Annotated in this window: 51 protein-coding genes and 5 pseudogenes (1 of these 56 running past the window's edge); 22 read left to right on the top strand and 34 right to left on the bottom strand. The window is 70.0% G+C overall.

Annotation, left to right across the window (positions count from 1 at the left end; genetic code table 11):
- Positions 1-651: the 5' portion of an ROK family protein gene (locus AC5P1C_RS34025; RefSeq protein WP_493869828.1), read on the bottom strand. The gene continues 594 nt to the left of window position 1, outside the view; the window shows 651 of its 1,245 coding nt (coding positions 1-651); the start codon lies at positions 649-651; the stop codon falls past the left edge of the window.
- Positions 652-1,026: 375 nt separating this feature from the next.
- Here AC5P1C_RS34025 and AC5P1C_RS34020 point away from each other — a divergent pair, with 375 nt between their 5' ends.
- Together AC5P1C_RS34020 and AC5P1C_RS34015 are read left to right on the top strand one after the other, a co-directional pair.
- Positions 1,027-2,526: a sulfatase family protein gene (locus AC5P1C_RS34020; protein ID WP_493869850.1), complete on the top strand. Its 1,500-nt coding sequence runs from the start codon at positions 1,027-1,029 to the stop codon at positions 2,524-2,526.
- A 77-nt stretch (positions 2,527-2,603) separates the two neighbouring features.
- Positions 2,604-3,959 carry a family 43 glycosylhydrolase gene (locus AC5P1C_RS34015; protein WP_493869827.1) on the top strand — a complete coding sequence of 452 codons (1,356 nt, stop codon included), beginning with the start codon at positions 2,604-2,606 and terminating at the stop codon, positions 3,957-3,959.
- Here the strand turns inward: AC5P1C_RS34015 and AC5P1C_RS34010 are convergent.
- Positions 3,956-4,519 carry a dihydrofolate reductase family protein gene (locus AC5P1C_RS34010; protein ID WP_493869826.1) on the bottom strand — a complete coding sequence of 188 codons (564 nt, stop codon included), beginning with the start codon at positions 4,517-4,519 and terminating at the stop codon, positions 3,956-3,958. The two genes, AC5P1C_RS34015 and AC5P1C_RS34010, sit on opposite strands and share 4 nt — an antisense overlap.
- A 141-nt stretch (positions 4,520-4,660) precedes the next feature.
- Between AC5P1C_RS34010 and AC5P1C_RS34005 the strand changes: the two genes are divergently transcribed.
- Together AC5P1C_RS34005 and rph are read left to right on the top strand one after the other, a co-directional pair.
- On the top strand, positions 4,661-5,275 hold the full coding sequence (locus AC5P1C_RS34005; protein WP_493869825.1) for a class I SAM-dependent methyltransferase: 615 nt from the start codon (positions 4,661-4,663) through the stop codon (positions 5,273-5,275).
- 105 nt (positions 5,276-5,380) lie between these two features.
- Entirely contained in the window at positions 5,381-7,978 is a 2,598-nt protein-coding gene (gene rph / locus AC5P1C_RS34000) for a rifamycin-inactivating phosphotransferase (RefSeq protein WP_493869824.1), read from the top strand.
- Positions 7,979-7,996: 18 nt separating this feature from the next.
- On the opposite strand, the gene AC5P1C_RS33995 is transcribed toward rph, so the two are convergent.
- From AC5P1C_RS33995 to AC5P1C_RS33980, 4 genes are all read right to left on the bottom strand, one after another.
- Entirely contained in the window at positions 7,997-8,815 is an 819-nt protein-coding gene (locus tag AC5P1C_RS33995; RefSeq protein ID WP_493869823.1) for a phosphotransferase family protein, read from the bottom strand.
- Positions 8,816-8,843: 28 nt separating this feature from the next.
- The gene (locus AC5P1C_RS33990) at positions 8,844-9,437 is read right to left on the bottom strand and encodes a hypothetical protein (RefSeq protein WP_493869822.1); all 594 of its coding nucleotides are present in this window, start codon (positions 9,435-9,437) and stop codon (positions 8,844-8,846) included.
- Positions 9,438-9,489: 52 nt separating this feature from the next.
- Positions 9,490-9,957, bottom strand: a complete 468-nt coding sequence (locus tag AC5P1C_RS33985) for a Pycsar system effector family protein (RefSeq protein ID WP_493869821.1) — start codon at positions 9,955-9,957, stop codon at positions 9,490-9,492.
- Between the two features lie 80 nt (positions 9,958-10,037).
- Positions 10,038-10,562, bottom strand: a complete 525-nt coding sequence (locus AC5P1C_RS33980; protein WP_493869820.1) for a hypothetical protein — start codon at positions 10,560-10,562, stop codon at positions 10,038-10,040.
- 541 nt (positions 10,563-11,103) lie between these two features.
- Between AC5P1C_RS33980 and AC5P1C_RS33975 the strand changes: the two genes are divergently transcribed.
- Positions 11,104-11,751 carry a response regulator transcription factor gene (locus AC5P1C_RS33975; RefSeq protein WP_493869819.1) on the top strand — a complete coding sequence of 216 codons (648 nt, stop codon included), beginning with the start codon at positions 11,104-11,106 and terminating at the stop codon, positions 11,749-11,751.
- Positions 11,752-11,776: 25 nt separating this feature from the next.
- Here AC5P1C_RS33975 and AC5P1C_RS33970 read toward each other — a convergent pair whose 3' ends face one another.
- The gene (locus AC5P1C_RS33970) at positions 11,777-12,583 is read right to left on the bottom strand and encodes a crotonase/enoyl-CoA hydratase family protein (protein WP_493869818.1); all 807 of its coding nucleotides are present in this window, start codon (positions 12,581-12,583) and stop codon (positions 11,777-11,779) included.
- Between the two features lie 213 nt (positions 12,584-12,796).
- Here AC5P1C_RS33970 and ccrA point away from each other — a divergent pair, with 213 nt between their 5' ends.
- Positions 12,797-14,143: a crotonyl-CoA carboxylase/reductase gene (gene ccrA, locus AC5P1C_RS33965; protein ID WP_493869817.1), complete on the top strand. Its 1,347-nt coding sequence runs from the start codon at positions 12,797-12,799 to the stop codon at positions 14,141-14,143.
- 84 nt (positions 14,144-14,227) lie between these two features.
- Here ccrA and AC5P1C_RS33960 read toward each other — a convergent pair whose 3' ends face one another.
- From AC5P1C_RS33960 to AC5P1C_RS33900, 13 genes are all read right to left on the bottom strand, one after another.
- On the bottom strand, positions 14,228-15,037 hold the full coding sequence (locus tag AC5P1C_RS33960; protein WP_493869816.1) for a class I SAM-dependent DNA methyltransferase: 810 nt from the start codon (positions 15,035-15,037) through the stop codon (positions 14,228-14,230).
- A gap of 60 nt (positions 15,038-15,097) precedes the next feature.
- Entirely contained in the window at positions 15,098-16,444 is a 1,347-nt protein-coding gene (locus AC5P1C_RS33955) for an aminotransferase family protein (RefSeq protein WP_493869815.1), read from the bottom strand.
- A 107-nt stretch (positions 16,445-16,551) separates the two neighbouring features.
- On the bottom strand, positions 16,552-17,535 hold the full coding sequence (locus AC5P1C_RS33950) for an amidohydrolase family protein (protein ID WP_493869814.1): 984 nt from the start codon (positions 17,533-17,535) through the stop codon (positions 16,552-16,554).
- Positions 17,519-19,222: an AMP-binding protein gene (locus AC5P1C_RS33945; RefSeq protein ID WP_493869813.1), complete on the bottom strand. Its 1,704-nt coding sequence runs from the start codon at positions 19,220-19,222 to the stop codon at positions 17,519-17,521. Before AC5P1C_RS33945 ends, AC5P1C_RS33950 begins: the two co-directional genes overlap by 17 nt.
- A complete protein-coding gene (locus tag AC5P1C_RS33940; RefSeq protein ID WP_493869812.1) occupies positions 19,219-20,046 on the bottom strand; it encodes an SDR family oxidoreductase in 828 nt (275 codons plus the stop codon). The genes AC5P1C_RS33945 and AC5P1C_RS33940 overlap by 4 nt, the downstream gene beginning before the upstream one ends.
- Entirely contained in the window at positions 20,043-21,656 is a 1,614-nt protein-coding gene (locus AC5P1C_RS33935; protein ID WP_493869811.1) for an SDR family oxidoreductase, read from the bottom strand. The genes AC5P1C_RS33940 and AC5P1C_RS33935 overlap by 4 nt, the downstream gene beginning before the upstream one ends.
- The gene (locus AC5P1C_RS33930) at positions 21,649-22,944 is read right to left on the bottom strand and encodes a beta-ketoacyl-[acyl-carrier-protein] synthase family protein (RefSeq protein ID WP_493869810.1); all 1,296 of its coding nucleotides are present in this window, start codon (positions 22,942-22,944) and stop codon (positions 21,649-21,651) included. The genes AC5P1C_RS33935 and AC5P1C_RS33930 overlap by 8 nt, the downstream gene beginning before the upstream one ends.
- A gap of 16 nt (positions 22,945-22,960) precedes the next feature.
- Positions 22,961-23,935 carry a ketoacyl-ACP synthase III gene (locus AC5P1C_RS33925; RefSeq protein ID WP_493869809.1) on the bottom strand — a complete coding sequence of 325 codons (975 nt, stop codon included), beginning with the start codon at positions 23,933-23,935 and terminating at the stop codon, positions 22,961-22,963.
- Between the two features lie 117 nt (positions 23,936-24,052).
- Complete coding sequence (locus AC5P1C_RS33920) at positions 24,053-24,847, bottom strand: SDR family NAD(P)-dependent oxidoreductase (RefSeq protein WP_493869808.1); 795 nt, start codon at positions 24,845-24,847, stop codon at positions 24,053-24,055.
- Positions 24,848-24,900: 53 nt separating this feature from the next.
- A complete protein-coding gene (locus AC5P1C_RS33915; protein ID WP_493869807.1) occupies positions 24,901-25,935 on the bottom strand; it encodes a 3-oxoacyl-ACP synthase III family protein in 1,035 nt (344 codons plus the stop codon).
- Positions 25,936-25,991: 56 nt separating this feature from the next.
- Positions 25,992-26,951, bottom strand: a complete 960-nt coding sequence (locus AC5P1C_RS33910) for a ketoacyl-ACP synthase III (protein WP_493869806.1) — start codon at positions 26,949-26,951, stop codon at positions 25,992-25,994.
- Between the two features lie 35 nt (positions 26,952-26,986).
- The gene (locus tag AC5P1C_RS33905; RefSeq protein WP_493869805.1) at positions 26,987-28,795 is read right to left on the bottom strand and encodes a CoA-transferase; all 1,809 of its coding nucleotides are present in this window, start codon (positions 28,793-28,795) and stop codon (positions 26,987-26,989) included.
- A gap of 41 nt (positions 28,796-28,836) precedes the next feature.
- Positions 28,837-30,174 carry a beta-ketoacyl-[acyl-carrier-protein] synthase family protein gene (locus AC5P1C_RS33900; protein ID WP_493869804.1) on the bottom strand — a complete coding sequence of 446 codons (1,338 nt, stop codon included), beginning with the start codon at positions 30,172-30,174 and terminating at the stop codon, positions 28,837-28,839.
- Positions 30,175-30,445: 271 nt separating this feature from the next.
- On the opposite strand from AC5P1C_RS33900, the gene AC5P1C_RS33895 reads away from it, so the two are divergent.
- The 3 genes from AC5P1C_RS33895 (at position 30,446) to AC5P1C_RS33885 (ending at position 33,129) form a co-directional block, all read left to right on the top strand.
- On the top strand, positions 30,446-31,765 hold the full coding sequence (locus tag AC5P1C_RS33895; protein ID WP_493869803.1) for a beta-ketoacyl synthase N-terminal-like domain-containing protein: 1,320 nt from the start codon (positions 30,446-30,448) through the stop codon (positions 31,763-31,765).
- A gap of 11 nt (positions 31,766-31,776) precedes the next feature.
- Positions 31,777-32,811 carry a beta-ketoacyl-ACP synthase III gene (locus tag AC5P1C_RS33890; protein ID WP_493869802.1) on the top strand — a complete coding sequence of 345 codons (1,035 nt, stop codon included), beginning with the start codon at positions 31,777-31,779 and terminating at the stop codon, positions 32,809-32,811.
- Positions 32,812-32,898: 87 nt separating this feature from the next.
- On the top strand, positions 32,899-33,129 hold the full coding sequence (locus tag AC5P1C_RS33885) for an acyl carrier protein (protein WP_493869801.1): 231 nt from the start codon (positions 32,899-32,901) through the stop codon (positions 33,127-33,129).
- 96 nt (positions 33,130-33,225) lie between these two features.
- Here AC5P1C_RS33885 and AC5P1C_RS33880 read toward each other — a convergent pair whose 3' ends face one another.
- Positions 33,226-34,902 carry a DHA2 family efflux MFS transporter permease subunit gene (locus tag AC5P1C_RS33880; RefSeq protein WP_493869800.1) on the bottom strand — a complete coding sequence of 559 codons (1,677 nt, stop codon included), beginning with the start codon at positions 34,900-34,902 and terminating at the stop codon, positions 33,226-33,228.
- 87 nt (positions 34,903-34,989) lie between these two features.
- Between AC5P1C_RS33880 and abrT the strand changes: the two genes are divergently transcribed.
- Positions 34,990-35,727, top strand: coding sequence for an HTH-type transcriptional regulator AbrT (abrT, locus tag AC5P1C_RS33875; protein ID WP_493869799.1), 738 nt, complete (start codon positions 34,990-34,992; stop codon positions 35,725-35,727).
- Between the two features lie 163 nt (positions 35,728-35,890).
- Here the strand turns inward: abrT and AC5P1C_RS33870 are convergent, their stop codons facing one another.
- Entirely contained in the window at positions 35,891-36,340 is a 450-nt protein-coding gene (locus AC5P1C_RS33870) for a MarR family winged helix-turn-helix transcriptional regulator (protein ID WP_493869798.1), read from the bottom strand.
- A gap of 124 nt (positions 36,341-36,464) precedes the next feature.
- Here AC5P1C_RS33870 and AC5P1C_RS33865 point away from each other — a divergent pair, with 124 nt between their 5' ends.
- Both AC5P1C_RS33865 and AC5P1C_RS33860 read left to right on the top strand, forming a co-directional pair.
- Positions 36,465-37,022 (top strand): quercetin 2,3-dioxygenase, encoded by a 558-nt coding sequence (locus tag AC5P1C_RS33865; RefSeq protein ID WP_493869797.1) that lies wholly within the window; start codon positions 36,465-36,467, stop codon positions 37,020-37,022.
- A pseudogene (locus AC5P1C_RS33860) lies at positions 37,007-37,873 on the top strand (alpha/beta hydrolase fold domain-containing protein); the annotation flags it as partial. The gene AC5P1C_RS33865 and the pseudogene AC5P1C_RS33860, both read left to right, overlap by 16 nt.
- Before the next feature lie 59 nt (positions 37,874-37,932).
- Here AC5P1C_RS33860 and AC5P1C_RS33855 read toward each other — a convergent pair.
- The 3 genes from AC5P1C_RS33855 to AC5P1C_RS33845 all read right to left on the bottom strand — a co-directional run bounded on the left by AC5P1C_RS33855 (position 37,933) and on the right by AC5P1C_RS33845 (position 40,664).
- Entirely contained in the window at positions 37,933-39,579 is a 1,647-nt protein-coding gene (locus AC5P1C_RS33855; protein ID WP_493869796.1) for an acyl-CoA dehydrogenase family protein, read from the bottom strand.
- Between the two features lie 28 nt (positions 39,580-39,607).
- Positions 39,608-40,219: a TetR/AcrR family transcriptional regulator gene (locus tag AC5P1C_RS33850; protein WP_493869795.1), complete on the bottom strand. Its 612-nt coding sequence runs from the start codon at positions 40,217-40,219 to the stop codon at positions 39,608-39,610.
- A gap of 175 nt (positions 40,220-40,394) precedes the next feature.
- Positions 40,395-40,664 carry a DUF1905 domain-containing protein gene (locus tag AC5P1C_RS33845; RefSeq protein ID WP_493869794.1) on the bottom strand — a complete coding sequence of 90 codons (270 nt, stop codon included), beginning with the start codon at positions 40,662-40,664 and terminating at the stop codon, positions 40,395-40,397.
- 277 nt (positions 40,665-40,941) lie between these two features.
- On the opposite strand from AC5P1C_RS33845, the gene AC5P1C_RS33840 reads away from it, so the two are divergent.
- From AC5P1C_RS33840 to AC5P1C_RS33830, 3 genes are all read left to right on the top strand, one after another.
- The gene (locus tag AC5P1C_RS33840) at positions 40,942-41,841 is read left to right on the top strand and encodes a GNAT family N-acetyltransferase (RefSeq protein ID WP_493869793.1); all 900 of its coding nucleotides are present in this window, start codon (positions 40,942-40,944) and stop codon (positions 41,839-41,841) included.
- A 120-nt stretch (positions 41,842-41,961) separates the two neighbouring features.
- Positions 41,962-42,141 (top strand): hypothetical protein, encoded by a 180-nt coding sequence (locus AC5P1C_RS33835; protein ID WP_493869792.1) that lies wholly within the window; start codon positions 41,962-41,964, stop codon positions 42,139-42,141.
- Between the two features lie 71 nt (positions 42,142-42,212).
- Positions 42,213-42,692: a DUF1801 domain-containing protein gene (locus AC5P1C_RS33830; protein ID WP_493869849.1), complete on the top strand. Its 480-nt coding sequence runs from the start codon at positions 42,213-42,215 to the stop codon at positions 42,690-42,692.
- Between the two features lie 79 nt (positions 42,693-42,771).
- Here the strand turns inward: AC5P1C_RS33830 and AC5P1C_RS33825 are convergent, their stop codons facing one another.
- On the bottom strand, positions 42,772-43,716 hold the full coding sequence (locus AC5P1C_RS33825; protein WP_493869791.1) for a LysR family transcriptional regulator: 945 nt from the start codon (positions 43,714-43,716) through the stop codon (positions 42,772-42,774).
- A gap of 119 nt (positions 43,717-43,835) precedes the next feature.
- Here AC5P1C_RS33825 and AC5P1C_RS33820 point away from each other — a divergent pair, with 119 nt between their 5' ends.
- Both AC5P1C_RS33820 and AC5P1C_RS33815 read left to right on the top strand, forming a co-directional pair.
- Positions 43,836-44,978 carry a diaminopropionate ammonia-lyase gene (locus AC5P1C_RS33820; RefSeq protein WP_493869790.1) on the top strand — a complete coding sequence of 381 codons (1,143 nt, stop codon included), beginning with the start codon at positions 43,836-43,838 and terminating at the stop codon, positions 44,976-44,978.
- A gap of 99 nt (positions 44,979-45,077) precedes the next feature.
- Positions 45,078-45,212: pseudogene (locus AC5P1C_RS33815) on the top strand (LysE family translocator); the annotation flags it as partial.
- A 70-nt stretch (positions 45,213-45,282) separates the two neighbouring features.
- Here the strand turns inward: AC5P1C_RS33815 and AC5P1C_RS33810 are convergent.
- Positions 45,283-45,897, bottom strand: coding sequence for a TetR/AcrR family transcriptional regulator (locus tag AC5P1C_RS33810; RefSeq protein ID WP_493869789.1), 615 nt, complete (start codon positions 45,895-45,897; stop codon positions 45,283-45,285).
- 125 nt (positions 45,898-46,022) lie between these two features.
- Between AC5P1C_RS33810 and AC5P1C_RS33805 the strand changes: the two genes are divergently transcribed.
- The 3 genes and pseudogenes from AC5P1C_RS33805 to AC5P1C_RS33795 all read left to right on the top strand — a co-directional run.
- Entirely contained in the window at positions 46,023-47,417 is a 1,395-nt protein-coding gene (locus AC5P1C_RS33805) for an MFS transporter (protein ID WP_493869788.1), read from the top strand.
- A gap of 186 nt (positions 47,418-47,603) precedes the next feature.
- Positions 47,604-48,059 carry a GNAT family N-acetyltransferase gene (locus AC5P1C_RS33800; protein ID WP_493869787.1) on the top strand — a complete coding sequence of 152 codons (456 nt, stop codon included), beginning with the start codon at positions 47,604-47,606 and terminating at the stop codon, positions 48,057-48,059.
- A gap of 185 nt (positions 48,060-48,244) precedes the next feature.
- Positions 48,245-49,163: pseudogene (locus AC5P1C_RS33795) on the top strand (tetratricopeptide repeat protein); the annotation flags it as partial.
- Between the two features lie 195 nt (positions 49,164-49,358).
- On the opposite strand, the gene AC5P1C_RS33790 reads toward AC5P1C_RS33795, so the two are convergent.
- The 5 genes and pseudogenes from AC5P1C_RS33790 to AC5P1C_RS33770 form a co-directional block, all read right to left on the bottom strand.
- Complete coding sequence (locus tag AC5P1C_RS33790; protein ID WP_493869786.1) at positions 49,359-49,904, bottom strand: pyridoxamine 5'-phosphate oxidase family protein; 546 nt, start codon at positions 49,902-49,904, stop codon at positions 49,359-49,361.
- A 156-nt stretch (positions 49,905-50,060) separates the two neighbouring features.
- Positions 50,061-50,483 (bottom strand): annotated as a pseudogene (locus AC5P1C_RS33785) (ABC transporter permease); the annotation flags it as partial.
- Position 50,484: 1 nt separating this feature from the next.
- Positions 50,485-50,985: pseudogene (locus AC5P1C_RS33780) on the bottom strand (ATP-binding cassette domain-containing protein); the annotation flags it as partial.
- A gap of 359 nt (positions 50,986-51,344) precedes the next feature.
- Positions 51,345-52,895 carry an FAD-dependent monooxygenase gene (locus AC5P1C_RS33775; RefSeq protein WP_493869785.1) on the bottom strand — a complete coding sequence of 517 codons (1,551 nt, stop codon included), beginning with the start codon at positions 52,893-52,895 and terminating at the stop codon, positions 51,345-51,347.
- Positions 52,892-53,545: a TetR/AcrR family transcriptional regulator gene (locus tag AC5P1C_RS33770; RefSeq protein WP_493869784.1), complete on the bottom strand. Its 654-nt coding sequence runs from the start codon at positions 53,543-53,545 to the stop codon at positions 52,892-52,894. Before AC5P1C_RS33770 ends, AC5P1C_RS33775 begins: the two co-directional genes overlap by 4 nt.
- Before the next feature lie 203 nt (positions 53,546-53,748).
- Here AC5P1C_RS33770 and AC5P1C_RS33765 point away from each other — a divergent pair, with 203 nt between their 5' ends.
- On the top strand, positions 53,749-54,189 hold the full coding sequence (locus AC5P1C_RS33765; RefSeq protein WP_493869783.1) for a VOC family protein: 441 nt from the start codon (positions 53,749-53,751) through the stop codon (positions 54,187-54,189).
- Between the two features lie 174 nt (positions 54,190-54,363).
- Here the strand turns inward: AC5P1C_RS33765 and AC5P1C_RS33760 are convergent, their stop codons facing one another.
- Positions 54,364-54,537: a hypothetical protein gene (locus tag AC5P1C_RS33760; RefSeq protein ID WP_493869782.1), complete on the bottom strand. Its 174-nt coding sequence runs from the start codon at positions 54,535-54,537 to the stop codon at positions 54,364-54,366.
- 367 nt (positions 54,538-54,904) lie between these two features.
- Between AC5P1C_RS33760 and AC5P1C_RS33755 the strand changes: the two genes are divergently transcribed.
- Complete coding sequence (locus AC5P1C_RS33755; RefSeq protein ID WP_493869781.1) at positions 54,905-55,267, top strand: DoxX family protein; 363 nt, start codon at positions 54,905-54,907, stop codon at positions 55,265-55,267.
- Between the two features lie 158 nt (positions 55,268-55,425).
- Here AC5P1C_RS33755 and AC5P1C_RS33750 read toward each other — a convergent pair.
- A partial coding sequence (locus tag AC5P1C_RS33750; protein ID WP_493869780.1) for a DNA-directed RNA polymerase subunit alpha C-terminal domain-containing protein occupies positions 55,426-55,637 on the bottom strand: 212 nt, incomplete at its 5' end.

Raw genomic sequence — 55,637 nt, 5'->3', positions numbered from 1 at the left:
CGCTTCGGCGAGTGCCGCGAGCCGGGTGTTGTTGTCCAGGAGCACCGGCACACCGAACTGCTTGCGCAACAGGTCCGGCAGTCCGTCGATGCCCTGCGCGCGGGCGTTCTCGCTGCCGGGATCGGTGATCGGTCCGACCACGCCGACGCCGATCGCGCTGAGCGCGTCGAGGTGGACGGCGCCCGACGCGCCGGGTCGGCCGCCCACCGCCGGACCCACTGACGACTCGGTGGCCGACGTGGCGAGAAGGCGGCCCGCGATGTCGATCCGCTCGGGCCAGGACAGGTCCGCGGCATGCGCCTCGCTCGCCGAACCGATCACGTCGTGGGCGAAGTTGACGGCGGCGACGTGCACGGCACGGCGTGCGAAGTCGATGCCGACCACCTCGCCGGCTGTCGGATTGAGGCTGAGCTTCTCCACCGGCCGGCCGCGCTTGCGTACCTCGACGTGCGGTGTGCCGGCGACGACGGAGCCGTTGCCCACCAGTCCGGCGACGATGTCGTGGAGCGTGGTTCGGGAAAGACCGCTGCGGTCGCCCAACTCGGCGCGGCTCAGCGGGCCGTGCTTGCGGAGCAGTTCGAGGACTGCTTGCTCATGGCTGCGTCGGAGCCGCGTCAGCGGGCCGTCGTGTTCGTGCATGCAGGACAGCATGTGAGCGCCGAGTATTTTCGTCAATGACTCGAAACAAATTATTCATCTGACCGCCATACGCCCAACGGGGCTTGCTTCGATACCGGTTCGACCTGCCTGCTCGCACGGGCGTAGCGCGCCCGGACGCCACCCCGCGGCCCAGTCGGCACCGAGGAGCGGTGGTCACGGGCCTCGGCTGGGTACCTCGGCGCGATTTATGTCCGCACTCTTGACTTAAATGATCGCCGGGCCGGAGCATGCGTCGCACGGCACTTCGGACCCGCACCCCACACCCGCCATGACGAGGTGTCAGCCATACCGACGTCCGATGCGTCGGCCCGCCCCGGCCGACGTGCGAGCCCGGACCGACCCGAGAGGCCCTCCGTGCGCCACAACATGCTCTTCCTGATGACCGACCAACACCGGGTGGACACCCTGGGCGCGTACGGCAATCCGCATACGCACACCCCGAACCTCGACCGGCTCGCGGCCGATGGCACACGCTTCGACAGCTTCTACACCCCCACCGCGATCTGCACACCGGCGCGCGCCAGCCTGCTCACCGGGGCGGCTCCGTTCCGGCACAAGCTGCTGGCCAACTACGAGCGCAACGTGGGGTATCTCGAGGACCTCTCCGACGGCCAGTTCACCTTCTCCGAGCAACTGCACTCGGAGGGCTACAACTTGGGGCTCGTCGGCAAGTGGCACGGAGGCGTGCGGCGCACCGCCGCCGACTACGGCTTCGAGGGCCCCGATCTGGCCGGCTGGCACAACCCAGTGGACCACCCCGACTACCTGGCCTACCTGGCGGAGAACGGCCTGCCCCCGTACCGCATCACGGACCCCGTGCGCGGCACCACACCCAACGGCAGTCCCGGAAACCTCCTCGCCGCCCGCCTGCACCAGCCCGTCGAAGCCACCTTCGAGTACTACCTGGCCACACGCACCATCGAGATGCTCCGCCGCTTCGCCGAGCAGGAGGATGACGGAGACGGGGCACCGTTCTTCCTGGCCACCCACTTCTTCGGCCCGCACCTGCCGTACATCCTCCCGGACGCGTACTACGACATGTACGACCCCGAGCTGGTCGAACTACCCGCCTCCATCAGCGAGACCTTCGCGGCGAAACCGACCGTCCAGCACAACTACAGCAAGCTCTGGGCCTTCGACACCATGACACTGGAGGAGTCGCGGAAGCTGATCGCCGTGTACTGGGGCTACGTCACGCTCATCGACGAGCAGACCGGCCGCATCCTCGACGCCATGCGCGAACTGGGCCTGGACGAGCGGACGGCGGTCTTCTTCACCGCCGACCACGGCGAGTTCACCGGCGCCCACCGGCTGCACGACAAGGGTCCTGCGATGTACGAGGACATCTATCGCATCCCCGGGCTGCTGAAGGTGCCCGGTGCACCGCGGGGCCAGGTGCGCGAGGAGTTCGTCTCCCTCACCGACTGCACCGCCACCATTCTCGACCTGGCGGGCAGCAAGACCGAGCCGGCCGTGGACAGCCGCAGCCTGCTGCCCCTCGTACAGGGCGAACACCCGCAGTGGGACGAGCACCACCTCGCCGAGTTCCACGGCCACCACTTCCCGTACCCCCAGCGGATGTTGCGCACCCGAAGCCACAAACTCGTGATCAACCCGGAGTCCCACAACGAGTTGTACGACCTCGACGCCGACCCCGACGAGCTGCACAACCGCCATGAGCACCCCGAAATGCGGGGCATACGCACGGCACTGACCCGGCAGCTGTACGACCTGCTCCGCGAGCGCGGCGACAACTTCTACCACTGGATGACGCCGATGTACGACGTCGAGACGGACTACGACACGACCCTTTCCGCCTTCGAGACCGGTGACCCGGAAATGGCGTCGACCACCCAGGACCAATGACAGCGCCAACGCCCCGCACGAACGACCAGGACAACGAAAACGCCCCAGACACCATGACGCCCAAGGAGATACGACTGATGACCGGACCCGCGAACGAATCGCACCTCGGCCGACGGTCCGTGCTGGCAGGCATCGCCGGATCCGTGGGCGCGGCGGCGCTGCCCACCGGCTCGGCCCATGCACAGCCCGTCGAAGCCGCACAGCCCGCCGAGACCGCGACGGCCGCTGCCCGGCGGCCGTACCCGTCGAACTGGCCCGACCCCCGGCCGTACGGCATCGCGGACGCCCGCAAGGATCTGTGGCCGCGCAAGGACAACTCCTTCGTCCTGCCCCTCGAACTCCGGCCCCGCGACAAGGAGATGGGCCGGGTCTGGATGCGCGACACCTACGTCAACTGCTTCGTCGTCGACGGCCGTCCGCTCTACGTCGCCACCGGCACCACGCGCGTGCCCGGCCTCACGGCGGCTGCCCCCTGGAACGACGGTCTCTTCGTCTGGACGGCACGGTCCTTGCACGGTCCGTGGCGGCTGGCCGACACCACCGGCATCCGGCCCGGCGCCGAGCGCGGAAAGGTGTGGTCGCCCGAGTTCGTCGGGGAGAACCGCCCCGGCCGCACGGTCGTCGCTCCGTGGCAGGAGTACTGGCACGACGAGGAGTTCGGCAAGCGCGGCGAGGTGTGGGCGCCCGAACTGCACTACTACCGCGGCAAGTGGTACCTCGTCGCCTGCATGGGCGACCACTCCCAGAAGGTCGGCTCGTTCCTGCTGGTGAGCGAGGGCGGGGTCGCGGGGCCGTACCGCCTGGTCGAGGGCAATCTCGACAAGCCGTTCGGCGATTCCTTCATCGACGGGCCGGAGTTCATCGAACCCGGCGCGTACCACCACATCGACGGCAGCCTCTACACGGAGGGCGACGACGCGTGGCTTGTGCTGCACAATCACGTCTACGCCAAGTTCCGCGATGACATGGAGGACATCGTCCCGACGACGAACCTCCCGGCGTTCCAGCAGAAGCCGTACACGCCCGAGCCGTACCTCGAGGGCGCCTACGTCTTCAAGCACGGCGGCAGGTACTACCTGGTGCACGCCGCGTGGGACCGTACATCGGCCAACGCCGACGGCAGTACCCGCTACGCCTACGACCCGCCGGGCACCGGCCGGACGCAGTACCAGTACGACGCGGTCGTCGCTGTCGCCGACCGTTTCGAGGGCCCGTATTCGGAGCGGTGGACGGCGGGTGTGGGCGCCGGGCACAACAACTTCTTCAAGGACCGCGACGGAGGCTTGTGGGCGACGTTCTTCCGCAACCCGGCCCACGGCTACTGGGCTGACCCGTCCCGCGCCGATGATGCCGCGGTGGCCGGCGTCGTACGCCTGGAGTGGACCGGTCCGAAGGGCAACCGCCTGTACGTGCGGCGCCAGACGGCCGGTTAACGCGCCACGCGGTGGCGGAGGTAGACGAATTTCGAATTGAACCTACGGGTCTCGACGAGTTCGAGATCCACCCGGCGCTCGTGCTGGGGGAAGAACGGAATGCCACCGCCGACCAGCACCGGATAGACGATGGCCCGGTACTCGTCGATCAGACCCAACTCGGCGACCTCGGCGGCGAGCGTCGCGCCGCCGATCGCGATCTCGCCTTCTCCCGGCTCGGCCCGCAACCGCTCGATCTCCTCCGCCACGCCGCCGGAGACCAGGCGGGCATTGCCCCGCACCTCCGAGAGCGTGGTGGAGAACACGACCTTGGGCAGCGGATTCCAGAGCCCGGCCCACTCGAGCCCGGCGGCGTCGAGCGATTGATCCTGGTCGGCGGTCTCCCAGTACAGCATCGTCTCGTACAGCCGCCGTCCCAGCAGGTGGACGCCGACGTTCCGAATCTCGTCGATCCAGAAACGAAAGACGTCCTCGTCGGGCTCCGACCAGTCGAAGCTGCCGTCCGGCCCGACGATGTAGCCGTCCAGTGAGATGTTCATCGAATAGGTCACGCTGCGCATGAAGTCCTCCTCGTTGACGGGTTCGACCGTACGACCGCCGACCGCCACTGGGCTCGCGGCGGCGCGCGGTTTCCCCGCGCAGAGTCACCTCACTGCCGGGGTGCGCGTCCGTCGAGTCACTGCTCGCTTACGCTGTGGGCCATGAGCCGTTGGGAAGAGCTGACTGGTGGGACGTCCGGAGAGAACTATGCTGCCCGGTTCGCGGCCCTGGCCGACAGCGGCAAGGACATGCACGGCGAGGCACAGTTGTGCGCCGCGTTGGTGCCCGCTGGGGCACGGGTGCTGGACGCGGGGTGCGGTACCGGCCGGGTCATGATCCGGTTGGCGGAGCTCGGGTACGACTGTGTCGGGGTCGACCGCGATGCTTCCATGCTGGCCGTGGCGCGCAGGCAGGCGCCGGAACTGCCATGGATCCAGGCCGACCTGGCCACGCTCGACCTGGCTGAGCTGAATGTGGCCGCGGACTTCGACCTCGTGGTCGCCGCCGGTAACATCTTCCCGCTCCTGGCCCCGGGTACGGAGGCCGCGGTGGTCGGCCGCCTGGCCGCGACGCTGCGCTCGGGCGGCCTCCTGGTCGCCGGATTCGGCCTGGACGAAGCCCACCTGCCGGTAGCGCCCGGCATCACCCTGCCGCAGTACGACGCCTACTGCGAAGCGGCCGGCCTCACCCTCGCCGACCGCTTCGCGACGTGGGACGCCCACCCCTATGAGGGCGGCGGCTATGCGGTCAGCATCCACCGGTTGGACCGCGGCTGAAGCTTCGGTCTCCTCGCGCGGGCGGGGACGGCAAGAAATGGGGGCGTCGGTGGTTCGACCGGCCGCCGCATCGCAATGGAGCAGGAACATGTCGGGGGTATCGCAGTGAACGAGCAGTACGTGTTGGACCTTCGCGAGGTCGACTCGACGCAGGTCGCGGTCGTCGGCGGCAAGGGCGCGCACCTGGGCGGGCTGTCGCGGATCGAAGGCATCCGTGTGCCGGGTGGCTTTTGCGTGACGACGGACGCCTTCCGCCGGGTCATGGCGGAGTCGCCGTCGATCGATGATCGGCTCGATCAGCTGGCGCGCCTGAACCCGGACGACCGGGAAGCGATCCGTACGCTCAGCGCGCAGATCCGCCGCACCATCGAAGGCACTGCCATCCCGCACGATCTCGCGGCGGCGATCACCGGCGCACACACCCGGCTGGACGCGCTGGCTGCCTACGCCGTCCGATCCAGCGCGACGGCGGAGGACCTGCCGACGGCCTCCTTCGCCGGGCAGCAGGACACGTACCTGAACGTCGTGGGGACGACGGCGATCCTCCAGCACATCAGCCGGTGCTGGGCCTCGCTGTTCACCGAGCGGGCCGTGACCTACCGCCAGCACAACGGCATCGACCACCGGACGGTCCACATGGCCGTGGTCGTGCAGCAGATGGTCTTCCCGCACGCGTCCGGCGTCCTGTTCACGGCCGACCCCGTCACGGGCCACCGGAAGGTCTCCACCGTGGACGCCGGCTTCGGCCTCGGAGAGGCCCTGGTCTCCGGCCTGGTGAACCCGGACGTCTTCACGGTGCGAGACGGCGCAATCGTCGCCAAGGCGATCGCCGCCAAACAGCGTGCCATCGAGGCCCTGCCGGCCGGCGGCACGCGGGAAGTGGCGATCGACTCGCAGCGGCAGGAGCAGCCGGCGCTGACCGATGCGCAGGCCGTGCGGCTCGTGTCGCTCGGGCGGCGGATCGAAGCGCACTTCGGCCGTCCCCAGGACATCGAATGGTGCCTGGTCGACGACGGTTTCCAGATCGTTCAGAGCCGGCCGATCACGACGCTGTTCCCCGTCCCCGAGGCCGACGACGAGGAGAACCACGTCTACGTCTCCGTCGGCCACCAGCAGATGATGACCGACCCCATGAAGCCCCTGGGGCTTTCCATGTGGCAGCTGACGGCCATGGTGCCGATGCACGCGGCCGGCGGGAGGCTGTTCGTCGACGTCGCCCGACGCCTGGCTTCGCCCACGAGCCGCGCCGCCCTCCTGGATGCCATGGGGAAGGGCGACCCGCTGGTGAGGGACGCACTGGAGACCGTCCTCGACCGCGACGATTTCGTCCCGTCGCTCCCGGACCCGAGTCCCGGCGGCCAGCTGGTCGGCGCTGCGCCCGCCCCGATCGAGACCGATCCGGCCGTCGTCACCAGGTTGATCGAGCGCAGCCAGACGTCCATCGCCGCTCTGGAGCGCGACCTGCGGACGAAGAGCGGACCGGAGCTGTTCGACTTCCTGCTGGAGGCCTTCGAGGAGCACAAGCGCGTGCTCGGCGATCCACTGAGCATGCAGGCGATCATGGCCGGGATGGAGGCCACGTGGTGGCTCAACGACACGCTGCAGGAGTGGCTGGGGGAGAAGAACGCGGCGGACACGCTCACGCTGTCCGCCCCCGACAACGTGACCTCCGAGATGGGACTCGCGCTGCTCGACGTCGCGGACGCGATCCGGCCGTATCCGGAAGTGGTGGCGTTCCTGCAGGGTGTCGAGGACGAGGGCTTCCTGGACGAGCTGGCGACATACCCGGGCGGGACGGAAGCACGCGAGGCCATCAAGGCCTACCTCGACCGGTACGGCATGCGCTGCGTGGGCGAGATCGACATCACGAGGCCGCGTTGGTGTGAGCGCCCCACCACACTCGTGCCCGTCATCCTCGACAACGTCAGGAACTTCGAACCGGGCGCCGCCGAGCGCCGCTTCGAGCAAGGAAGGCAGAAGGCGCAGCAGAAGGAACAAGAGGTGCTGTCACGCTTGCGGACCCTGCCGGACGGGGACGAGAAGGCCGACCGGGCCAAGCGGATGATCGACCGGGTCAGGACCTTCATCGGGTACCGGGAGTACCCGAAGTACGGCATCGTCAGCCGCTATTTCCTCTACAAGCAGGCGCTGTTGGGGGAGGCCGAGCGCTTGGTGCAAGCGGGCGTGCTGGCCGAGGAGGAGGACATCTTCTACCTCACGTTCCAGGAACTCCACGACGTCGTGCGTTCCAAGCAGATGGGCGACCAGCTCATCCAGCAGCGCAAGGACGCGTTCCTCTCGTACGACGCGCTCACACCGCCCCGGGTGCTCACATCGGACGGTGAGGCCCTCACCGGGTCGTACCGGCGTGACGACGTGCCGGACGGCGCCCTGATCGGCGTACCGGTTTCCGCGGGGACCATCGAGGGACGCGCCCGCGTCATCCTTGACATGGCGGATGCCGATCTTGAAGAGGGCGACATCCTGGTCACGACCTTCACCGACCCCAGCTGGTCGCCGCTGTTCGTCTCCATCGCGGGCCTTGTGGCGGAGGTGGGCGGCCTGATGACCCATGGCGCGGTGATAGCCCGCGAGTACGGCTTGCCGGCCGTCGTGGGCGTGGAGCAGGCCACCAGGCTGATCCGGGACTGCCAGCGGATCCGCGTGCACGGAACCGACGGGTACGTCGAGATCCTGCCTTGACCGACCACACGGCGTGACTCAGGCGAGCAGGGTCAGCAAGCGGTCGGCCTGTCGCTCTGCGGTGCCGGGAGGGTTCCTGGGGTTGTCGGTGTCATCGAAGGCGAGCAGGAACAGCCAGACGAGAGCGAGGAGTCTGCGACAGTCGTGCAGCCGCGTGGCTTCTGCCGCGGTCAGGTCGCAGTGCCCCAGGAACGACGGGACATCCAGCGGGTGTTCCACCCAGCTCGACACGTGTTCGGTGATCTCCGCCAGTTCGAAGGCGCGATCGCTGCGGCCCGAGTCCTCGAAGTCGACGACCTGAACCTTGGAGCCGTTCCAGAGGTAGTTGGCGAGATTGCCGTCACCCGGCCCGAAGACCCATGAAACGCCCGGTCGGCCACCGCTTTCCAGGCCCGACCCAGTGATCCAGGCCAGACCGGCGTCCATGGCCTCGCCCACCCGGCCGCTGACATGAGGGCGGGCCCGCGGAAACCAGGAGTGGATGTGGGCGACCAGATCCCCTTGATGGCCGGGCCTTGGGGGGATCTCATCAAGTACGTCGGGCGGCACCGCAGCATGAAGTTCCCTCACCGCTTCCGCCAGAGCCTTGATGTGCTCGTCGCGGAGAACGGAACCACGCAGAGGCATCCCGTCCAGCCGCGACATCTTCACCCAGGGCTCAGGAGCAGCAAGATCGGACGCCCAGGGTTCGGGAGTGAGGCCGGGCGCATACGTGCCGAGCACCGTCAACGCACGCCACTCGCGCCCACCGCGCTCGCGGTCCCCGTCCCGAAACCGCTTGATGACACAGGTGGGCCTCAGCTCGATCGCATGCGTGGTCCATCGCTCTGAACTCATGGGACGTGATCCTGTCGGCAGTTGGGAGTCAGCTCTTTCGGGGCGCGGGGCGACGTTCGCCGGCGAGCAGCCGCTTGCGATGGCCGCGGCGGCGGACGGCGGTGACCAGGGCGATCACCATGCCGATGCTGATTCCGATGACAGGGAGAGCGAAGGCCAGGATCAGCCCGCCCACCAACGTGATCAGGCCTCCGGAGTCCCCGATGGCGTACCGGGACGGTCCTTGGGACGTGCAGGTGACCTCGTAGGTGCCTGCCCGCGACACGTCGATGGTGTAGAGCGGATTCCAGGTCTCGTCACGGGTGAGGAACAAGTCGATGCCCGGAAAGGTGAGGGTGGCATCGCCAGGCCCGGTGAAGCTGCACTTCTGGGAGGCCGACGGGCCCCGTTCCCTGATCCAGATCGTCCTCTGGCTCTCCGGCTCGAGCCGGAGAGCGAAGGCGTCACCGTCCGTGAACTGATGGCCGGTGTCCACCGCGTCGATCGCGTTGTTGAACCGGTACACGCCGATGCCCACACCCAGCACGATCAGTACGACGGCTGTCACGGCTGCTGTGCCGTACCAGTGACGGCCGGGCCGGAGTTCGTTCGCCGGTATCAGGGGAGGTGCGACGGGCTGCATCGGCACATCCTAGATAGCCCGTGCCGGCCGGTCGGCATCGGTGATCGCAGGTTCAGGCCGCCGCGACGAGGGCAGCCGTGAGAGCCAGGAGGCCGAGCCCGGCGAGCATGCAGTCCACGGCGATCCGGATCAGCCGGAACTTCCGCCGGGCGAGTGTGGACATGAACCCCAGGTGCTCCACCTGGTAGCCGGATGCCAGCAGTTCGCGCAGTTGGTCGGTGCTCAACCGGGACCAGGTCGTCCAGCCGTTTCCTCCGAGGTGCGGACGGATCGCGAGCAACAGGATCAATGTCGAGGCCAGCAGTGCCGCGGCAGCGAGGGACGCGGCCACGGCGGCCGGGACACTCGGGTGGAGGTCGGGTGCGTTCGAGGCCAGTGCCACCAGTGCGGCTCCGGACAGTGCGAGGAGCAGGCTCGCTTTGGTGTCGGTGCGAGCCAGGTCGGTCTGCAGGGAGGCGACCGTCGCGGCGATGCGGTCCTGTGCCGCCGGCTGCCGGGGATCGGGTGCGGTGGTCGTCATCGGTGTTCCCTTCCTTGCCGGTGATCGGGCTCTCGCTTCCGCGTCAACGCGCAGGCACTGCCTCCGCTCCCGCGAAGTGCCTACATGTCGTGGACGGCGGTGCGTGCCGCGGCCACGAACGCCAGGACGGACTTCCAGAAGGGGTCGTAGCAGGCGTCGAACTCCCGTACGGCGTCGGCATCTCCCGCGATCGAGGCCTCCAGTGCCCGAAAGGGCGGCCGTGTCGCGAGACGTAGGTCTTCTGCTGCCGTGGCCACGTGATCCGGGCCTTCCAGGGTGACGATCCAGACGAGGTGACGCAGCTTTCCGTACTCCTCGCGAAGGCTCACCCTGATCTCCTGCAGGGCGGGGACCTGCGTCGTGTGCGTGCTGGTCGCGTGGACGTCGGACACCTTCCAGTACAGGTCGGCCATGCGGTGGGCCTGTTCGATCAGGCTCACGTACGCGGCCCGGCGGGTCTCGCGGATCCGTACGCCCCGCTGGGCATCGGCGGCCACGCCTGCCTGGATGGTGGCGGCCCTCGCGGTGGCCCGCCCGGACACCCAACTGGCGAGGACCGCGGTGCCGGCGGTCAGTGAGGCGATCCAGAGAGTGCTGTCAGCCATCCGGACAATGTACAGAGGCATGTGCATGCCATGTCGCTCGCTGGTCACGGATTCGCCGACTGCCGTGAAGCGGCCGGTAGTCGTTGTCCGGACTTTCCCGATCTGAGCTACCTTCGGTACCGTGAGTACCGTACGATTTCTCGTACATGGTACGACTGGAGGCTGCCGGGAAAGTATGCGTCCGTGACAGTCTCTAGCCAGTCGTCTGCCATCCGCGGACGCGCAAGGAGGAACGACTGAATCCGAACGCGGAATGTCCAACGGGGTGTCTAGGAACGACTGATTCCGTTTTCGGAATGTCCAACGGGGTGTTGTCTCACGATTGATTACGTGACATTGAATGGCTCCGAGCGTCGGCCTGACCAGCCCGCTCCCCTGGAGTCAGCCGTGCGGGCGGCCATCGGGCCCCACGCGGCGACTGATCCCGCTCGTCTTGACGCGCCGCCCCCGGGACGGCATCCGGAGCGTGGCGCAGGCGCATCTCGGAGCATCGCAGACCTGACTACCATCCGCTGCACTCACTGTGTGAGGAGTCCCCCACATGCAAGCGTTAGGTGTACTCGTCGTCGATCATCATCCCGTGGTCAGGTACGCGCTCTCGTCGCTGCTCGACACGAGAGTTGCGTGGACCGCGGAGGCCGCCACGAGCGACGAGGCATGGAACGCCGTCAAAACCTCCCGCCCGGGTGTCGTCGTCCTCGAACTGGAACTGGACGGCGCGACCAGCGGTGCCGATCTCTGCCAACGGGTGAAGGCGATGGAAAACGCGCCCCGGGTCGTCGTCTTCACCGGAGACACCTCACCCGGGGCCGTCGTTTCCGCCATATCGGCGGGGGCGGACAGCTTCCTGCACAAGAGCGTAGGCAGCTCGGAACTCGTGGACGCGGTGGTGCGCACGTACAACGGCCAACGCATGTGGATACTCGGCAAGAACGAACGCGAACACATAGACGTCCGCAGTGTCACGCCCGACGGGCTGCCCGCCATCACCCGCAGGGAGGAACAGGTCCTGAGCCTCGTACTGCGCCGGTACACCAACGAGGAAATCGCGTCCGAACTCTCCCTCGCCTCGCAGACCATAAAGAACCAAGTCAGCAGCGCCCTGCGGAAGTTGGGCGTCAGTGGACGACGTGAACTGTTCCGCAAGTACTCGTCCCAGGCCGGAGTGACCACCGGAGCCAGGGGTTGACCCACCCGGCCGCCACCCGTGCACGTCATCGCGGCCCTCCCGGATGCCCCTGGACGAACTCACGCGCGCCTGCCCGCGCGCCCGGGGAGTCGAGGATCCCGGACAACAGCTCGCGGTGGGACCGGTACTCCTCCGCCAACTCCCCGTCGCGCACCCGGGCAAGGATGCTCTTGCTCGCGAGGACAGCGTGGTCCGCGTGCGTGGCGATCTTCTCCCCGAGCTCGCAGGCAGCCGTCAGAGCCGTCCCCGGCGCCACGACACGGTTGACAAGACCCAGCGCGAAGGCGCGCTGGGCATCGATCGGTTCGCCGGTCAGAGCCATCTCCATCGCCACGGCCGGCGCGATCGCCCGCGGCAGCCGCAGCAGTCCGCCGGCCGCGGCCACCAGGCCTCGGCGCAGCTCGGGCAGCCCGAACGTCGCGTCGTCCGCCGCCACCACCATGTCGCAGGCGAGCACCATCTCGAAACCACCGCCGACCGCCGCGCCCTCCACTGCGGCGATCAGCGGCTTGCTCGGCGGCTGCTCCGTCAGACCACCGAAGCCACGACCCGGCAGGGAGGCACGCTCCCCGCGGGCGAAGGCCCCGAGGTCCATGCCGGAGCAGAACGCCGGCGGGGTGCCGGTGAGGACGCCGACCCGCAGCTCCGTACGGGCATCCAGTTCCGTGAAGGCCGCGGCCAGTCGTTCGGCCATGGCCCGGGTCAGCGCGTTGCGTACGCGCGGCCGGTTCAGTCGGATCACCAGCACGGGGCCGCGGCGTTCGACGAGCACGTCGGTACCGCTCCGGCCGTCCGCGCCCGCCGAACGGTCCTGCCTCAACTCTCCGGTCATCTGCTTCTGCCCACCCTGGATCGGCGCACTCAACGGGGGTTGGACCCACCAGCGTAGTGAGGGCGGCACCGGCTACCTACGCCCCGGAAGTACTCGTCCTGCTGCCCGTTTGAGTACCCCCAATGCCTGTACGGGCAGGCTCGGGCACGCGTGGAATCGCTGACAGGGAGGGGAGTTGCCCGCCCGGCAGCACCGAAGAGGGAGAGGTTTGCCATGGACGCGCTGACGGAGGCCGTGCTGGCCGATGCGCCGGCCAAGGAGTGGGAGGCCCTGGCACCGCCCCGCGAGTACGTGGCGGCGCACCTGCGGGCGGCGGACGTGGACCGCTTCGCCCCCGGAGAGGAACGCGACGTCCGCACCACCCTCCACGTCGGCACCGTACCCATGCCCGAACTGGCCCCGGACGAGGTGCTGGTGGCGGTGATGGCCAGCTCCATCAACTACAACACCGTGTGGTCGGCGACGTTCGAGCCGGTGCCCACGTTCTCGTTCCTCCAACGGCTCGGCCGCCAGGGCGGGTTCGCCCGCCGCCACGACCAGCCCTACCACGTCGTCGGATCGGACGCGGCCGGTGTCGTCGTGCGCGCGGGCGCCGGGGTGCGCCGCTGGACCCCGGGCGACCACGTCGTCGTCAGCTGCGTCCAGGTGGACGACCAGGAACCGGCCACGCACGCCGACGGCATGCTGGGCGCCGAGCAGCGCATCTGGGGCTACGAGACGAACTTCGGCGGTCTCGCCCACTACGCCGTGGTGCGTGCCAGCCAACTCCTCACCAAGCCGACTCACTTGACGTGGGAGGAAGCCGCCTCCGTCATGCTCACCGCGGCGACGTCGTACCGGATGCTGGTGAGCGACAAGGGTGCACGGATCAAGCAGGGCGACATCGTGCTGATCTGGGGTGCCGCGGGCGGCCTCGGCGGCTACGCCCTGCAGATGGTGAAGAACGCCGGTGGGATCGCCGTGGGCGTGGTCGGCTCGCCGCGCAAGGCCGAGGCGCTGCGCCGGCTCGGCTGCGACGTCGTCATCAACCGCGCCGACCTCGGCCTCGGCACGCAGTCGGACCTCACGCCGGAACAGACCATCGAGCTGGGCAAGCGGCTCGGGCGGGCCATCAGGGACGAACTCGGCGAAGATCCGCACGTGGTCTTCGACTACGTCGGCAAGGCCACCTTCGGCCTGTCCGTCTTCGTCGTACGACGTGGCGGCACCGTGGTGACCTGTGGCTCGAGCACCGGCTACGACCACCGGTTCGACAACCGCTACCTGTGGATGAACCTCAAGCGCATCGTCGGCAGCCACGCGGCCAATCTGCAGGAGCAGTGGGAGTGCAACCGCCTCTTCCAGCTCGGCCGGCTCACCCCCGTCCTGTCCGACGTCTACCCCCTGGACCGGGTCGGTGACGCCGCCGCCCTGGTCCAGCGCAACGAACACCTCGGCAAGGTCGGTGTCCTGTGCCTGGCGCCCAAGCCGGGCCTCGGCGTCACCGACCCCGAACGGCGCCTGGCCCTCGACCCGGAGGGCCGCAACCCCTTCGCCACCGAGCGGCCCGCGTCCGCCTGAGCCGCACGCGGGGCCCGTACACCCGCCGAGGCCGGGAGCGGCTGGTCGCCGCTCCCGGCCTCGGTCACGTCCGGCGCTGGACGGTCACTGCTTGCGGTAGACGGACACCGCGTCCCTGCTGTCGTAGTGGAAGGGCTCCTTGCGCCAGCCGCCCCAGCGGTCCTCGAGCTCCAGGCCGCCCAGGCGGGCCATCAGGTCCTGCTCCGAGGGCCACACGAAGCGCATGGTCGCCGCGATGATGCGGTTGCCCTTCTCGCTCATGATGACGTCCGTGCGCTTGACCATCTGTGTCGTCGGGTCGACGTGGTTCATCTCGAACCAGGCCAGGCGCGGATGCCCGGCCAGACGGCCGGAGATACGGAACGGCTCGGTCATTCCGTAGTCGTTCTGCCGTCCGCGCTGGTAGTAGGTCATGTCCGGCACGATGTTCTGGACGACGAGCCGCCCGCCGGGCTTGAGCCGCTTGGCGCTGTTGGCCAGGCAGCGCGCCTGCTCGTCCTGGTCGGGCAGGACGAACAGCGTGGCGAGGGCGATGAAGACGACGTCGTAGTCCTCCTTGACGTCGACATCGGCGAAGTTGCCCTCGAAGACCTCGATCTGGTCCCCGCCCGGCTTCTCCTTGAGCTTCAGGAGCATCTTCGGCGAGGCGTCGATACCGGCCACCCGCACGCCGCGCTGTGCCAGCGGCAGTGCGACACGGCCCGTCCCGATCCCCAGCTCCAGGGCCGAGCCGTCCTTGGCGAGGCCCGCGAGGAAGTCCGCGGCCTCCTCGGCGTCGTCCCGGCTGTCATCGGGGGTCCAGCTGTCCCAGATGTCGGCGTACCGGTCCCACTCCTCCGCCGCCTCTTCCTGCCACTGCTTGCTCGTCTTGCGTTCGGTGTGCGCACCGGACATGTCGTCACTCACCTTCCATCACGTGGAGAAAAAGCGCTGTCGTCCCCTGGCCCCGCCGGGTCATCCCATGGCCTTGGCGAAGCCGGCCTGGGGCAGCCGGCCCGACTTCACATCGGTGAGCGCGCCGTCGAGCGCGCCGGCTATCTCCGCCACGTCGTCCTCGGTGATGACGAGCGGCGGCATGAGCATCAGATTCGGTACGACGCGCAGGCTGGAGCTCAGCACTCCTCGGCTCTCCAGGGCCATGCGCAGCTGGTTCACCTTGCCCGGGGACCAGGCCGGACCGCCGGGCTCGCCGAGCTCCAGTCCGCAGAACAGGCCCAGGGCGCGGAAGGCCCGCAGTTCGGGGTGCTGGGCCTGGAGCTTGCCCAGGGCGGAGAGGATGTCCGCCTCGCGCCGGCGCACGTTCTCGAGCACTCCGTCCTCGGTGAGCGCCCCGATCACCGCGAGCGCCGCCGCCGCGGCCACCGCGTGGCCGTCGTTGGTCGAACCGACGCTGAGCGCGGTGTCGCCCGTGGTGCGATCGTGCAGCTGGTCGTAGAGACGGTCGTGGATGGCGACGGCCGACATGGGCACGTAGCCGGAGGTGATGCCCTTGCCCAGAGTGATGATGTCGGGGGAGACATCGGGCAGTTGGCCGGCGCGGGTGAAGTCGCCGACCCGGCCCATGCCGGTGACGACCTCGTCGAAGACCAGGTGGATGTCGTGCTCCCGGCAGAACCGCCCCAGGGAGCCCAGGTACTCGGGGGACAGGATGTGCCCGCCCTCGCCCACCACGGGCTCCACGATCACCGCGGTCACCCGCTCGGGACCGAACTCGGTGATCAGCCGCTCCATGTCGCTGACGCCCGGTGTCGCGCCCGCCGAGAACGGGCCCGGAGCGTGGTGCACCTCGGGGAGCATCGGTCCGGTCTGGTGGTGCAGGTAGGGGACACCGGTCACCATTCCCGCGCCCGGCCCCTGCCCGTGGAAGCCGTCCCACATGGCGAAGACGGCCATGCGCTCGGGCTGTCCGGCCCGCAGCCGCAGGAAGCGCGAGAGCTGGAGGGCCATCTCCACCGCTTGGGCGCCGTTACTGGCGAACCGGACGTGGTTGATGCCCTCGGGCAGATGGCCGACGAGAGCCTCGGCGCAGTCCACGGTGACCTGCGCGGGGCGCCCGTAGCCGTAGCTGTTGGCGAACGGCAGCCGGTCCACCTGCTGCTTGATGGCCTCCTTGACGCGGGTGTTTCCGTAGCCGAGCGTCACGTTCCACAGTCCTGAGCGGCCGTCCAGGTACCAGCGTCCACCGGAGTCACGGACGCGCACGCCGTCGCCCTCGGCGAGCAGGTCGTCGCGGGACAGCGCCTTGAGGTACGGGCGTGGCACGCCGCTGTTCCACAGGGCGTAGTCAGCGGGGTCAATCACGATAGGTCCCTTTCTCTGCTGGTCATGTGGTGGGTGTCGGGATGGGGGAGGGGGATGGGGGAGGGGATAGGGGGAGGCCCGGGAGCGAACCGGTGTACGCACCGGCGTCAGCCCGGACCGAGCCCGAGCAGCCGGGCCGCGTTGCCGTACAGCCAGCGGTCCGTGATGTCGTCGCCGAGGCCCAGGGCGGCGAACTGCCGGGCGAGCGCGGCGACCGGATCGGCGTTGACCCAGGTCGCCGAGCCGAACAGGACCCGGTCGCGCAGCGCGGTGGTGCCGTACAGGAGCAGTGGCTCCCAGCCCGAGCCGGGGCGGGCCATCCACTGCGGTCGGTGGGAGGAGATGTCGAGGTAGACGTGGCGGTGCCGCTGGGCGATGGAGACGAGGTCCAGGACCCAGGGCCAGGCGGCGTGCCCCGCGACGATCGGAAGTCCGGGGTGGCGCAGGGCGATCCAGTCGACGTTGCGGGGATGGCACAACTCGGCCGCGTGCCGCGAGAAGTGGTGTCCGGTGTGCAGCCACAACGGCATGCCCAGCTCCCCGGCCCTGCGGTAGACCGGGTCGTACGCGGGGTCGCGCGGGTCGACGCCCTGCCAGAAGGGGGTCACCGTGAAGCCGCGCATACCGAGCGCATGGCAGCGTTCCAGTTCGGCGACCGCATGGCCCGGGTCGGTCAGGTCGATGCCCGCCCAGGCCTGGAGCCGGTCGGGCGCCTTGGCGGCGACGGCGGCGACGCGGCTGTTGACGTCGTCGCCGTCGGCGGTGGCGCCGCCGCAACTCATCATGATCTGGTGGACGACGCCGTTGTCGTCCATGGTCTTCAACAGCGCGTCGGCGTCCACGCGTTCGGCCTGACCGGACACGAGCAGGTCGACGGCGCCGTCCTGGTCCCCCGCGTCCAGGCGGGCACGGAAACCCGCGTACTCGGCGCCGAAGACCGCGGTCGCGTGCCGACCGAAGGCGCGCAGGTACGTCGGTGCCACCGCGCCGAGCGCGCGGAAGTACGTCCGCCAGGACTCGCGGTCCAGGGACAGCGCGCAGACGTCGACGACACGGTGCGCGGGGGCGGACGGCTCAGCCGATGCGGTCACGGGTGACCTCGATCCCGGCGGCCACGCGGTCCCAGGTGTCGGGGGTGATGCCCTGGGCGCGCAGCGTCTCCTTGCGGACCTTGCCCGTGTCCGTCATGGGGAGCTCGGACAGGAGGCGCAGATAGCGCGGCACCATGAAGTGCGCCATGCGTGGCCGCAAGTACCCGATGAACTCCTCCGGTTCGATGCGGGCACCGGGCCGAAGCACGAGGGCGGCGAGTATCTCGTCCTCGGCGAAGTCGCTGGGTACCGCCACGGCGGCGGCGAACGCCACGGCGGGATGGCTCAGCAACTCGCCCTCCACCTCCACCGAGGACACGTTCTCGCCCCGGCGCCGGATGGCGTCCTTGATGCGGTCCACGAAGAAGTAGTCACCGTCGGGCTCACGCACCACGGCGTCCCCGGTGCGGAACCAGCCGTGCCGCCAGGCCGCCGCGGTGGCCTCCGGCATGGCGTGGTAGCCGTGGAACAGCGACCAGGGCCGGTCGGCGCGCAGCACCAGCTCACCCGCGGTGCCGTCCGGTACGTCGATGCCGTGCGCGTCGACCACTCGGCACTGCACCCCCGGCCGCGGTCGCCCGCAGCTGCCTGTGCGCTGGGGGTTGAGCGACGACACCAGCGGCGCCGACGTCTCGGACATGTTGAACCCGGTGTAGACGTCCACGCCGAAGCGGCGGCCGAAGTCCAGGGCCTGGCGGTTCAGCGGGATCACGCACGCGGCCCGCAGCGGGTGCTCGGCCTCGTCCGGCCGGGGTGGCAGGCCGAGGAGGAAGTCGACCATGGCGCCGAGCAGGGTGCACATGGTCACCCCGTGGCGGCGCACCACGTCCCAGAACTCGCTGGTGCGGAAGTTCTCGGTGACGACGATCGAGCCCCCGAACAGGAGCATGCAGTACGCGACTTCGGTGCCGCCGCCGTGGCACAGCGGCAGGTTGAGCAGATACCGGTCGTCCGCGCCGATGTCGTCGTCGAGGAGCGCGGTCACCGTCGAGTAGTGGTGGACGTAGGAGACCAGGACGCCCTTGGACGGTCCGGTGGTGCCCGAGGTGTAGATCACCGCCATGGTGTCCCAGGGCGCGACCGGCCGCTCGGGCGGAACGAAGTCCTCCGGCCGGCCCCGCAGCGCCGCGGGGCCGTGCACGCGCGGGGCGCCCGGCAGGGCGTCGGGCCACGGGTCGTCCGGGCCGCCGCCCAGGACGACGACCTCCTGGAGGCGGCTGTCGCCGATGTGCTGGAGCCGCTCGACGAGCAGCGCGTGCGCCACCAGGACGCGGGCCCCGGAGTTGTCCAGTACGTGTCCCAGGAGCGCGCCACGGTAGGCGGTGTTGACGGGAACGTGGACGGCGCCGAGCAGATTGACGCCGTACCAGACGCGCAGCGCGTCCAGGCCGTTGGGCAGCCAGCACAGCACGGTGTCGCCTTGCCGCACGCCCAGCCGGCGCAGGGCGGCGGCGGTGGCACGCGCGTCGTCGTAGGCCTGCCCGTACGTCCACTGGCTGCCGTCCTCGAAGACGGCGTACACGCGGTCGGGGTGTGCCTGGGCGCGGGCGGCGAGCAGCGCGCCGGTGACGCAGTGCGCGGCGTTCGGCACGCGGGCGTCCCCCGGCGGAAGGATCTCGACGAGGCGGCCGGTCGACTCGTCGAGATCATGGGCCGTCGGGGCCGTTGACGTCGTGGGGCCCGTCATTCAGGGATCCCGGGCACGTCGACCATGTGACCGCCGGAAGCGTCGTAGTGGCGCAGCGTCCGCAGGTACTGCTCCCAGTTGACCAAGGTCTGGGCGTTCCTGCTGACGGGGCGCACCGGTATCAGCGGGCCGATGCTGACGGCGGGCGGGCGGGTGATGGCCCACAGCACGACGTCGGCGATGTCCGAGGGGTCCAGGAGATCCGTGACGCCCACGCCCAGCGACTCGGGGTCCTGCGCCAGGTCCGTGCGCACCCAGCCGGGCAGCACGGCGATGGCGCGCACCCCCAAGTGCCGGTTCTCCAGGTCGATTTGTGCGGTCAGGGCGTTGAGGGCGCGCTTGGTGATGGAGTACGGGGCCGACCAGTCGGCCTGCAGCAGGCTGCCCTCCGAGCTGATGTTGACGATCCAGCCGTGGCCGCGTTCGCGCATCCCGGGAAGCACCGTGCGGGCCAGCAGGAAGGGGACGTCGAGATTGAGGTGGAAGGCCTGGCGCCAGTGGCGGGGGTTGGTGTCGTGGATGGGGCCGGTGCGCGCCAGGGCGGCGTTGTTCACCAGGATGTCGATGGGGCCGAGGGCCCGCTCGGCGGCGGCGACCGTCTCCTTGGGGGCGCCGTCGGCCGCCAGGTCGGCGATGAGGGTGACCGCGGGTACCTCGTGCCCGGCCACGTCGCGCTCGACGGCCGCCAGTTGGTCCTTGCGGCGGGCCACGAGGGCGACGGAGGCCCCGGCTTCCGCCAGCGCGCGGGCGATGCTCGCCCCGATGCCGGACGAGGCGCCGGCGATCAGCGCCACCTTGCCCTTGAGGGGCCTGTCCTCGGTCACCTGTGGTCCCCTTCCGGCACGGCGGGGCGGGGGCGTGGCACGGAGGGCGTCACAGCCGGGTTCCTTCCTCGAGGATGTGCTGGGATGGGGGCCAGGTTCGGCAGTCCTGCCAGGCAGTGGCCGCCGCCGTCGACGCGCAGCTGGGTGCCGGTCAAGCCGGCCGCGGCGGGGCTGATCAGGTAGCAGACGAGCGCCGCGACCTCGGTTGCCTCGCTCATCCGGCCGGTCGGCACGAGCCGGTTGGTGGCCTCCAGGAACGCGGGGTTGGTGACGTCCGTCATCGGTGTGCGGACGAAACCCGGAAGCACGCTGTTGGCCCGCACCTTGTGCCGGGCCGCCGAGGTCGCGAAGTGGGTGGTGAACTGGGCCGTCGCCGCCTTGCTGAGGCCGTAGCTCGCCAGGTTCGCCACCGGCGCGCTCACCGCGGCCAGCGAGGAGACCGCGGCCACCGCTCCGCCCCGGCCCGCCGCCGCCCAGTGCTTGAGCAGGGCGTCACACATACCCGCGTACGACAGGGAGTTGAGGGCGAGCAGGTGCTGCCGGTTGGCGGAGTTGTCATCGGCGCCGTCGAAGGAGACGGCGCCCGCGCCGTAGGCGAGCGCGTCGATGCCTCCGGCGCGCTCCCATGCCTCGTGCACGAGGCCGGCGGCCCGCGCCGGGTCGGCCAGGTCGGCGGTCAACACCCAGGCCCTGCGGCCCAGTTCGCGGACCTCGGCGGCGAGCTTCTCCAGCTCCGGGCGGCGGCGCGCGGCCAGGACGACGTCGGCGCCGCGTGCCGCGCACTCCCGCGCGATACTAGCGCCGATACCGCTGCTTGCGCCGGTGACCAGGACGACGCGTCCGGTCAGCCGGAACGGATCGGGCCGCGCGGTGCCGTCACCCCCGGCGGCGGACGCGTCCGGTCGCGGTGGGCGCGCAGACGGCATCGGCACGATGCTTGCGTCGAGTCCCCCGTCCAGCGGCAGCGTCTCACCCGCGACATTGCCGAAGCCGCGCGAGGCCAGCAGGCGCAGCGCCGCCGCCAGTTCCTCCGGGGCGACGGGGCGGCGGGTGACCAGGTGGCGCAGCAGCTCGCCCGCCGCGTCGTCGGTGAGCTCGTGCCCCAGAAACGGGGTGTAGCCCACGCGCACGGTGTTGGCGAGCACGCCCCGGGTCGCGCAGTGCTTGGCCAGGTGCTGCCACCAGGCGTGGTCGGCGGCCCGCTGTGCGGCGGCCTCGGGCTCCGCGTCGTCGTGGACGTGCGGGCCGGAGTCGGTGACCAGGACGGCGCGGCCCTGGCCCCGCAGGGCCATGGCCTTCAGGACCCGGGCCACGTGGGGACGGCGCAGTGGCGCCGATGGCCGGGCGCCGAGTGCTTCGTTGCCGATGGCCACGACGCAGTACACGTCCGGCAGTTGGGTCATGTCCGCGCCTACGTCGTCCCTGCCTACGTCGTCCGTGCCCGCGTCGTCCGTGACGTGGAAGCCGTGGCGCTCCCAGGCCTCGCGGATCGCCCGCGTGTGGGTGGCGCCGGGCGGGGACTCCAGCAGGACGCGGCGTCCGACGGGCGACAGTGACTCCGTCTCGAGCAGCGCCTCGGTGACGGGCGCGGGCAAGGTGTGCTCAGTCATCGGCACCTCCCAGCAGAATGGCGCTGGCCACCGAGCCGATCGTGTAGTTGAGGCTGAGGGCCAGGTCGATGCGCGCGGAGCGCCCCTGGGCGCCGGGCACCGGGTCGAAGGTGCACACGTCGGCGGGCTTCTCGCAGTTGGCGGTCGGCGCGATGTGGCCGTGGCCCATCATCTGGAGCGTCGCCGCCACGCCGATCACACCGAGCGGTGCCCCGCTGTGGCCGAACACGGCCTCCTGGACGGTGACGGGCAGCCGGGCCGCCCGCTCACCGAAGATCGCGGGCATGATGTTGCCTTCCATGAGGTTGAACGCCCGGTCGCCGGTCGCGGCGCCGTTGACGTAGTCGATCTCGTCCGGCGACGCGATCCCCGCCATGCAGGAGCGCGCGGCGCGCACCGCCCCGGTGCCCTCGAGGTCGAGGGCGAGGTTCGGCTGGGCGTTGCGGGTGGTGGTCTGGCCCAGGAGCCGTCCGTAGGTCCGCGCGCCCCTGCGCCGCGCGTGCTCGCGGCTCTCCAGGATCAAGGTGGCCGCGCCGTTGCCGTAGTTGAGGCCGGCGGCCCGCTGGTCGTAGGGGCGCATGGGTTCGTCGACGAGGGTGGCGGTCTGCGGTTCGGTTCCGGTCACCGACCGGGCCTCGAGGTCCGCGTACTGGCGCAGTCTGCTCTCGCGCCAGTAGTCGGCGCCGGTGACCACCGCGACATCAGTCTCGCCCGCCGCGATCATGCGGGCCGCGTTGCCGAGCAGCACCGAGGACGAGGCACAGCCGCAGGAGAGCGTGTAGCTCGGGCCTGTGGCGCCGATCAGGCCCGCCTGGGTGGTCTCGACGTCCGACATCACCGCGTTGAGGACGTTGCGGAACAGGACGGAACGGGCCTCGCGCGGGCTGATGTTGCGGGTGTCCGCCAGGAGCACCGGCAGATACGTGTCGACGATGGCGTCGGCCGTGGCGTTGCGGCCCGCGAGCACGGCGGCCTCGCTCAGCGCGCCCGAACGCCAGTCGAGCGCGGCGTCCTCGCACGCCTCCAGGAGGGCGAGCAGCCCGTACAGATGGATGTCGGAGTACTTCTCGACGAAGCGCGGCGGAATCTCCGGCAGTCGCTCGGCGACGGAGACCGGGTCGAGGGGGACGCTGCCGAAGTAGGTGCCGTCGTCCTGCGCGAGGAAGGAGTCGCCGTGCGCGACGGCCGTCCAGAACTGCTCGGGTGTCGCCGTCGGCGCCGTGCGCCCCGGCAGACAGAAGCCCATGCCGGTGACGAGTGCGTCCCGGGGGCCCTTGGTCGTGGTCACCGCATCGGCCCTTCGCTCAGATCCGGTACAGGAGGCTGCCCCAGCACCAGACGCCACCACCGATGGAGGGGGAGAGCACCAGGTCGCCGGGGTTGACGACGCCGCGCTCGCGCAGTTCCGAGACGGTGGTGGGGATGGAGGCGCTGGAGACGTTGCCGCGGAAGGCGAGGTTGGTCAGGACGCGCGCCGGGTCCGCTCCCAGGTTGTGCTGGATGCCCTTGGCCAGCGGCTCGGTCCCGGAGTGAGGGATGAGCCAGTCGATGTCACTGATCGTCAGCTTGTTGCGGCGGAGGATCTCCTCCACGGTGTCGCCGATGTGGGCCAGGGCGACGTCGTTGAGGTCCGGGTGGCTCTTGACCCAGCCCTTGTCCCCGCCGGCCGCGGACATGTGGGCGAGGCTGCCGTCGGTGTGGAACACGGAGTCGATCAGGCCGGGGGAGGCGCCGGGGGTGGCTTCGAGGACGCACGCGCCCGCGCCGTCCGAGACGAGCATCGAGCCCTTGGAGCCCGGCCGAACCCGGCGTGTGACCCGCTCGGTGGTGGCCACCAGCGCCTTGCGGTAGCCGGTCGGGGAGGTCAGGAAGGAGGCGGCGGTGTGCACTGCCTGGATGAACCCGGCGCAGGAGCCGCACACTTCGAAGGCCATGGAGCCCTTCATGCCGAGCTCCGCCGCGGTGAGCGCGCCCACCTCGTGCACGTAATTGCGGTCCGTCCAGTGGCTGACGACCATCACATCGATGTCGTCGGCGTCGACCCCGGCCTGCTCCAGCGCCTGCCGGGAGGCCTGCGCGGCCATGAACACCGGGGTCTCGTCGTCGGTGGCCCGGTAGCGGGTGCGGACGCCGACCCCGCCGATGACCCGGTCCTCCACGTGGCTCGTCGTCGCGTCCTCGACGGCGTGGTTGTGTATTTCCTCCGAGCCGAAATAGTGGCCGAATCCGGTGAAGCGTATTCCGGCGTCTTCCCAGATGCCGTGCTGGCCTGTGGTCATGGACGAAAAACTAGTGGCGTCGGCATTCGGCTGCATCTGGCCTCCAGTACTCGATGATTCATGCCGCGGGTACTCGAAGTACCCCGCGAAAATCGGCTGTTCACGCGTCGGGTGTCGTCACGGGACCCAGCCGGGCGGTCCGCCGCCGTCGACCCGAATGACCGATCCGGTGACATAGGGGTTTTCCGCGGCGAAGCACACCGCGTCCGCGATCTCTTCCTCGGCTCCCCAACGGCCCAGCGGTACAAAGCGCTTGAGCCCGTCCATATAGCGGGCGTGGCGTGGAAAGGCCGTGCTCTTCTCGCGCAGCGCCTCGCCGTCCATCACGCCCGGCGCGACGGCGGCCACCCTGATCCCGTAGGGGCCGAGCTCATAGGACCAGGTACGGGTCAGCGCCTCCACGCCCGCCTTCGCGGCGGTGTACGCCGACTGCCCGTAGGCGCCCGCCGCCAGGCCGGAGGAGACGTTGACGATGGCGCCGGGCACCCCGTGGCGCACCATGCTTGCGGCGGCCTCGCGGCCGACGAGGAAGACCCCCGTCAGACACAGCCGCAGCGTCTGCTCCCAGTCGTCGAGCGGATGCGTGAGCAGCTCACCGCCGCCGTCCTCGCGCGGTTTGCGCAGCAGCAGACGGGAGAGGTTGCGGCCCGCGTTGTTCACGCACAGGTGCAGCGGCTCGGTCCGGGTCAGTTCGGCGAACACCTCCCGCACCGAGTCCTCGGAGGTGACATCGGCCCGCACCGCGCGCAGGTCCAGACCCTCGGCCGCGGCCATGGCCCGCACCTTCTCCAGGCGTCCCGGGTCGAGGCCGAGGACCGTGGTGCGCCATCCCCGCTCCGAAAGCAGCCGGGCGACGGCCAGGCCAAGACCCCGGGTGCCCCCGGTCACCAGCGCGTTCCTGGAATCGGACAAGGCCGTTCACCTCTCGCTCTCGGTGGTCGCGTGCGCTGCGGCGGTACGGAAGTTCACCGGTACCGGAACACCATGGCGCCCCAGCTCAGGCCGCGCCCGATGCTGACGCCCAGGAGGAGTTCGCCGGGTTTCACCGTGCCGTCACCGACGTATTCGGAGAGCGTGCTCGGCATTCCCACACTCGACGTGTTGCCGCGTCGCGGAAGATTCAGGAGCATCCGCTCGCGCGGAATTCCAAGACGGTCCGCCATCGGATACAGGAGATTGGTGTTGGCCTGATGCGGAATGCACCAGGAAATCTGTTCGGGTGCCAGGCCGTTGCGTTTGAGGACCGTCTCGCCGGCGTCGACGAGCATGTCCGGGGTGACCTCGGATAGCACCCCGCCGCGCATCACCATCTTGTCGTTTGCGTCGATGTCGAAGGCGTCGTAGTAGCGGCCGTCGGCGCGCAGGACGACGTCGATCATGCCGCTGTGCGTGGACAGCCCGTCGGCGCCGCCGCCCGACGACTCGCCGCGGCGCCACACCGCGGCCGCCGCGCCCGCGCCGAAGAGCGCGGAATTCTTGAACCCGAAGTTGAGGATGGCGTGCGGGCTCTCCGCGCACACGATCAGGGCGGTGCGGGCTCCCGTCGTCGCCAGCAGCCCGCGGGCCACGACGCTCGCGTACAGGAATCCGGCGCACGCCACGGCGGTCACGTCGAAGCAGAACGCGTCGCGGGCACCCAACTGCCGCTGCACCGGCAGGGAGATGTCCATGTAGTTGTTGCCGACGGAGGACGGATTGGCGCGCGGCCTCGCGGTCGCGCTGGTGCCGACGATCACGTCCACGTCGGAGATGTCGAGGCCCGCGTCGTCGAGTGCGCGCCGGGCGGCCTTGACGCCCATCTCGGCGAACCGTTCTTCGGGGCCGGCCCAGTGGCGGGTCTGCACACCTGTGTACCGGCGTATCCAGGCGTCGTCCACGTCGAGGTCGGGCAGGCGGGCGAAGTGGTCGTTGGTGACCGGCTCGCCCGGGAAGTAGTGGCCGACACCACTGAGCACGACCGGCAGGCCTCCGCCGTCGAGCGGTGACTGGGCTTCGGACATGGGGGAGGTCCTTTCCTCGTCGTCCCGTCGCTTGTGCTGTCTGTTGGCCGCGCCGCTCAGAGCTGGAAGAGCAGGGCGCCCGAGAACCACCCGGCACCGGCCGCGGGCGACAGGATCACGTCGCCCTTGCGCAGTTCGCCGGACTCGGTGAACTCGGACAGCGCGCTGGGGATCGTGGCGCTGGTCGTCTGGCCGCGCGTGCGCAGGTTCGTCAGGACGCGCTCGGGGGCGACGCCGATGCGCCGCACCAGCTCCTCGCTGATCCGTGCCGAGCCCGGGTGCGGCACGACCCGGTCCACATCGGCGATGGTCATGTCGTTGCGCCGCAGCACCAGGTCCGTGGCCTCGCCCGCGGTCGCGGCGGCCACCTGGGAGATGGTGGGCAGGCTCACCGTCCAGCCGTTGCTGCCGCGGGCCTTGGAGACGCCCGCGTGCTCGCCGTAGCTGAGCACGACGGAGTCCCGCAGCCGTGAATCGTCCGGCGGCCCCACTTCCAGGACGGCCGCGCCCGCCCCGTCGCCGCCGACGTAGGAGCCGCGCCGTCCGGGCTTGAGCCGTTGCGAGAACTGGTCGGAGCAGACCACCAGGGCGCGCCGCCACTGGTGGCTGGTGAGCATGGCGGCGGCCGTCTGCACGGAGTGCACGAAGCCGACGCAGGCGGCGCACACGTCGAAGGCCAGGGCCCGTCCGGCGCCGAGGCGCATCGCGATCCGGGGCCCGTCCTCGGGCGCGTAGCGGCGCTGCGACCAGGAGGAGAAGACCACCAGGTCGAGGTCGCCGGCCTCCAGACCGGCGTTGCGCAACGCGTGCCGTCCGGCCTCCACGGCCATGTACGGCACGCTCTCCGTGTCGTCGGACAGATGCCGCCGCTCCACGCCGAGGTCCGGGCCGAGGATCGCCGCCTCCATCTCCGGCGCGTCGGGCAGGTCGGCCGGGATCTCCTCGCTGTGGCGCGGGAAGTAGTGGCCGAAGCCCCGGAAGGACAGGCCGCGGCCCGCCCAGAGTCCACCGCTCACACCGTGCTCCTCACCTTGGGATCCTGCGGATCGCCTCACCGGTAGAACCCCTGCGGATCGAGACCGCGCAGCCAGGCGATCTCCGCCTCGGTGACCTCCGGTTCGGCCGTGCAGCCCGCGCTGCTCACCGGCCAGCGGGTCAGCGCCGCCACCGCTTCCTCGGGGGAGGCCGGTCCTTCGTCGCCGAGCGGCAGCCATGTGGCGAGGCGGAAGGGCCCTTGGGTGCCCTGCTCGCGCCGGAACCGTCCGAAGTGGCTGACCACTTCCCGTACGCGGGCCCCGGGACTGGTGACGTAGGCGACCCGCTCGACGAACTTGCGCGGGGAGGCCGTGGAAAGCACCAGACAGTCGGTGCTCGTCGCGATGTCGTTGGCGCCGCCGGAGCCCGTCAGCCAGCGCCCGTCGGCCAGCAGGCTGGTGTTCACGTTGCCGTCCGCGTCGACCTCGCCTGCGGCCAGGACGCCCAGGCAGCGCGGGTTCGCGGACACCATGCCGCCGAGGATCTCGGGGATGCCCACGAGCTGCTGGGAACGCGTGGCGTGCAGCTGGCTGAAGAGGAAGACGTCGCCGGGCTCGGGGTCCATGCCGTAGAAGCCGAGCTCGGCGCAGACCGGTACGTGGACGCCCTGTTCGCGCAGCAGCGCGGCGGCCAGCCAGGCGGCCAGGTGGGAGACGCCGATGCCCGCGAGCAGGGTGTCGTAGCCGTCGTGCGTGACCCGTTCGGCGATGGCGCGGGCCCCCAGGACGATGGTCCGTTCCTGGCGCGTCACGGGCTGCGCGGCGATGGCCCCCGCGGGGAGCGGGGCCGGGGGAGCGGCGGGCTCGCGCGGGGTGAGCGGCTGTGCGGCGAGGGTCAGTTCGGCGCGGCGCGCGCCGCCCAGCTTGCGTACGTACTCTTCGTGCCCGGCGGGCTCCTCCACCCACTCGCGGTACCACTCCTTGGCACCGTCCTCGGTGGCCAGACGGTCGACCAACTCGGTGAGGAAGGTGTAGTCGTCGCGGTACCCGGTCACGTCGCCGCGCTCGTCGCCGGTGGCCAGGCCGCGCAGCGACTGCGGGTGTGCGCCCAGCGGTGCCTCGCACAGGGCGAGCACACGCCGGCCGGGTATGACGACCCGTTCGGGGTGCCCGTCGGTGAAGTCGTCGGGCACAATGCGCTCCACCGAGGCGAGCACGCCCTGTTCGGCGGCGTAGGCGGCCCAGGCGCCCTCGCCTGCGGGCGGTACGAGGACGATGTTGCCGCGCCGGTCCGCGCAGGCGCCGTGCACCAGGGTGAGGTCCGGACGCAGTCGCTCCACCAGACCGAACGGGCGCTCGTCTGCCGACTGACCGGGCACGCGCAGGAACTTCGGTGCGCCGGGCGGCCGTTCGTCCTCCGCTTCCGGTCGCGTCCCCGTTCCGTCGCCGGTGAGGCCGCGCTCCAGGTCGCTGCCGATGAGCGAGGACGTCACCGCGTACGGCAGTCCGGTGGCCCCGGCCATCAGGCGCTGGGTGAAGCTGAGCAGGGACCACAGCTCGCAGGTGAAGGGGGTGTCGCGGGCGAGGTCGCGGTAGAGCGGGTTGGGGCGCGGCGTGGGGTAGGTGTCCCCGAGGAAGCAGGTGATGAGGTGTTTGACCGCGCCCGACATGGTCAGCGCGTGCATGGCCGTGTGTGTGGCCGAGGTGCTGACGGTGAACTCGCCGCGTCCCGCGAACTGCCGCGCCAGCGCGTAGACCATGGCGTTGGGCCGCGCCATCGTCATGGCCAGGTGCAGGTGCATGCCTGGTGTCACGTACCGGGACACCAGGGAGTCGACGTCGGGGACGACGGCGGGGCGTGGCGCGGTGCCGCTGTGCGTGGTCATGGTCTCCTTCAGGGGTTCGGTCCGCGCGGGCTCGGCCGCGGTCATGCGGCGCCGAGTGCCAGTACCGAGGTCTGGCTGCCGATGGCGAAGGCCAGCGACACCGCGAGGTCGGTGCGGGTGGCGCGGGCGCCCTCGGCGACGTGGTCGTGGTCGCACTCGGGGTCGGGTACGGCGCCCGCGAAGTTGGCGGTCGAGCACAGGCACTGGTGGTGCAGGGCCAGCGAGGTGGCCGCCGCGTTGATCAGGGCGGCGGCGCCAAGGAGGTGGCCGTACACCGGCTTGACGGAGCTGAGGGGCGGCCAGGCGGACCGCGGGCGGCCTTCGTAGAGGGCGGCGAGCATCCGGCTTTCCGCCACGTCGTTCTTCGGGGTCGCGGTGCCGTGCGCGCAGAACCAGTCGACGTCCTGCGGGGTGCGGCCCGCGTCATCGAGCGCCCCGGCGACGGCGGATGCGGTGATCTGCCCGCTCATGTCCATGCCGAAGGGGTGGGTGGCCTCGTTCAGTGCCCGGTGGGACAGGAAGCGGGCGTAGCCTCCCGCGCCGCGCGATCGGGCGTGGCTCTCCCGCTCCAGGCACAGGGCGACGGCGCCCTCGCCGAAGGCGAAGCCCTCGCGGTCGCGGGTGTAGGGGCGGATCGCGCGGCGGGGGTCGGCCGCCTCGGTCGACAGGACGCGGTCGCCCATCGCCTGGAAGGACTGGAACACCAGGGGGGTCAGGGGGAATTCGTAGCCCACCACGACCACGGCGTCGGCACTGCCCGCCCGGATCAGGTCGGCGGCGAGGCCGATGGCGTGGTGGCCGCCCACGCAGGCGGAGCTGAGCGTGGTGACGAGGCCGCGCACGTCGCCGTAGATGGCGGACAGCGTCGCCGGGGCGCCCGGCATGCCACGCAGCATGGCGCCGCTGTCTCCGAAGTGGCCTGCTCCGCCCGCCTGTTGGGTTTCGTGGTCCTGGCGGTCGTTGAGGCTGTCGTCCTCCCGCAGTGCCTGGCTGACCCACTCCAGCGGGCCGCGTGAGGACGAGGCGATGAGGGAGAGGCGCCGCGGGTCGATCTCGCCGGACCCAAGACCCGCGTCGCGGCGGGCCTCCTCGACGGCCGACATGGTCACCAGGGCGTCGCGTGTGTAGCGGCCCGCGAACTTCTCGCTCAGCTCCGGCAGGAACTTGCGGTGATCGAAGTCGCGCAGCTCGCCGGCCACCTGTACTCCGGTCCGGCCCGGTACGCAGCGGGTCAGCGGGCCGAGTCGTGAATTGCCGTCGCGCACGTCCTGCCAGAATTCGTTGACGTGGGTCGCGCCGGGGAGCATGACGCCGATACCGGTGACGAGTACGGAGTCCCCGTGGTCTTTCCGTGCAGCGGATTCAGCCTGTGCAGCCATGCCGGAAAGCTATCCGGCGGTCATTCGCGGGGCATCGGTCCGCCGGTACCCGGGAGAATTCCCCGTCGGTACTTGAAGTACCAATTATTGATTTCAGTACTAGTGATACCTGTGGCCCGCGAAAACGGGTACCAGAGGCCGGTTACGCCCGGACGCACACCGCTCTAGCGTCGACAGCCACCCCCGGCACGGCACGGCGAAGCGGCGCACCAGCATGCGCCCGCGGCCTTCCGGCGGCCTGTCGACAGCGGCACGCAACACAGGGAGTCTCATGGCGCATCAGCAGCAGGATCCCGGTCGCGACACACTGATCACGGGCATGGGATTCGCCCTGCCCGGCCCTGGAGGACTGTGCGCGACGTCCGCGGAATTCCTGGACATCGTCTCCACCGGCGCCTGCCACGTGGAGAATGACGGCGTCTTCTTCGGTCAAGTGCGCACCGATATAGCGGATGTGAAGGAGCGTTATCCCGAACTTCCCGTAAAGGCACTGAAACTCTATTCACCGGTGCAGTTGCTCGGCTTGATCTCCATGGCCGAGGCATGCGGCGACGCCGGAATCGACTGGCGTTCGGGCGCCCTTTCGCAAGCGGCGATCCTCGCGGCCCGCGACGGCGGAGACTGCTGGTCGGCGCAGTACGCCGACATCCTCGACACCGACCGCACCAAAGCCACCAAGGACGAGATCAACGAACTGGGCACCCGCCTCGCCCTCACCGGCATCCCCATGGACGTGGCCAACGTCCAGGTGTCGGTCGTGGCCGGGACCGGCCCCAACTTCACCGTCTCCAACGGCTGTACGTCCTCCGCGGTGCTCCTGGGCATGGCGCACCGGATGATCGCGAGCGGCGAGGTGGAGGTCGCGGTGGTCACCGGCGCCGACGTGTTCGGCCTGGACTTCCTGCGGCACTACGCCGACCTGCTCGACCGGTATGCCGAACTGAGCGCCGAAGAGGGCATCACCGTCGACGCCATGGAGGACGCAGCCCTGGCGATGGGCGCGCAGATGCGCCCGTACGACAAGAACTCCCCGGGCTCCAACATGGGCAGCGGCTCCATCACGCTCGTCGTGGAGAGCCGCGCGCATGCGGAGCGGCGCGGCGCGACGCCCTACTCCCGGATGCTGGCGCAGCGCACCCGGCGCAGCCCGCAGCACAGCGCCTTCGCCATCGACCGTGCGGGAACCGGCATGGTCCAGGCCTCCCGGGACGCCATGGAGGGACTCGTCGAGGCCGACCAGATCGACTACGTCAACGGCGGGGCCGAGGGCGACCGCGTCTTTCACGAGACGGAGTCGAACATCGTGCACAGCCTCTTCGGGGAGCGCGCGACCGCGATGCCCGTCACCGTGCAGGAGGCGTGCTTCGGGCACAACGGCGGGCCGCTGGGCGGTCTGGGGGTGGCGGCCACATCCCTGATGATCCAGCGCGACCTGGTGTTCCCGACGGCCGGCTGCGTCGACCCGGACGACGCCTGCCGCTTCGACCCGGTGCCGGGTACCACCGCCCGGCCGCTGCGCATCGATCACGCACTCTCCTTCAACTACACCGTAGGCATGGTCAGCAGCGCGATCCTGCTGGGGAAGGTGTGAGGCCCGGGGACATGAACAACCACAGGACACGCGCGGCCGTACTGGCGGGCGTCGCCGGCTGGGTGCCGCCCGGCACGCTCACCAACGCCGATCTGGAAGCCCGCCTGGACACCACCGACGCCTGGATCCGCAGCCGCACCGGCATCGCCGAGCGGCACACCGTCCCGCCGGGCATGGCCACCCGGGAACTGGCCACCGAGGCAGGGCGGTTGGCCCTGAAGTCGGCGGGACGCGACAGCGTGGACGCGGTCGTCCTCGCCACGGCGACCCCGGACCGCCTCTGCCCGGCCACCGCCCCCGAGGTCGCGGCGGCGCTGGGCCTCGGTCCCGTCCCCGCACATGACATCGCCGCCGTCTGCGCCGGATTCCTGTACGCGCTGTCGGCCGGGGTCGGGGCGATCGCCGCGGGCTTCGCCGACCACGTCCTGGTCATCGGCGCCGAGACCTTCTCGGCCATCGTCGACCCGCAGGACCGCAACACGGCCGTCATCTTCGGCGACGCCGCCGGGGCCGTCGTGCTGCGCGCCGGTGACCCCGACGAGCCCGGCGCCATCGGCCCGATCCGGCTCGGCAGCGACGGCACGCGCAGCGACCTCATCCAGATCCCGGCGGGCGGCGCCCGGCAGCGCGCCGCCCGCACCGTGCCCGAGCGGAGCGACCACCACCTGCAGATGCAGGGGCGCAAGGTCTACCGGCACGCCAAGGAGCGCATGGCGCAGTCGGCGCGCGAGGTCCTCGAGCGCTCGGGCTGGACGGTCGAGGACGTCGACCGCCTGGCGACCCATCAGGCCAACGCGCGCATCAGCGAAGCCGTCGCCGACGAACTGGGCATCCCGCGCGAGCGCGTCCTGTCCAACATCGAGCACGTCGGCAACACCTCGGCCGCGTCCCTGCCCCTGCTGCTCGCCGACTCCGCCGCGGAGGGCAGGCTGCGTCCCGAGGACCGGGTACTGCTCGCCGCGTTCGGCGGCGGGCTCGCTTGGGGCGCGGCGTCATTGACGTGGCCGGACGTGACGGCCCTGGCCGTGCACACCTATCGCGGTTGAGGCTCTCGCAGCGCGGCCCGAGGCTTCCGCCCGGCGCGGGTCAACCGCCCGCGCCCGCACCACCGACACAGCGCCCCGGAGGAAACGGTGTACGAAACGGTCAAGTTACTGCTCACCAATGAATTCAAGATCTCCGAGGACCAGATAGCCCCGGATTCCACGCTGGAGGACCTCGGCCTGGACTCCCTGGCGTCGGTCGAGTTCGCCCTCGCCCTGGAGAAGCGCATCGGCGTGGAGATCACCGACGACGAAGTGGTCGAGCTGGAGCGGCTCGACCGGATCGTGGAACTCGTCGAGCGCCGCAAGCAAGCATCCTGAGCAGTGCCCAGGCCCATGGAGAGCGCGGCGCGCGAGGGCCCGGGCACAACGGCCGGACAGCCGGGGCCCGTTGCGGGCCCCGGCTTCTCCGTACCGTCAGGGACGGTCAACGGGCTCGGGGTGGTCCTGGGCGGACTCCCTCGATTCCTGTTTCACCAGGTCCACGCCGGCCTCGGGTGCGTCACCGCCGCCCTCGGCGGACGCGGTGATCCGCCCCGCGGAGGGCGGGATGAACAGGAAGACTGCGATCGCCACCAGGACGAGGATGATGCCGGTGCACAGCGAGGTGACCCCGAACGCGTCCGCGAACGCCTGGTCGGCACGCCGCTTCAACTCCTGCCCGGCGGCGCCCGGCAGCGCACCGGCCACCCCGACGGCATCGGCGAGGCCTTCGCGCGCGGCGTCCATGGACTTCGGGTCCACCCCGGCGACGGGGTCGTCCATCTCCCTGCGGAACAGCGCGGACGCCACACTGCCCATGATCGCCACGCTCAGTCCGTTGCCGAGTTCGTAGGAGGTCTCCTCGATGCCCGCGGCGCCGCCCGCGGTGTCCGCGTCGGCCGTCGACATGATGGAGTCCGACGCGGCCGTCATGGCACAGCCCGCGCCCGCGCCGATGCCCGCGAGGGCGATGGCGAAGACCCAGTACTCGGTGTCGGGCTCGACGTTCATCAGGACGAAGAACGCGGCGCCGATCAGGCCCATCCCGATCATCATGGCGTACCGCGTCCCGTACCTCGGGACGATGACGGACATGATCGGGGCGCCGATCATGGTGGCCAGGAGCAGCGGCAGCAGCCGCAGCCCCGACTCCATCGGCGATGCGCCGCCGATGAACTGCCAGTGCTGCGTGAGCAGCAGCATCAGGCCGCCCATGCCGAACATGGCAAGGACCACGGAGACCACCGCCACGGAGAAGGCGCGGTCGCGGAACAGCTTCGGGTCGAAGAGCGGATCGCGAATGCGCAGCACCCGCACCACCAGGGCGGTGAGCAGCACCAGGCCAAGGACGCCCGTGATGATCGTCTGCGCCTCCAGGCCCTTGGCGCCGCCGTGCTGGATCGCGTACACGAGGGAGATCAGGCCGGTGACGGATAGCAGCGCTCCGACGGTGTCCCAGCGCGGCGGATTCGGGTGCCGGGATTCCGGCACCAGGGTCAGTGCGGCGATCAGGGCGAACACCATGATCGGCACGTTGATGAGGAAGACCGAGCCCCACCAGAAGTGCTCGATCATGACACCGCCGACCACCGGTCCGACCGCCGCACCGGCCGCGGACATCGTCGCCCACACGGCGAGCGCGACCGTTCGCTCTTTGCGGTCGGTGAACACGTTCCGGATGATCGACAGCGTCGACGGCATGATGATCGCGGCGCCGATACCGAGCAGCGCGCGGGCCGCGATCAGCAACTCGGGCCCGTTCGCCCAGGCCGCGGTGGCGGACGCGGCGCCGAAGACGATGAAGCCCAGGCACAGGAAACGTTTGCGGCCCACGCGATCGCCCAGTGTGCCGCAGCTGATCAGCAGCCCGGCGACGACGAGCGAGTAGACGTCCACGATCCACAGCAACTGCACCGACGAGGGCTGCAGTTCGGTGCTGAGCGTGGGCAGCGCCACGTTCAGCACCGTCAGGTCAAGGGCGACGACCAGCAGGCTCAGCGAGAGGACTCCAAGGACCGCCCACCGGTTCTTCGCCCCGGGGATGTCGCCGCCGCCACCGCCCTCACCTCCTCCGCGGCCCGCGCCCTGCTTTCCGTGCACCACGCCGTCCATGACTGTCCTCCTTCGGGATTCCGTCAACTGGTCCCGTACGTCATACCAGCTATCGTACGTCGTACGAGACTGCGTTAGCATAGGGCCGTGAATGAAACTTCTGGACGAGAAACCACACCGAAAGGCCAACCCGGCTCGATCTGGCTGCGCGAGATGAAGCAGCGGCCGACGAGGCAGCCGCTGAGCCGCGAACAGATCGTGCAGGCGGCGGTGCGTCTCCTGGACGAAGGAGGTGTCCGCAACCTGCGCATGCGTCAGCTCGCGGACTCACTGAACTCGGCGCCGATGTCGCTGTACTGGCATGTGCCGACAAAAGATGACCTGCTGGAACTGGCCATCGACGAGGTGTTCCCCGATCCGCCACCTCGCTCCGGGGCGGGGGACTGGCGCGAGGACATCAAGGCGGGCGCGGCTGACCTTTTCGAGGTGCTGCTGCGGCACTCCTGGATGATCGAGCTGATGGGCGGTCACCCCCCGGTGGGGCCACGCGCCTTGGCGCATACCAGCGCCATCATCGAGATCCTGGAGCAGGCCGAATTCTCCCCGAGGCAGCTCGATTCCGCGCTCTCGGCGATCTACTACTACACCGTGGGCGCCGCCCTGTCCGAGGCGTCCTGGCAGGCCATGGCCCGCCAGAGCGCCGAGAGCGAGGAGGACTGGGTGAACCGCCTCGGCCCCTACCTCGGCATGGCGACCCAGGACCACCCCGCGTCCCTGGCCGACTACGTCAAGCGCAGCGCTTCCAGCAGCACGGGCCAGCGGTTCCACGACGGCCTCGAGTGCATGGTGTCCGGCGTGGAGCAGATGCGCTCCCGGAACTCCTGAGGCCCTGACACTCCTGACGCCCCCGACACTCCCCATGCTCCTGGCGCGCAGGGACGGCCCGCCCGGCCGTCCGCCGCACATCCGTCGCGGAAGCGCCAGACCCGGGTCGGGGCGTCAGCCGTTTCCCACAGGCTCGCTGTACGCGGCGACGTACTCCCAGGTGCTATTGCTCAGAAGTCCCGAGGGTCGGCACGGGCCCCCAGGGCGCCTCCAGTGCGCAGCGCAGCGCGGCGACCGCGTCTCGGCCGATCCGCTCGGCGAGCGTCTCCTCCAGCCGTTCCAGGACGAGGCTGGCCCGCTGATGCGCTCGCTGTCCCTCCGGGGTGCGCCGGATCAGCCGTCGCCTGCCGGAAGCGGGGTCGGGCACCTGCTCCAGCAGCCCGAGGTCCACCAGCCCGTGGGCGGCTTGATGCGCCGTCTGCCGGGTCACACCCATCCGCCGGGCCAGCTCGGACACCGTCGTGCCGTCCTCGTCGAGCACGCTGAACAGACCCAGCTGCGTCAAAGAGACCTGCGACCCGGGCGTCTCTTGCAGGGCGGCCAGCAGCGCCTCGTCGAACCAGCGGCGGGCGCCGCCCAGCAGCTGCGGGAGGTCTCGGTCGGCGGGATTCATCAGTGGTCCTCACGAAGACGGCCTTGGCGGCTGGCACGGTCATGTGTCAGGCTACCTGACATTCCATACGTCAGGCAGCCTGACGTTTCCGCGACGCTTGCAGGCGCGAGCCCAGGGGAGAGTCATGACCATCGAGTACGCCACTCGCTACCGGAGCGCTTCGCGCATACCCGCCGAGCCGGGCAAGCCCTACTTCATCGAGAAGGGCGAGGGGGACCGTGCGCACCTGTTCGGCGACCTGATCACGATCTACGCGGGCGGCGAGCAGACGGAGAACACCTTCAACTTCTTCACCGTCGAGGGCCCCAAGGGCGACATCATCCCGGCTCATCTGCACACCGACACCCACGAGGTCTTCTACATCACCCAGGGCGCCGTCCGGCTGTTCGTCGAGGACACCGAGGGGGAGCAGCAGGAAAAGCTGCTCACCCCGGGCGACTTCGGGTTCGTCCCCAAGAACTGCCGGCACGCCTACCGCATGGAACGCCACCACAGTCAGGTCGTCGGCGTCGCCGCCGGACCCGGCGGTACCTTCGAGCGCTTCTTCGAGACCCTCGGCACCCCCGCCGACGCCCTCGGCCTGCCGCCCAAGCCCTACGTGCCCCAGCCGCACCGGTTCGCCACCGTGCCCCAGGAGTACGACGTCCAGTTCCTCCCCGACCACCAGTGGCGCACCCGGTGACCGCCGCCCATCCCCTCCGCGAGCTGATCGCCGCGCCCCACCCCGACATCGCGCCGCTTCCTCCCGCAGCCCGATGCGGGCCGGGCGTACGCGTGTTGCGGGGCGTTCCCTTCGCCGACCTCGAAGGCAGCCGCCCGCTGGAACTGGGCCTCTGGCTGCCCGAGCACACCGGGCCGGGCGCCGTTCCGCTGGTGCTGTTCGTGCACGGCGGTGCCTGGTGCCGAGGACGGCGCGACGACCTGGGCATGCTGACGCGCGACTGGTCTCCGGGCCCGTTCGCGCGTATCGCCGCGGCCGGTATGGCCGTTGCCTGTGTCGACTACCGGCTCAGCGGCGAAGCCCACTTCCCCGCGCCCCTCGAAGACCTCCGCGCCGCACTGCGCTGGCTCGGCCTGCGGTCAGCCGAGCTGGGCCTTGACACCGGCCGCACGGTGCTGTGGGGCGAATCCGCCGGGGGGCACCTGGCCTCCCTCCTGGCCCTCACCCATACCGAACCGGCCCCTGTCGCCGCCGTCATCTGGTACGGGCCCAGCGATCTGACCACCCCGCGTGGCCACTACGATCCACAGTCCTCCACCACACCGGAAGCCCTGCTGCTGGGGGAGGCCCCGGCGGGCGCCGCGGAACACGCCCGAGCCGCCAGCCCGCTGGCACAGGTCCACCCGGACGTACCCCCGTTCCTCCTCGTCCACGGCGAGGAGGACACGATGGTTCCGTGTTCCCACAGCCGGGATCTCGCAACGCGGCTGAAGGGGATGGGCGTACCGGTGCACCTGCGGACCGTGCCCGGCGCGGAGCACGGCTGGCACGGCCTGTCCGATGCTCGGGTCAGCGACATCTTCGACCACTCACTGCAGTTCACGCGGCTCGCCGCCCAGCGAACCGACCAGGACGCGTACTTGGTGGCGAGTCAGGCCGGAAGTCGTTCCAGCAGCGTCCCGAAGTCGGTGCCCGGCGGCAGCGTCCCGAAGGCCAGGCCCTGGTCCCCGGCGAGGCGTGAGGCGCAGAACGCGTCCGCGACGGCGGCCGGAGCGTGCCGCACCAGCAGCGAGCCCTGCAGCACCAGGGCCGCACGCTCGATCAGGCGGCGGGCGCGCAGCGGGGCGTCCTCCGCCAGGACCAGCTGACCGTTCAACTCCCGCCAGGCGGCGTCCAGTCGGCGGTCGGCGCCGGCGGCCGCCTCTATCTCCGTACGGAAGGCGTGCAGGGACTCGGGCTCGCGGGTCAGGGCGCGCAGCATGTCCAGGGCGTTGACGTTGCCGGAGCCCTCCCAGATGCCGTTGAGCGGTGCCTCCCGGTACAGGCGCGGCATGCCTGACGCCTCGTCATAACCGTTGCCGCCCAGGCACTCCAGCGCTTCGGCGACGACGGCGGGCTGCCGCTTGCACACCCAGTACTTGGAGACGGCGGTGGCCAGGCGCAGGAACGCGCGCTCGCCGGTGTCGCCCTGCTGGGCCCGGTCGGCGGCCCCGGCCAGGCGCAGGCCGAGGGTGGTGGCGGCCTCCGACTCCAGGCCGAGGTCGGCGAGCACGTTGCGCATCAGCGGCTGGTCGATGAGCTTGGCGCCGAACACCGACCGGTACCGGGTGTGGTGCGCGGCCTGCGCGAGGGACTCGCGGATGTGCCCGGCGGAACCGAGCACGCAGTCCAGGCGCGTCATCGTCACCATGTCGATGATGGTCCGCACGCCCTTGCCCTCGTCCCCGACGAGCCAGGCCACCGTGTCGTCGAACTCGGGCTCACTGCTCGCGTTGGAGCGGTTGCCGAGCTTGTCCTTGAGCCGCTGGATGCGGAACGTGTTGCGGCTGCCGTCGGGGAGCACACGCGGCACCAGGAAGCAGGACAGGCCGCCGGGCGCCTGGGCGAGCACGAGGAACAGATCGTTCATCGGGGCGCTGGTGAACCACTTGTGACCGCGCAACCGCCAGGTCCCGTCGGCCTGTTCCACCGCGGCCGTGGTGTTGGCGCGCACGTCGGTGCCGCCCTGCTTCTCCGTCATGCCCATCCCGGCCAGCAGGCCGCGCTTGCCCGCCGGCGTGCGCAGGCCCGGGTCGTAGACCTTGCTGGTGAGCAGCGGCTCGTACACCTTGGCGAGGTCGGGAGCGCGCCGCAGGGCGGGGACGACGGCGTACGTCATGGAGACCGGGCACATGTGGCCCTGCTCCATCATGGTCGCCACCATGAAGGTCGCCGCGCGCGCGAAGTGTGCGCCCGGACGCTCGTCCGCCCAGGCGGCACCGGCGGCGCCCGCGCCGACCGTGGCGGCCATCAGCGAGTGGTACGCGGGGTGGAAGTCGACCTCGTCCACGCGGTTGCCGTAGCGGTCATGGGTACGCAGCTCGGGTTCGTGGCGGTTGGCCTGCTCCGCCCAGGTGCGCGCCTCCTCACCGCCGACGACGCGTCCGAAGCGGTGCAGGTCGTCGAGGTGCCACTCGGCGCCTTCCCGGCGGACACCCTCGACAAGGACCGGGTCGTCCGCGGCATCGTGGCCGGTCAACGGCGGTGCCTGGTTGGTCACTTCGTGGGTCACAGCGGTGGGGTGGCTGGTCGCGGGCATGAGGGCTCCTCCAAGTCGGCGGGGTCGGTCAGGCGGTCGGGGCGGCGCCCGCGCAGCGCAGAGCCGTGGCGGTGAGTTCGGCGAGGAGATCGCCGGTGGCGCTCTCGTCCGGGGTGCCGAGCGGGTCGACGAGGACCTCCCCGATCGCCCCGGTGAGCGCGGCCGCGGTGATCTCGGCGTTCTGGGCGGGCAGCAGTCCCTCGGCCATGCCCTCGTGCACCACCTCGGCCCACAGCGCGCGGTAGCGGCGCCGGAAGTCGAGGCGTTCGGCGCCGACCGCGGGTTCGGCGGGGGCGGCGAGCAGGGCGTATGCCAGGCCACGGTTCTCCAGGGCACGTCGGGCGAAGACCTCCACACCCCGGCTCAGGCGCTCGATCGGGTCGCCCTGCCCGTGCAGCACCTCACCGAGCACCTCCACCTCGCGTCCGGCGGCCCGCCGGAAGACCTCCACGGCGAGCGCGGCCTTGGACGGGAAGTGCTGATAGACCGAGCCGGCCGCGATTCCGGCCGAGTCGGCGACGGCGGTCACGGACGCCTGTGCCCAGCCCACCTCGGCGACGACGTCGGTGGCACAGGTGATCAGGCGTTCGCGGGTCGCTTCGAGGCGGCGGATTTCAGCAGGGGTCTTGCGGTAGGCCATGAAAGAAGTGAACCACTATTCAGAACTTACTGCCACGGTCGGCCGCCTGAGGGGTCGAGGGCGCTGCGCGGCTCCGGACGTCTTCGCCGTCGCCGTCGTCGGCCGTCCGCACCCGCAGTTGGGGGAGTTGGCTCAGCCGGTTGGCTGAGCCGTGTGGCGGCCACCGTTTCCGGCGTCAGGCGTCCACCCGCTCCTTCAGGTGAATGGTCACGGTGTCCCCTTCTTCCTTGCCGATCGCCTTGCGCACGTCCGCCTTCACGGGCAGCTTGTGCGTGCCGTCCCCCAGAGCCATGAACGAACTCTGGAACGGATGACCGTCGATCGTGCCCCGGACCTTCACCAGACCGCGGGTGCCGAAGAATTCGGCCGACTCGGGCCACACGAGGTAGGTCCAGCCGCCCTTGTTCGGGCTCTTCTGCAGAGTCGCTGTGAACTGCTTGTCCATCACGGATACCGCCTGTTCAGGAGCTCTCGATGGGGAAGGAAGTTAGGCGTTCACCAGGTAAGACGGCGTCAGACGGGAGAACTCATCGCCGACGCGAAAATCCGTGGACGGACCCGCTGGAGGTCACGTACCTTGTGGCTTCACGCCCTGAGACGGATGGAAGGAGGCGCGTGCCGTGCAGTTGACACCTTTCCAGCGCTCCCTCTTCCGCAGTCCCGGCGTGGATCGTCAGTCCTGACCGGGAGCGCTCCAAGCAGCCTGTATCCCGGAGGAATCCATGACCGATCCGGTCATCCGCGCGCTCTCCGCGAGCGACGCCCATCTCTTCGACGTACTCCCCGACCCGCTGGGCGCCCGTGAAAGCCATCGGCGTACCCAGTTCCGCCCCGACTGGAAGCGCGTCGCCCTGCGCGACGGCGAAGTCGTCGCACGCGGCGCGTGGTGGGGTGGCCCCGACGACCCGGAGCCCGTCAACATCAACTGGTTCGACGTGGCCGAGGGCGAGGAGGAGGCCGGGGCCGAACTCCTGCGCTCCGCTCCCTGGCAGGTCGAACTGGAGATCAATCTGCCCGGCGGCTGGCGGGAGAAGGCCGACCTGCGCGCCGGCGCCGAGGCGCGCTTCACCGCCGCACGAGCGGCAGGGTACGAACTCCTGGTGGAACGCTTCTTGTACCGCTGGACCCCGGAGCGCGGTCTGCCCGAGCGGCCCGGACGCCTGCGCTTCAGCGCCGAGCCCGACGACACCGTGTTCTTCGACGCATTGCGCCGCATCCACTCCGTCACCCTGGACGCCCACGCCCTCAAGGCCATCGAGCAGGGCGGCCTCGACCAGGCCGCCCAGCAGGAACTCGACTTCTTCCACTGGTGCCCCTCCCCGCGGGAGTGGTGGCAGATCGCGCACACGCCGGAGGGTGACCTGGCAGGGATCCACATCCCGGCCCGCAACCCCTCAGGCCCGACCATCGGCTTCATCGGCGTCGTCCCGGAACAGCGCGGTCACGGCTACGCGTACGACCTCCTCGCGGAGTGCACCCACCTCCTCGTCGAGCAGGGCGCGGAGTTCGTCAGCGGGGCGACGGACCAGGGCAATTTCCCCATGGCCGCGAACTTCGCCAAGGCGGGCTATCCCGTCACCCGTGAACGCATCAACTTCCACCCGGTGGCCCGAGCGTCCTAGCGAGGAGTAGCACGCGGTGAGCGGTCCGGCCCGAGAGCGGGCCCGGACCGCTTGCCATGTCCGCTACCCGCCACACCGAGCCAGCCGGTAGCTCTTGAACGGCCTCTTCACAGGCTCAACATGACCGAGATCGGCGACCTGCAGATCGCCGACAGCGCTCTCGCCGAGCACCTTGAGGCCATCGGCCTGGAGGCGACGGAACCCGCCACAGCGACCCCCCGCCTTTCATCAACCCCTGGTAGTCGGTCCATCGACAACGCCGAGCCCCTCGGCAGGGCCGGTGGCATCGATCAGGAATGAAGAAGCACGACCTCCCAGCGCCTTATAGCGTGATCGGCACGTCACAGACGTACGAGTGGAGAGGAGCGGCGATGGGTGCGGCGTCGAGTGCCGGCGGGAAGAGCAAGAGGACGTCCTCGGCGGAGGGATTCTCCGAGCAGGAGCGCGCGGCCATGAAGGACCGGGCTGCCGAGCTGAAGGCGGAGGCCCGGCGCGGGCGTGGCGCGCATAAGGCGGCAGCTGAAGCGCGGGAAGTGCTGACGAAGATCGCGGAGATGCCGGAGCCGGACCGTGCACTGGCCGGGCGCGTCCACGCCATCGTGGTCGCTGACGCCCCGGAGCTGTCGCCGAAGCTGTGGTACGGACAGCCGGCCTATGCCAGGAAGGGTAAGGTCGTGTGCTTCTTCCGCAGCGGGCAGGCGGACAAGGAGCGCTATTCGACGTTCGGGTTCACGCCTGAGGCAAACCTGGACGACGGGAGCGGCCTGTGGCCGACGGCGTATGCGCTGACCGAGGTGAGCGATGCGGCCGAGGCGATGATCGCGGCGCTGGTCAAGCAGGCCGTGACCTGAGGCTCAGCCCGGCGTAGGCGCCGGGAGATCGGTGCCCGCGAACTCACCGAGTGTGCCCATCACCAGCCATCACCAGCCATCACCAGCCGTCGCCAGTCGGCCGGCGGTCTGTGCCGTGTCGGTCGGCAGCTGCCCTGCGGAGGGCGTCCCGGCAGGCCAGGATGGCGGGGTGCCTGCTGCGGCCACGGCGTACGACGGTGAAGACACGGCGTGCGCGCTGGCCGTGGGGGAGTCGTTGCAAGGCGATGGTGGGGGGCTCTCCGCTCCAGACGAGGTCGGGCAGGAAAGCGGCGGCGTGTCGCTGTTCCACGAGGCGGAGGTGGAGCAGGAGGTCGGTGGTCTCGAACCGTACGTCGGGTTCGAAACCGGCGTTGCGGCAGAGCGTCGTGGCCCAGTGACGGGCGGGCGTTCCCGCGGGCTCCATCACCCAGGGGTGGTCGGCGAGCGAGCGGAGCGCCGCCATGGGGCCGTCGCGGTCCGTGCCGTGGGTGGGGATCGGCAGGGCGAGGCGGAGAGGGTCGTCGAGGAGGTCCTCCTGTTCGAGCTCGGCTGGCCGCGGGTTGGGGTTGCCTGGGTACTCCTCGGCGAGGACCAGGTCGAAGTCGCGCGCCTGCAGGGCGGGCAGGGCTGCTTCCGGCTCCATGTGCGTGACGTGGACGCGCAGGTGCGGGTGCAGGTCGCTCAGCAGACCGAGGGCGGCCGGGACCAGGGTCAGGGCGGCGGTCTGGAACGAGGCGATGCGCAGGGTGCCGGTCAGGTCGGTCAGAGAGGTGGCGATGTCCGCCTCGGCGCGCTCCAGGCGTTCGAGGACCGCTTCGGTATGGGCGACGAGGATTTCGGCCTGCTCGGTCAGCCGCACCCGCCGCCCGACCGGTTCAAGGAGCGGGACGCCGACTTCGGACTCCAGCTGCGAGAGCTGCTGAGAGACGGAGGACGGGGCGTACGAAAGGGCGGAGGCGACGGCTGCCAGAGTGCCGCGGTGCTTGAGCTCGCGGAGCAGACGCAGCCGGTGCAGATCGAACATCGCTGGACCGCTCTCCTCGCCCTTCGTCGAGCGACCTCACCCAATGATCGGCTATGCCGATGGATGATGGTCGGAAACATTCGCTGGACCGATCATAACGGGCGTCGGATCCTGTTCGTATGTCTGAGCAAGTTGACCCCTTCCGTACGCCGCCGTGGTCCGCCCGCACGCTGCCGTGGTCCGCGCGGCCCGGTGCCCGTGACTGGCGGTGTGCACCGGCATCCACCGATGTACGCGACTTCCACTCCTCGCTGCCCGATTACTCACCGACACCGTTGACCGAACTCCCTTCGCTGGCAAGGGAGCTGGGAGCCGGCCGGGTCTTCGTCAAGGACGAGTCGAACCGCTTGGGGCTGCCCGCGTTCAAGGCGCTCGGCGCGTCCTGGGCCGTCCACCGCGTCCTTGCCGAGCGGGCCACGAACGGCAGCGGACCTGGACCGGTCACGCTGGTGACAGCCACCGACGGCAACCACGGCAGAGCGGTCGCCCGCATGGCGCGCCTGCTGGGCCAACACGCCCACGTTTTCGTCCCTCAGGGCGTGCATCCCCAGGCCGTAGCGGCCATCGTCGCCGAGCAGGCGAAGGTCACCGAGGTGGCAGGGGCGTACGACGAGACGGTGCGCCTGGCGGCCGAGGCGGCTTCCGGGCCGGACGCGATCCTGGTCCAGGACACCGCCTGGCCGGGCTATGAACAGATCCCGGGGTGGATCGTCGAGGGCTACTCCACCCTCTGCGCCGAGATCGACGAACAGCTGGCGGCGCAGGGAGTCCCCGAAGGACCCGACCTCGTCTCCGTACCAGTGGGTGTGGGCTCCCTCGCCCAAGCCGTCGTCACCCACTACCGCAGCCGTCCCTCCGGACAGGCGCCCGCGCTCCTTTCGGTGGAGCCGGAGGCCGCGGCCTGCGTCCTGGAATCTCTCACCAGGGGCGAACCCGTCAGCGTCACCACCGGCGACACCGCCATGGCCGGCCTGAACTGCGGTACCCCCTCCAGCATCGCCTGGCCCTACCTCTACGGCGGGCTGGATGCCGCTGTAGCCATCCGCGACGCGGACAGCGCCCGCGCTGCTGCCGACCTCGCGGCACTCGATGTGTCCTCGGGCCCGTGCGGGGCCGCGACGCTCGCCGGTCTCCGCGCGGGACTCACCGGTGCGGGCGCCGACGAACGGCGTGCGAGGTTGGGGCTCGGCCCCTCCTCGGTGGTCGTGTTGCTGAGCACCGAGGGCACGGACGCCAATCCGGGTTCCACCGCCGCCCGTTGACAGGACGGCACCTGAAAGGGCCGGAGTTGAAACCTAGTTGAGCCACCGCACGCGCATCACCCCGAACGCGACCGGCTGGGCCAGGAGGAGAGCGGCAGCATGCTGACCCACTGGGCAGCCGCACTCGGCGTCCTCGCCGTGCTGACCGTCGTGCCAGGTCCGGACATGGCGGTGGTGACCCGGCGTGCCGTCCTGGTCGGGCCCGCGGACGCGCTGCGCACCGTGGCCGGGATCGGCCTGGCACGTCGGATCATCGTCACCTACTGAGCCAGGGGCGCCACGAGATCGGCGAGTTCTCCCTTCGTCACACTCCGGCGCCAGGCTCGGGTACCGGTGTTCCCGGCGGTGTGAAGGCGGCGAGCACTGTGGCCGTGATGTGGTCGGCGGCGCGGTCCGAGGTGAGACGGCCGGCGCGGATCTCCGTTGCCGCGCTGTGCATGACCGCGTGCAGGACATTGACCAGCCAGGCGATCGGCAAGTCCGTACGGAAGACCCCCTCAGTACGTCCGTGGGCGAGCAGTGCCTCGACCCGGGCGGCGGGCCCGGCGTGCAGTTCCCGGATGCGTCCGGCGGAGAGTTCTCGTTGCGCGGCGGTGAGCAGGGCCCGCGCCTGGTCCACCAAGTGCCAGCCGGCCTCGATGTACCGGGTCAGGGCGAGCTGAGGGTTCCCGGTCAGGTCGACCGTGTCCAGCGCCTCGTTGCCCCGGTCGATGGCGCGGCTCACCGCCGCGTCGACGACCTCCGCGCGGGAGGTGAAGTGCGCGTACAGCGTCACCCGGCCCACGCCTGCGGTCCGGGCGATCTCGCTCAGGCTGGCATCCGGATTCTGTCCGAGACAGTCGGTCGCGGCCTGAACGATCGCCTCGATGCTGCGCAGAGCGTCGGCACGCTTGGTTGCCGTGGAGTTCTTGCTGCCCATGCTCCCAGAGTAACCCACCAAGTCGTACAGCACTGTTTGCTTTATACCCCCCGGGTGTATAACTTGAACATAGCTGTACGACTTATGGCTGAGAGCTGAGACCTGAGAGCTGAGAGGTGAGCGTCATGAGCGACACGGAATCCACCACGCGCGCAGCGAACGCGCCGCATCCGCTGCGCTGGACAGCCCTGGGGCTCCTGGGGCTGGCCCAGTTGATGCTGATCCTCGACATCACCGTGGTCGCGATCGCCCTGCCTGACATGGGCGCCGAACTGGACCTGAGCCGCGCGGTATTGACCTGGGTGGTCAGTGGATACGCGCTCGCGTTCGGCAGTCTGATGCTGCTCGGTGGCAGGGCCGCGGATCTGTTCGGCCCGAAGCGCATGGTCCTGGCCGGGCTCGCGGTGTTCACTGTTGCGTCCTTGGCCGCCGGATTCGCCACCGGTGCCCCGCTGTTGCTCGCCTCCCGGATCGCGCAGGGAGTGGGTGCGGCGATGCTCTCGCCTGCGGCTCTGTCGGTGGTGGTGCGGTTGTTCGACGGCGACGAGCGCAACCGCGCGCTGGGCATCTGGTCGGCGCTCGGCGGCGGGGGCGCCGCCCTCGGAGTGCTCCTGGGCGGCTTGATCACAGCGGGCCCGGGGTGGGCCTGGGTCTTCTTCGTCAACGTCCCCGTCGGCCTGGCGGTCCTCGTCGCGCTGGCCCGGATCCTGCCCCGGCTGCCTCGGGCAGCCACCGGTTCCCTCGACATACCCGGTGCCGCTCTGGTCGCCGCCGCGACGGGCGCTCTCATCTACGCCCTGATCCGTGCCGGTGACCACGGCTGGCTGGACAGCGTCACCGTTGCCTTGGTCGCCGCGGCGGCACTCCTCTACGGGGCCTTCGCCCTGTGGCAACGCCGGGCGACGACACCGCTGATGGACCTGCGGCTGCTCGGCCGACGCCCGGTGGTAGCGGGGATCTTCGTGATCGCTGTCACCACGGCGCTGATGGTGGGGGCCTTCTTCCTGGGCTCCTTCTACCTCCAGAACCGCGAGGGTCACGGTGCCTTGGTGACCGGAGCGCTGTTCCTGCCGGTGGCGTTGCTGACCATGGCCGCCGCGGCGGCCGCCGGCCGCGTGATCGGCCGTCTGGGAGCGCGGCTGCTGGCGGTGGTCTCGCTGGCTGTGGCAGCCGCCGGGTTCCTCGTGCCGGTGCTCTGGTCCGGTACCGCCGCGATGGTCACCGGCGTGAGCGTCGCCGCGGCCGGACTGGGCGCCCTGTTCGTCGTCGCCTCCGCCACCGCGCTCGCCAGCGTCGCTCCCCATGAGGCCGGGGTGACGTCGGGCATCGTCAGCACCTTCCACGAGTTCGGCGCCTCGGCCGGCGCGGCGGCCGTATCCAGCGCCGCCGCAACGAGCATCGCCGCCCACGCCGGCGCCCAGGCCGGCGCCGGCTTCGACGACGCGTTCCTCGTCGCCACGGGCCTGGCCGCGGTCTCCGCCGTCATCGCCCTGTGGCTGATCCCCGCCAAGAGCAAGTAAGCCCGGACCATCGGCAAGCGCCCGCTGGACGCCCTGCACGACTGGTTCGAAGCGCAGCTCAGATTCCATGGCGAGCACGCAGAAGAGGGACACTGGCCAACGAGCGGTGCACTGCGGCAGGTCGCCGCCCCCGTACGCATCACACATGACACATGACGCGACACATGACACATCGCACGATCGGAAGTGGCCAGCTTGAACGACCCGTACGAGTTGAGCGTTGGCGTGCCCTCCGTGGAGGTCTTCCGTCGACTGCGCACCGATGCCGGCCTCTCGGACAAAGCCCCGGAAGCGGTCGCGCTCGCCCTGCCCAACACCTGGCACGGGGTGATCCTCCGGCACCAGGGTGAGCCGATCGGCATGGGGCGCGTCATCGGTGACGGCGGCACCGCGTTCCAGATCGTCGACATCTGCGTACACCCCGCACACCAGGGACGCGGCCTCGGTAAGCGCATCATGGCCGCGCTCACCCACGAACTGGAACGCCGGGCGCCCGCCACCGCCTATGTCTCGCTGATTGCGGACGGCCCCGCATGCTTCCTCTACGAGAAGTTCGGCTTCGCCGACACCGCCACGCACGACTCGATCGGCATGTACCGGGTGATGGGTGCGAGTGACGGGGCCAGGGGGCAACAGGCATAGCCCCCTGGCTTGGCCGACGGAGACGAAAGGAACCTGTCTGCGGCCGGGACCGTGACCTCCCAGCCGATGCAGTAGACGGCGGTGGATCACTGCGTCGGCCGAAGGCCGGGCAGGACTGCGTCCGGTGGGGTGGCTCGGTGGGCGGGGGAGGGACTACTCGGGAACAGGTGGATCAGCTCTGGACGGCTGAGGCGAGGGAACGGGTGCTCGGCGCCGACCACCCTGACACGCTGGCCGCCCGTCAAGAGACGGCCTATACCCTTGGCCAGTTGGGTCGCCACCTCGAAGCGCATCTGATCTACACAGCCGTGCTCGCCGCCCGCGAGCGCCTGATGGGCGCCGAGCACCCCGACACTCTGCGATGCCGCCATAGCTTCGCGTACAGCCTGAGCCGCGTCGGACGACTTGAGGAGTCGTACCGCCTGGCTTGCGAGGTGGCTGCAGCCCATGCGCGCGTGCTCGGCCCCAACCATCCGGACACGCTCGTATCGCGCTATGAAGTCGCGTATATGTCCGGCCAGTTGGGTCGCTGGGACGAAGCGTTGCGGTCGCACAGAGAGGTCGCCGATGCCCGTGCCCAGGCTCTCGGTCCGGACCATCCCGACACCCTCGCCGCGCTTCGAAGTCGGCATCAGTCTCGGCCGACTCGACCGCAGTGCGGACGCCCTGACGCTGTACCAGGACTTGATCGACGACCGGAGTCGTGTCCACGGCCCTGACCACCCCGAGACCCTTCGCTCCCGCCACGGTCTTGGCGTAAACCTCGGACGGCTCGACCGTTGGGACGAGGCGCTCGCGGAGGCCCGCGACGTGTGCTCCCTCCGCGAGCGGGTACTGGGCCCCGACCACCCCGACACACTCGTCAGCCGACGCGAGGTCGCCGTCGCTCTCGGATGGCTCGACCGCTGGGCCGATGCCCTCGCGGAGTACCGGCACGTGGCAGATACCCGAGAGCGGGCTCTCGGGGCAGGGCACCCCGACGCCCTCGTCAGCCGCAATGACGAGGCGCATTGTCTGGAGCAGCTCGGCCGCAGCCAAGAGGCAGTCGACCTATACGAGGAGGTGAGGGCACTTCGACAACGGCATGCATCCGGAGGCAGCTGAAGATCCGGTGGTGGGCTCCTGCGGGAAGCTCGCGAGCGGCACACGAAGGAGCTTCGCCGCTGCTCCAGACGATGAGCACGGCGGCATGGTCGTGATTGTTGGACGTCGCCGAGGACGACGGTCTTGGAGCCAGGCAACCTCCGCTGCACCGACTCCTAGGCCGACGAGTGGATCATCCGTCGTACGCAGGGCCCGCTAGAAGGTGTAGCGCGTATGGCTGAACGCTGCACCGTCGTGCCCGAAGCCGTATGCCGTGCCGGGTGTCACCGCGAACAGCAGGTCGTTGCCCTTGCGGATGCTGTCGCCGAAGCCGTGGAACATGCCCTCCGGCGAGGTGATGTGGTCCCCGTACTGCGCCTCGAACGCGGCGATGACCTGGTTCTGGCGCGCCGGATCCGTCACCCGCTCCGCCGTGCCTTCGATCACGATGTCGAGGCCTTCGGAGAGTGAGTTGTGCCCTGTGGTGAGTGCGCAGTGGGCATTGCCGGCCAGGTTCTTCGCCTTCTGTTCGCCCGGCCCGGTGCTGAAGTGCAGGGACCCGTCGTGCCAGGCGGCGATCAGCGGTGTGACGTGCAGCCGGCCGTCCGGCCGGACCGTGGTGATCCAGAAGACCTCGGAGTCCCGCATCTGGCGCTGGGCCTCGGCCCAGTCGGTGGCGGTGACGTTCTCCGCACCCGGGCGCGGGTTGAGCGCGGAGCTGTAGCGGGCGTCGAGTTCGGTCTTGGGTGTCTTCGGCGTCATGCGGAACTCCATTCCCCCTCAGGCACAGACGTGCTCCGAGGGCTCGTCCCGGATCGGGAACCAGTCAGGCGGTGGAGGTGGGCAGCGTCTTCATTGTGACGCAGCTGGTCACTGTGGCCACGGTGGGGGCTGCCGGTGACGTGGCGGTCGTCGCGGCTACTTCGGGCCGCGGTTGAACTGCGCCGTCGACCAGCGGTAGCCGAGCGCGATCAGGCCGAGGCACCAGGCGGTCGCGATCCAGCCGTTGTCGCCGATCTCGGTGCCGAGCAGGAGTCCGCGGAGGGTTTCGATGGCGGGGGTGAAGGGCTGGTACTGGGCGATGGGCTGGAACCAGCCCGGCATCGTACCGGCCGGGATGAAGGCGCTGGAGATGAGCGGCAGGAGGATCAGCGGCATGGCCATATTCCCTGCCGCCTCGGGGTTGGGACTGGCCGCGCCCATGCCGACCGCGATCCAGGTGAGCGCCACGGGGAACAGCGTGATCAGCCCGAACGCCGCGATCCACTCCAGTGCCGTGGCGTCCGTGGACCGGAAGCCCATCGCCGCCCCGACGGCGCCGACGAGGACGACGCTCATCACGCACAACGGAGCGCAGTTCGCGCTGGCTGCCGTCGCTGGGGATGGACAGCGACAGTGCCTCGTCGTCCCGCGTGACCTCGCGCAGTGCGTCAGCGGCGGACTCGTACGCGACCGGGTCGGTGAAGCGGAGGCGTACGTGTCCGCCGGGGATGAGCCGCTTGAGTTCCTCGGCCGTGCCTTCGGCGGCGAACTTGCCGTCGTTCAACACGGCGATACGGTCGGCGAGTTCGTCGGCTTCTTCGAGGTACTGGGTGGTGAGGAAGACGGTGACGCCGTCGGAGATCAGGCCGCGGATGATGCCCCACATGTTGTGGCGGAAGCGCGGGTCGAGCCCTGTCGTCGGCTCGTCGAGGAAGATGATCCGCGGGTCGCCGACCAGCGTCATGGCGAGGTCGAGGCGGCGCCTCGTGCTGCCCGAGTAGCTCTGGGTGGGGTTCTTCGCTGCGTCGGCCAGATCGAAGCGCTTCAGCAACTCCGCTGCCACCCGGCGGCCTTCATGCTCGGGCCGGGCAGATCTTCGGTGTTGAATCCGCGACCGATGCCGCGGGGGTAGGCCCCGGCCATGTCGTGCTGGACAGGATCGACCGCTATGGTCGGCATGTCGACTTCTTCGACCCTCCGCGTAGCGCCAGAGTCGCCCTGTCCGGAGGGGGAGTGGCAGCACTGCGCAAGGGGGCGGTCATCTCCTCGGAGTCCCGAGCGCCCGGCGTCACTTGGCGCCGAGCCCGGTGAACTCCCCGCGCCGTACTGGCAGGTGGGCCTCCGGCGAAGCGGTGCCGGTGCCATATGGGCGCGAGTAGCCCCCCGAGGGCTGTATCTGAGTCCATCCTCTGACTCGGCAGTGGGGACCGAGATACCGGTTCACGTCAGCGGCGTTGCTTTGCCGAACCATCTGGCCAATGCCGTGCGTAGGGCGGCGGGGTCGGATCCTGCCCACGCGACGTACCCATCGGGACGCATCAGGAGTGCGGGGGCCGGGGCGTCTTTGATGGTGCCGGGGATCCGGCGCACGCGGTCGGCCCAGGGTGCTGCCGCGGCCGCGAGTTCGGTGTCGTCCGTGGCATCCAGCAGCAGCGGGCGTGCGTCGTGCGTGAGGTCGGCGAGGCGTTGTTCCCGGCCGTCTTCGGTGGTCAGATCCAGAGGGGGGACGAACCAGCCGGTGGGTGGGGCGGGCTTCTCTTCGCCCATGTCGTACCTCACGTCGGAACCCGCCATCAGGTCGGCGACGAGTTGGACGTTCTCCCGGCGACCCAGCAATTCTGTGAACAGGTCCCGTAGCGCCGTCACGTTGTTGCCGGGGGCCATGAGAGCGGTCTGGGCCTGCGTCTGCATGAAGACCCTCTGCCCGACGGCGCGTCGTTCGCTCTCGTAGCTGTCCAGTAGGTGGCCGGGGGCCCAGCCATGGAGTTCGGCCGCCAGTTTCCAGGCCAGGTTCGCGGCGTCCTGCAGCGCCAGGTTGAGGCCGGGGCCGCCCGCGGCGGAATGAACATGTGCGGCGTCCCCGGCGAGGTACACCCGGCGGTCGCGGTAGCGCTCGGCCAGCCGCGTGTTGCGGCCGCACAGGCGCCGGAGGAGCGTGGGCGCACCGTCAGAGGGTGCGGTCAACGGCAGACGTACGCCGATGACCCGTTCGATGCTGTCCTCCATTTCGGACAGTGTGATCGGGCTGCCCGAGCCGGGATAACTTCCGGCCGGGTGGTCCTCCCACTCGGTCGTGTGGACGAAGGGCCGCTCCGGGTGGGAGAGGCTGATGGTGAACACGCCCCGTTCGGTGCGGTGGAAGATCGCCGGGATTTCGCCGAGTCCGGCGATGGCCACGCGTTCGTCCGGCCTGGGCTGGAAGTGCTCGCTGAGGCCGACCAGTGCGCTGCGGTCCACGACGTTGGTGTCGGTGAAGCCGGGAAAACCGATCCCGGACTGCTTGCGGATCATGCTGCGTGCCCCGTCGCAGCCGACGACGAAGCGGGCGTTGAAAGTCGTCTCGCCCCCGTCCTCGCCGACCGCGACCACATTGACATGGTCCTCCGCCTGGCTGAAGGAGCGGGCTTCGAAGCCACGGCGCAGGTCCACGCCGAGTTCGGACGCCCGCTCGCCGAGCACACGCTCCAGGTCACGCTGATGGATCCGCAGCAGGTGCATCGGATTGTCAGCGCCAAGGGTGTGCAACGGCAGAGGGAGGGCGCCGAAGAAGAACTCGGGTGCAGGTGTGGGAGGTATGCGTCCGCCGCAGTCCTCGTACAGGCCGCGGTGGTCCATCAGACGTACGACCTGGCCGGTGAGGCCGTGTGCCTTGTCGGCCTGGTTCGCCCCGGGCAGACGCTCAAGGACAACGGGATTGGCTCCGGAAAGCCGCAGTTCGCAGGCGAGAAACAGCCCGACCGGGCCGCCGCCGACGATGAGTACGTCGATCATGATGCGTTTTCCTTTCCCTGGCCGGCGGTCGGCGGCTCGTGAAGCCGAAGGGTGCCGAATCCTTCGCCGAGTTGCTGGAACGCCTCGCGCATCAGCGCGGCCAGCGCGGTCGGCGGTTCGGTGTGCAACCAGAAGTGGAGGGTGGCCATCTGCGTGCTCAGGGCGGCGTTGGCGATCAAGGTCGGGCGCAGGTCGCCGCCCACGTCGGTGCCGAGGCGGTCCGCTACCGCCTGCGCGAGTACGGAAGTTGCGACTCGCGCTCCACGGCTGATGGCGTCCTGCATCTCGGGCTCGCCGAGCATGGCGATCAGGCCGTCCTGGTCCTCCTTCGGCTGCGCCCCGGCGGCACCGGCCCAGGCCGCATAGCGGTCGACGATCACGGTGGTGACCGAATCCCACAAGAGTTCGCCGGCAGGGCGCACTCGAAGGGCCTCGGCCGCTTCGCGCGTCCGCTGAACATGCCGGTCGGCGATGGCTTCTTCTTTGCTGGCGAAATAGTTGCTGAACGTGCGACGCGACACCCCGACCCGCTCCACGATGTCGTCCACACGCACATTCGCCAGGCCACGTTCCCTGGCCAGCAGCACTGTGGTCAGACTCAGCTGCTCACGCAGCTCCTGCTTCTTCCGTTCCCGCAGTCCATCGGCCATACATCCACGGTAGCAAATCTTGCGCATCAGGCAAGTTTGCCCATTGTGCAATGTGTCGATCGAGTGGGGTGCCTTGCGGCGGGCGGCAGCTGACCACAGGCGGTGGCGCCCGTGGACCGTTCCACGACGCCACTGCGTGGACCAGGTGAACCGATGAAGTTGGCGGGCAGTTCGGCTCAGCCAGAGTCGTTAGGCTCAGCGACATGACTCTTCTGCGGATGGACAACGTCGCCATCGTCGTCGACGATCTGGATGCGGCCGTCGCCTTCTTCACCGAGCTCGGCATGGAGCTGGAAGGCAAGGCGCAGATCGAAGGCCTTTATGCCGACCGCACCGTGGGTCTCGACGGCGTCCGGAGCGAGATTGCGATGATGCGGACCCCGGACGGCCACAGCAAGTTGGAGCTGACCAAATACCACACCCCCGTGGTATCCGACGCCGAGCCGCGGAACGCTCCGCCCAACACGCTGGGCCTGCATCGCGTCATGTTCGCCGTCGACGACATCGACGACACCATCGCCCGCCTGCGCGCCCACGGCGCCGAACTCCTCGGCGAGGTAGCGCAGTACGAGAACAACTTCCGGCTCTGCAATCTCCGCGGCCCCGCAGGAATCATCGTCGCCTTGGCCGAACAGATTGGCTGACGCGGGCCTGCCGCGCGGAACAAGGGGACGGTCAGCGGCACCATGACGTATCCGCGGGCAAGTTGGGCACGGAAGGTGCCCGACGCGGCTCAGTTGAACTGCTCGTCGATGCCGGCGATCCAGAAGCACAGCTCCCGGGTCTTGAGACGCGCCCAGTGCTGCATCCTGCGCCCTTCACGGACCACCCCCCACGGCACCGGCAGCCGACAGCGCCGCGCAGACGCCTGCGAGCACCGGCTGGTCAGCAGCCACCACCTCCGCCAGGGCGGTCAGCAGCACGAGGAGCACATGAACTCCTCCCGGGCCGACTGCCCGCCGCAGTGCCACCGGCGGGTAGATCTTCTCCACGACCGCGCTCAGCGGACAGGTGACGTGTCCCAGTGCGTAACTCGCCCCGGCATCGCCGATGACGGCGCCGGACGATCCGCATGACGGCTCGCCCCGCGCACCGGATCCAGCAGCCTCCGCAGCTGTAGTACAGGACGTCCCAGTGATTGCCCTGGTCGGCGTAGCGGCTGTGGTGCAGGTGTCACCTTTCCGAGGCGGGCCACGTCGGTATGGACGAGACCACCCATCTCACCCCGAACGTCCACCACCGAGCGAGGAGAAGCCTGCAGATGAGCGTATACACGGTCCGGTTCCGCACCGCCTCCCAACGGGTCAGTGCAGTGACCGAACAGACGATCCCCATCGCCGCCGTAGGCAGGTACAGCGCATGACGACATCCCTGTTCATCGCCACACTGTTGTGCATCGCGGCGATCGTGTTCATCGTGGTCGCCGACTATCTCAAGGCCGAGTTCGTGTTGAAGAACTCGGCCGAGGTGCACGTTCCCGCCGGCGCTGTGCCCTACCTCGCGACCTTGAAACTGGGCGGGGCGATCGGTCTCGTCGTCGGGCTGACCGTGGCGCCCTGGCTGGGCGTCGCTGCCGCCATCGGTCTGATCCTGTTCTTCATCGGTGCCCTCGCCGCCCACATCCGAGCACGCGTCTTCTACAACATCGCCTTCCCGGGCGTGTACCTGCTCCTCGCGGTATCGACCGCCGTCTACATGATCCGCCGGGCGGCCGGATCGTGACGCACGCGCACGCCCCCTGGGCCATGGACGCCGAGGCCGCAGACTCTGCCACATCGCCGCTGACGGGGGGCCCGCATGCGTGCGCAAAAAGCCGCGCGGCCCGGGAGTAGATCCCGGACCGCGCGACCTGGCAGACAGCAGTCAGTACTGCTGGGTGGTCAGTACTGCTCGGTCTCGACGAAACCGGCGTCCGCGTCGTCTGCGGCGCTGTACGTGTCGACCGCGGCGATGGGGTCGAAGCCGGGCGGGCTGTCCCTGAGCGTCAGGCCCATGCCGTGCAGCTTCGCCTTGATCTCGTCGATCGACTTCGCACCGAAGTTGCGGATGTCGAGCAGGTCCGCCTCGGAGCGGGCCACGAGCTCACCCACGG

This window comes from Streptomyces sp. A18 (assembly GCF_059026065.1).
Note: the sequence above shows the minus strand (reverse complement) of the source record. Positions and strands in the feature narration are given on the sequence as shown.

Bases quoted from the DNA above. Each gene is read 5' to 3' on its own strand.
- AC5P1C_RS33945 (WP_493869813.1), bottom strand. From the start codon at position 19,222: ATGACGGGCCCCACGACGTCAACGGCCCCGACGGCCCATGATCTCGAC.
- AC5P1C_RS33755 (WP_493869781.1), top strand. From the start codon at position 54,905: ATGACGACATCCCTGTTCATCGCCACACTGTTGTGCATCGCGGCGATC.
- AC5P1C_RS33960 (WP_493869816.1), bottom strand. From the start codon at position 15,037: ATGTCCGGTGCGCACACCGAACGCAAGACGAGCAAGCAGTGGCAGGAA.
- AC5P1C_RS33980 (WP_493869820.1), bottom strand. From the start codon at position 10,562: ATGGCTGACAGCACTCTCTGGATCGCCTCACTGACCGCCGGCACCGCG.
- ccrA (WP_493869817.1), top strand. From the start codon at position 12,797: ATGGACGCGCTGACGGAGGCCGTGCTGGCCGATGCGCCGGCCAAGGAG.
- AC5P1C_RS33810 (WP_493869789.1), bottom strand. From the start codon at position 45,897: ATGGGCAGCAAGAACTCCACGGCAACCAAGCGTGCCGACGCTCTGCGC.
- AC5P1C_RS33835 (WP_493869792.1), top strand. From the start codon at position 41,962: ATGACCGAGATCGGCGACCTGCAGATCGCCGACAGCGCTCTCGCCGAG.
- AC5P1C_RS33790 (WP_493869786.1), bottom strand. From the start codon at position 49,904: ATGACGCCGAAGACACCCAAGACCGAACTCGACGCCCGCTACAGCTCC.
- AC5P1C_RS34020 (WP_493869850.1), top strand. From the start codon at position 1,027: ATGCTCTTCCTGATGACCGACCAACACCGGGTGGACACCCTGGGCGCG.
- AC5P1C_RS34010 (WP_493869826.1), bottom strand. From the start codon at position 4,519: ATGCGCAGCGTGACCTATTCGATGAACATCTCACTGGACGGCTACATC.
- AC5P1C_RS33870 (WP_493869798.1), bottom strand. From the start codon at position 36,340: ATGAATCCCGCCGACCGAGACCTCCCGCAGCTGCTGGGCGGCGCCCGC.
- AC5P1C_RS34005 (WP_493869825.1), top strand. From the start codon at position 4,661: ATGAGCCGTTGGGAAGAGCTGACTGGTGGGACGTCCGGAGAGAACTAT.
- AC5P1C_RS33975 (WP_493869819.1), top strand. From the start codon at position 11,104: ATGCAAGCGTTAGGTGTACTCGTCGTCGATCATCATCCCGTGGTCAGG.
- AC5P1C_RS33775 (WP_493869785.1), bottom strand. From the start codon at position 52,895: ATGATCGACGTACTCATCGTCGGCGGCGGCCCGGTCGGGCTGTTTCTC.
- AC5P1C_RS33840 (WP_493869793.1), top strand. From the start codon at position 40,942: ATGACCGATCCGGTCATCCGCGCGCTCTCCGCGAGCGACGCCCATCTC.
- AC5P1C_RS33970 (WP_493869818.1), bottom strand. From the start codon at position 12,583: ATGACCGGAGAGTTGAGGCAGGACCGTTCGGCGGGCGCGGACGGCCGG.
- AC5P1C_RS33820 (WP_493869790.1), top strand. From the start codon at position 43,836: ATGTCTGAGCAAGTTGACCCCTTCCGTACGCCGCCGTGGTCCGCCCGC.
- AC5P1C_RS33925 (WP_493869809.1), bottom strand. From the start codon at position 23,935: ATGACCACAGGCCAGCACGGCATCTGGGAAGACGCCGGAATACGCTTC.
- AC5P1C_RS33985 (WP_493869821.1), bottom strand. From the start codon at position 9,957: ATGACGACCACCGCACCCGATCCCCGGCAGCCGGCGGCACAGGACCGC.
- AC5P1C_RS33880 (WP_493869800.1), bottom strand. From the start codon at position 34,902: ATGGACGGCGTGGTGCACGGAAAGCAGGGCGCGGGCCGCGGAGGAGGT.
- AC5P1C_RS33850 (WP_493869795.1), bottom strand. From the start codon at position 40,219: ATGGCCTACCGCAAGACCCCTGCTGAAATCCGCCGCCTCGAAGCGACC.
- AC5P1C_RS33845 (WP_493869794.1), bottom strand. From the start codon at position 40,664: ATGGACAAGCAGTTCACAGCGACTCTGCAGAAGAGCCCGAACAAGGGC.
- AC5P1C_RS33805 (WP_493869788.1), top strand. From the start codon at position 46,023: ATGAGCGACACGGAATCCACCACGCGCGCAGCGAACGCGCCGCATCCG.
- AC5P1C_RS33765 (WP_493869783.1), top strand. From the start codon at position 53,749: ATGACTCTTCTGCGGATGGACAACGTCGCCATCGTCGTCGACGATCTG.
- AC5P1C_RS33770 (WP_493869784.1), bottom strand. From the start codon at position 53,545: ATGGCCGATGGACTGCGGGAACGGAAGAAGCAGGAGCTGCGTGAGCAG.
- AC5P1C_RS33915 (WP_493869807.1), bottom strand. From the start codon at position 25,935: ATGTCCGAAGCCCAGTCACCGCTCGACGGCGGAGGCCTGCCGGTCGTG.
- AC5P1C_RS33825 (WP_493869791.1), bottom strand. From the start codon at position 43,716: ATGTTCGATCTGCACCGGCTGCGTCTGCTCCGCGAGCTCAAGCACCGC.
- AC5P1C_RS33895 (WP_493869803.1), top strand. From the start codon at position 30,446: ATGGCGCATCAGCAGCAGGATCCCGGTCGCGACACACTGATCACGGGC.
- AC5P1C_RS33900 (WP_493869804.1), bottom strand. From the start codon at position 30,174: ATGGCTGCACAGGCTGAATCCGCTGCACGGAAAGACCACGGGGACTCC.
- AC5P1C_RS33890 (WP_493869802.1), top strand. From the start codon at position 31,777: ATGAACAACCACAGGACACGCGCGGCCGTACTGGCGGGCGTCGCCGGC.
- AC5P1C_RS33855 (WP_493869796.1), bottom strand. From the start codon at position 39,579: ATGCCCGCGACCAGCCACCCCACCGCTGTGACCCACGAAGTGACCAAC.
- AC5P1C_RS33905 (WP_493869805.1), bottom strand. From the start codon at position 28,795: ATGACCACGCACAGCGGCACCGCGCCACGCCCCGCCGTCGTCCCCGAC.
- AC5P1C_RS33995 (WP_493869823.1), bottom strand. From the start codon at position 8,815: ATGAGTTCAGAGCGATGGACCACGCATGCGATCGAGCTGAGGCCCACC.
- AC5P1C_RS34015 (WP_493869827.1), top strand. From the start codon at position 2,604: ATGACCGGACCCGCGAACGAATCGCACCTCGGCCGACGGTCCGTGCTG.
- AC5P1C_RS33830 (WP_493869849.1), top strand. From the start codon at position 42,213: ATGGGTGCGGCGTCGAGTGCCGGCGGGAAGAGCAAGAGGACGTCCTCG.
- AC5P1C_RS33990 (WP_493869822.1), bottom strand. From the start codon at position 9,437: ATGCAGCCCGTCGCACCTCCCCTGATACCGGCGAACGAACTCCGGCCC.
- AC5P1C_RS33865 (WP_493869797.1), top strand. From the start codon at position 36,465: ATGACCATCGAGTACGCCACTCGCTACCGGAGCGCTTCGCGCATACCC.
- AC5P1C_RS33935 (WP_493869811.1), bottom strand. From the start codon at position 21,656: ATGACTGAGCACACCTTGCCCGCGCCCGTCACCGAGGCGCTGCTCGAG.